Origin of the sequence: Bradyrhizobium sp. CCGUVB23 (assembly GCF_024199885.1) — a bacterium.
Taxonomy (GTDB): Bacteria; Pseudomonadota; Alphaproteobacteria; order Rhizobiales; family Xanthobacteraceae; genus Bradyrhizobium.
In genome coordinates, this window is sequence record NZ_JANADQ010000001.1 from 3546079 (window position 1) to 3603749 (window position 57671).

General features: G+C 64.8%; 48 protein-coding genes (2 of these 48 only partly in view). 27 read left to right on the forward strand and 21 right to left on the reverse strand.

The window, feature by feature from the left end:
* From NLN62_RS16175 to NLN62_RS16190, 4 genes are all read left to right on the forward strand, one after another.
* On the forward strand, positions 1-237 hold the 3' end of the coding sequence (locus tag NLN62_RS16175) for a caspase family protein (RefSeq protein WP_254109376.1). The gene continues 1347 nt to the left of window position 1, outside the view; the window shows 237 of its 1584 coding nt (coding positions 1348-1584); its start codon lies off the left edge, out of view; the stop codon is at positions 235-237.
* Between the two features lie 123 nt (positions 238-360).
* Positions 361-1035, forward strand: coding sequence for an OmpA family protein (locus tag NLN62_RS16180; RefSeq protein WP_027526365.1), 675 nt, complete (start codon positions 361-363; stop codon positions 1033-1035).
* A 158-nt stretch (positions 1036-1193) separates the two neighbouring features.
* Positions 1194-2123, forward strand: coding sequence for an efflux RND transporter periplasmic adaptor subunit (locus NLN62_RS16185; protein ID WP_254109378.1), 930 nt, complete (start codon positions 1194-1196; stop codon positions 2121-2123).
* Positions 2123-5287 carry an efflux RND transporter permease subunit gene (locus NLN62_RS16190; RefSeq protein WP_027526367.1) on the forward strand — a complete coding sequence of 1055 codons (3165 nt, stop codon included), beginning with the start codon at positions 2123-2125 and terminating at the stop codon, positions 5285-5287. The genes NLN62_RS16185 and NLN62_RS16190 overlap by 1 nt, the downstream gene beginning before the upstream one ends.
* A gap of 13 nt (positions 5288-5300) precedes the next feature.
* Here NLN62_RS16190 and NLN62_RS16195 read toward each other — a convergent pair whose 3' ends face one another.
* Positions 5301-5975, reverse strand: coding sequence for a Crp/Fnr family transcriptional regulator (locus NLN62_RS16195; protein WP_027526368.1), 675 nt, complete (start codon positions 5973-5975; stop codon positions 5301-5303).
* 255 nt (positions 5976-6230) lie between these two features.
* On the opposite strand from NLN62_RS16195, the gene NLN62_RS16200 reads away from it, so the two are divergent.
* The 3 genes from NLN62_RS16200 to NLN62_RS16210 all read left to right on the forward strand — a co-directional run bounded on the left by NLN62_RS16200 (position 6231) and on the right by NLN62_RS16210 (position 12104).
* Positions 6231-8264, forward strand: coding sequence for an AsmA family protein (locus NLN62_RS16200; RefSeq protein ID WP_254109380.1), 2034 nt, complete (start codon positions 6231-6233; stop codon positions 8262-8264).
* Between the two features lie 209 nt (positions 8265-8473).
* On the forward strand, positions 8474-10921 hold the full coding sequence (locus tag NLN62_RS16205; protein WP_027526370.1) for an adenylate/guanylate cyclase domain-containing protein: 2448 nt from the start codon (positions 8474-8476) through the stop codon (positions 10919-10921).
* A gap of 307 nt (positions 10922-11228) precedes the next feature.
* Positions 11229-12104 (forward strand): hypothetical protein, encoded by an 876-nt coding sequence (locus NLN62_RS16210; RefSeq protein WP_254109382.1) that lies wholly within the window; start codon positions 11229-11231, stop codon positions 12102-12104.
* Between the two features lie 29 nt (positions 12105-12133).
* Here NLN62_RS16210 and NLN62_RS16215 read toward each other — a convergent pair whose 3' ends face one another.
* Entirely contained in the window at positions 12134-13390 is a 1257-nt protein-coding gene (locus tag NLN62_RS16215; RefSeq protein WP_027526372.1) for a Spy/CpxP family protein refolding chaperone, read from the reverse strand.
* Between the two features lie 151 nt (positions 13391-13541).
* Positions 13542-14528 (reverse strand): LysM peptidoglycan-binding domain-containing protein, encoded by a 987-nt coding sequence (locus NLN62_RS16220; protein ID WP_027526373.1) that lies wholly within the window; start codon positions 14526-14528, stop codon positions 13542-13544.
* Positions 14529-14821: 293 nt separating this feature from the next.
* On the opposite strand from NLN62_RS16220, the gene NLN62_RS16225 reads away from it, so the two are divergent.
* Positions 14822-15178, forward strand: coding sequence for a hypothetical protein (locus NLN62_RS16225; RefSeq protein WP_027526374.1), 357 nt, complete (start codon positions 14822-14824; stop codon positions 15176-15178).
* Between the two features lie 170 nt (positions 15179-15348).
* Here the strand turns inward: NLN62_RS16225 and NLN62_RS16230 are convergent, their stop codons facing one another.
* A complete protein-coding gene (locus NLN62_RS16230; protein WP_254109384.1) occupies positions 15349-17448 on the reverse strand; it encodes a methyl-accepting chemotaxis protein in 2100 nt (699 codons plus the stop codon).
* Positions 17449-18173: 725 nt separating this feature from the next.
* Between NLN62_RS16230 and NLN62_RS16235 the strand changes: the two genes are divergently transcribed.
* From NLN62_RS16235 to NLN62_RS16245, 3 genes are all read left to right on the forward strand, one after another.
* Positions 18174-19289 (forward strand): lactonase family protein, encoded by a 1116-nt coding sequence (locus NLN62_RS16235; protein WP_254109386.1) that lies wholly within the window; start codon positions 18174-18176, stop codon positions 19287-19289.
* A gap of 118 nt (positions 19290-19407) precedes the next feature.
* Positions 19408-19545, forward strand: a complete 138-nt coding sequence (locus tag NLN62_RS16240; protein WP_254109388.1) for a hypothetical protein — start codon at positions 19408-19410, stop codon at positions 19543-19545.
* Positions 19546-19710: 165 nt separating this feature from the next.
* Entirely contained in the window at positions 19711-20613 is a 903-nt protein-coding gene (locus tag NLN62_RS16245; protein WP_198031876.1) for an efflux RND transporter periplasmic adaptor subunit, read from the forward strand.
* Positions 20614-20796: 183 nt separating this feature from the next.
* Here the strand turns inward: NLN62_RS16245 and NLN62_RS16250 are convergent, their stop codons facing one another.
* A complete protein-coding gene (locus NLN62_RS16250; RefSeq protein ID WP_027526378.1) occupies positions 20797-21645 on the reverse strand; it encodes a caspase family protein in 849 nt (282 codons plus the stop codon).
* 420 nt (positions 21646-22065) lie between these two features.
* Between NLN62_RS16250 and NLN62_RS16255 the strand changes: the two genes are divergently transcribed.
* From NLN62_RS16255 to NLN62_RS16270, 4 genes are all read left to right on the forward strand, one after another.
* Complete coding sequence (locus NLN62_RS16255; protein WP_254109391.1) at positions 22066-23796, forward strand: hypothetical protein; 1731 nt, start codon at positions 22066-22068, stop codon at positions 23794-23796.
* 265 nt (positions 23797-24061) lie between these two features.
* A complete protein-coding gene (locus NLN62_RS16260) occupies positions 24062-24787 on the forward strand; it encodes a thermonuclease family protein (RefSeq protein ID WP_254109393.1) in 726 nt (241 codons plus the stop codon).
* A 130-nt stretch (positions 24788-24917) separates the two neighbouring features.
* Entirely contained in the window at positions 24918-26105 is a 1188-nt protein-coding gene (locus NLN62_RS16265) for an alanine--glyoxylate aminotransferase family protein (RefSeq protein ID WP_027526381.1), read from the forward strand.
* A 204-nt stretch (positions 26106-26309) separates the two neighbouring features.
* A complete protein-coding gene (locus tag NLN62_RS16270) occupies positions 26310-28418 on the forward strand; it encodes a S9 family peptidase (RefSeq protein WP_254109395.1) in 2109 nt (702 codons plus the stop codon).
* A gap of 12 nt (positions 28419-28430) precedes the next feature.
* Here NLN62_RS16270 and NLN62_RS16275 read toward each other — a convergent pair.
* The 7 genes from NLN62_RS16275 to NLN62_RS16305 form a co-directional block, all read right to left on the reverse strand.
* Positions 28431-29370 (reverse strand): IS630 family transposase gene (locus NLN62_RS16275; protein ID WP_371932905.1). Its coding sequence is split into 2 segments (ribosomal slippage): positions 28431-29033 and positions 29035-29370, totalling 939 coding nucleotides; the frame shifts between segments, so codons are not numbered across the junction.
* Positions 29371-29689: 319 nt separating this feature from the next.
* Positions 29690-30781, reverse strand: coding sequence for an SMP-30/gluconolactonase/LRE family protein (locus NLN62_RS16280; protein ID WP_254109397.1), 1092 nt, complete (start codon positions 30779-30781; stop codon positions 29690-29692).
* Between the two features lie 73 nt (positions 30782-30854).
* Positions 30855-31574, reverse strand: coding sequence for a ribonuclease activity regulator RraA (locus NLN62_RS16285; RefSeq protein ID WP_027526384.1), 720 nt, complete (start codon positions 31572-31574; stop codon positions 30855-30857).
* A gap of 151 nt (positions 31575-31725) precedes the next feature.
* Positions 31726-33462, reverse strand: coding sequence for an L-arabinonate dehydratase (gene araD / locus NLN62_RS16290; RefSeq protein ID WP_027526385.1), 1737 nt, complete (start codon positions 33460-33462; stop codon positions 31726-31728).
* Complete coding sequence (locus NLN62_RS16295) at positions 33459-34322, reverse strand: ABC transporter permease (protein ID WP_254109399.1); 864 nt, start codon at positions 34320-34322, stop codon at positions 33459-33461. Before NLN62_RS16295 ends, araD begins: the two co-directional genes overlap by 4 nt.
* Before the next feature lie 11 nt (positions 34323-34333).
* The gene (locus NLN62_RS16300) at positions 34334-35095 is read right to left on the reverse strand and encodes an ABC transporter ATP-binding protein (RefSeq protein WP_027526387.1); all 762 of its coding nucleotides are present in this window, start codon (positions 35093-35095) and stop codon (positions 34334-34336) included.
* A gap of 4 nt (positions 35096-35099) precedes the next feature.
* A complete protein-coding gene (locus NLN62_RS16305) occupies positions 35100-36119 on the reverse strand; it encodes an ABC transporter substrate-binding protein (protein WP_254109401.1) in 1020 nt (339 codons plus the stop codon).
* A gap of 94 nt (positions 36120-36213) precedes the next feature.
* Here NLN62_RS16305 and NLN62_RS16310 point away from each other — a divergent pair, with 94 nt between their 5' ends.
* The 3 genes from NLN62_RS16310 (at position 36214) to NLN62_RS16320 (ending at position 41113) form a co-directional block, all read left to right on the forward strand.
* Complete coding sequence (locus tag NLN62_RS16310) at positions 36214-36930, forward strand: GntR family transcriptional regulator (protein ID WP_027526389.1); 717 nt, start codon at positions 36214-36216, stop codon at positions 36928-36930.
* 192 nt (positions 36931-37122) lie between these two features.
* Entirely contained in the window at positions 37123-37551 is a 429-nt protein-coding gene (locus NLN62_RS16315) for a response regulator (RefSeq protein WP_027526390.1), read from the forward strand.
* Positions 37529-41113, forward strand: coding sequence for a PAS domain S-box protein (locus NLN62_RS16320; protein WP_254109403.1), 3585 nt, complete (start codon positions 37529-37531; stop codon positions 41111-41113). Before NLN62_RS16315 ends, NLN62_RS16320 begins: the two co-directional genes overlap by 23 nt.
* A 140-nt stretch (positions 41114-41253) precedes the next feature.
* Here the strand turns inward: NLN62_RS16320 and NLN62_RS16325 are convergent, their stop codons facing one another.
* Positions 41254-41889 (reverse strand): response regulator transcription factor, encoded by a 636-nt coding sequence (locus tag NLN62_RS16325; protein WP_027526392.1) that lies wholly within the window; start codon positions 41887-41889, stop codon positions 41254-41256.
* Between the two features lie 212 nt (positions 41890-42101).
* Between NLN62_RS16325 and NLN62_RS16330 the strand changes: the two genes are divergently transcribed.
* A complete protein-coding gene (locus tag NLN62_RS16330; RefSeq protein WP_063621774.1) occupies positions 42102-42314 on the forward strand; it encodes a hypothetical protein in 213 nt (70 codons plus the stop codon).
* An 82-nt stretch (positions 42315-42396) separates the two neighbouring features.
* Here NLN62_RS16330 and NLN62_RS16335 read toward each other — a convergent pair whose 3' ends face one another.
* The 6 genes from NLN62_RS16335 to NLN62_RS16360 all read right to left on the reverse strand — a co-directional run bounded on the left by NLN62_RS16335 (position 42397) and on the right by NLN62_RS16360 (position 48073).
* The gene (locus NLN62_RS16335; RefSeq protein WP_027526393.1) at positions 42397-42900 is read right to left on the reverse strand and encodes a response regulator; all 504 of its coding nucleotides are present in this window, start codon (positions 42898-42900) and stop codon (positions 42397-42399) included.
* A gap of 145 nt (positions 42901-43045) precedes the next feature.
* Positions 43046-43360, reverse strand: a complete 315-nt coding sequence (locus NLN62_RS16340) for a PilZ domain-containing protein (protein ID WP_254109405.1) — start codon at positions 43358-43360, stop codon at positions 43046-43048.
* The gene (locus NLN62_RS16345; protein WP_254109407.1) at positions 43357-44241 is read right to left on the reverse strand and encodes a protein-glutamate O-methyltransferase CheR; all 885 of its coding nucleotides are present in this window, start codon (positions 44239-44241) and stop codon (positions 43357-43359) included. The genes NLN62_RS16340 and NLN62_RS16345 overlap by 4 nt, the downstream gene beginning before the upstream one ends.
* Positions 44242-44288: 47 nt before the next feature.
* Positions 44289-44675, reverse strand: coding sequence for a response regulator (locus NLN62_RS16350; RefSeq protein WP_027526396.1), 387 nt, complete (start codon positions 44673-44675; stop codon positions 44289-44291).
* A 30-nt stretch (positions 44676-44705) separates the two neighbouring features.
* Positions 44706-45179 (reverse strand): chemotaxis protein CheW, encoded by a 474-nt coding sequence (locus tag NLN62_RS16355; RefSeq protein ID WP_254109409.1) that lies wholly within the window; start codon positions 45177-45179, stop codon positions 44706-44708.
* An 80-nt stretch (positions 45180-45259) separates the two neighbouring features.
* Entirely contained in the window at positions 45260-48073 is a 2814-nt protein-coding gene (locus tag NLN62_RS16360; RefSeq protein WP_254108280.1) for a hybrid sensor histidine kinase/response regulator, read from the reverse strand.
* A 639-nt stretch (positions 48074-48712) separates the two neighbouring features.
* Here NLN62_RS16360 and NLN62_RS16365 point away from each other — a divergent pair.
* The 4 genes from NLN62_RS16365 to NLN62_RS16380 all read left to right on the forward strand — a co-directional run bounded on the left by NLN62_RS16365 (position 48713) and on the right by NLN62_RS16380 (position 51238).
* Positions 48713-49423, forward strand: a complete 711-nt coding sequence (locus tag NLN62_RS16365; protein WP_027523606.1) for a Crp/Fnr family transcriptional regulator — start codon at positions 48713-48715, stop codon at positions 49421-49423.
* A gap of 193 nt (positions 49424-49616) precedes the next feature.
* Positions 49617-50324 carry a Crp/Fnr family transcriptional regulator gene (locus NLN62_RS16370; RefSeq protein ID WP_027523605.1) on the forward strand — a complete coding sequence of 236 codons (708 nt, stop codon included), beginning with the start codon at positions 49617-49619 and terminating at the stop codon, positions 50322-50324.
* A 193-nt stretch (positions 50325-50517) separates the two neighbouring features.
* Positions 50518-50892, forward strand: coding sequence for an Hpt domain-containing protein (locus tag NLN62_RS16375; protein ID WP_027523604.1), 375 nt, complete (start codon positions 50518-50520; stop codon positions 50890-50892).
* 97 nt (positions 50893-50989) lie between these two features.
* Entirely contained in the window at positions 50990-51238 is a 249-nt protein-coding gene (locus NLN62_RS16380; protein WP_027523603.1) for a hypothetical protein, read from the forward strand.
* 23 nt (positions 51239-51261) lie between these two features.
* Here the strand turns inward: NLN62_RS16380 and NLN62_RS16385 are convergent, their stop codons facing one another.
* A complete protein-coding gene (locus NLN62_RS16385; protein ID WP_027523602.1) occupies positions 51262-51876 on the reverse strand; it encodes a helix-turn-helix transcriptional regulator in 615 nt (204 codons plus the stop codon).
* Positions 51877-52216: 340 nt separating this feature from the next.
* On the opposite strand from NLN62_RS16385, the gene NLN62_RS16390 reads away from it, so the two are divergent.
* From NLN62_RS16390 to NLN62_RS16405, 4 genes are all read left to right on the forward strand, one after another.
* Positions 52217-53380, forward strand: coding sequence for a hypothetical protein (locus NLN62_RS16390; protein ID WP_254109411.1), 1164 nt, complete (start codon positions 52217-52219; stop codon positions 53378-53380).
* 339 nt (positions 53381-53719) lie between these two features.
* Positions 53720-55051, forward strand: a complete 1332-nt coding sequence (locus NLN62_RS16395) for an MFS transporter (RefSeq protein WP_254109413.1) — start codon at positions 53720-53722, stop codon at positions 55049-55051.
* Between the two features lie 202 nt (positions 55052-55253).
* Positions 55254-55679, forward strand: a complete 426-nt coding sequence (locus tag NLN62_RS16400) for a hypothetical protein (protein WP_254109414.1) — start codon at positions 55254-55256, stop codon at positions 55677-55679.
* A gap of 285 nt (positions 55680-55964) precedes the next feature.
* Positions 55965-57179 (forward strand): EAL domain-containing protein, encoded by a 1215-nt coding sequence (locus NLN62_RS16405; RefSeq protein WP_254109415.1) that lies wholly within the window; start codon positions 55965-55967, stop codon positions 57177-57179.
* Between the two features lie 402 nt (positions 57180-57581).
* On the opposite strand, the gene NLN62_RS16410 is transcribed toward NLN62_RS16405, so the two are convergent.
* Positions 57582-57671 carry the final stretch of a hypothetical protein gene (locus tag NLN62_RS16410; RefSeq protein WP_027523597.1) on the reverse strand. Its footprint extends 282 nt past the window's final position, so the window shows 90 of its 372 coding nt (coding positions 283-372); its start codon lies off the right edge, out of view; the stop codon is at positions 57582-57584.

The following is a 57671-nucleotide window of genomic DNA, read 5'->3' on the forward strand; positions in this document are numbered from 1 at the left end:
GTCGATGCGCTGGACAGCCGCGGCCTGGTCAACCTGAAATCGGGGGCGGTGAAGAACGCCATTGCAGATTTCGATGCGGCGCTGAAGATCAACCCGCGCCTGACCTCATCGCTCTATGGGCGAGGGCTTGCCAAGCAGCGCAACGGCTCGGCCTCGGAAGGCGCGCTGGACATTGCGAACGCCAAGGCGATGGATCCGAACATCGGCCAGGAGTTCGCAAGTTACGGAGTACGTTGATATTTTTTTGAGATTCGGGGCGCCGCGCCTCGAACCCCCGAGAGCCCCGCGGAGACCAACGCAAGGATGACGCAAGGGCCCGTCCGGGCTTGTTGCAGGATTTTTTTGCAGGAGGGACTGGCAATGAGATTGGCTGCAAAGGGCGTGACCGCGATCCTCTCGATCCTCACGATCGGCGCCGCGCTGACGCTGCCGCTATCGAGCGCATTCGCAGGCGACGACAAGGACACCGGCAACAACGTCACCGAGGACCAGATCGTGCGAGCGCTGGCGCCGCCGAAGAAGCCCCTGACGCGCGGCCTCTCGATCGGACCGCAAACCACCGATCCGGCGCCGAGCACCGCCGAGACCAAATTGCTCCAGAGCGTGCGGGGCCGCGCCACGCGCTCGCTCTCGGTGACCGAACGCGAGGAAATCGCAACCGCCGCCAAGGACAAGCCGAATATCGATCTCGAGATCACCTTCGACTACAACTCGGCCAACATCAGCGCCAAGTCGATGCCGTCCGTGCAGGCGCTCGGCCGCGCGCTGACCAATCCTGACATCAAGGGCTCGACCTTCGTCGTCGCCGGCCACACCGACGCCGCTGGCGGCGAGGGCTACAACCAGGACCTGTCCGAGCGCCGCGCTGACGCGATCAAGCGCTACCTCGTCGACAAGTATAGCATTCCCGCGGCCGACCTCGTCACCGTCGGCTATGGCAAGAGCAAGCTGAAGGATCCGAGCCAGCCGATGGCGGAGGTCAATCGCCGGGTGCAGGTCGTGAATATGGAAAACAAGACCACCGCGTCCAAGTGAAGGCGGCACATTGTTCAGGTGACCGGTCGTAATGTCTGTAAATTCGAGTGTCCGATGCGCGTCCCGCAAACCCTGCGGGACGCAGCTTCGTTTCGGGGAAACTCTTTCAATAGCGGCCGCGAGCTCGCGGGCCGTGAGCCAGGCAGGATGATCCGGCGATGAACATCACCGAATATATCAAGCCTGCGGGAACCGCGCTGTTCATCGTCGCGCTCGGCGTCGGTTATTACTGGTTCGAGAACCGCCATCGCCCGGAGGTAAAGGAAACACCCGGAGACGCCGTGGTGGTCGTGACGAAATCGACCAATGCCTGCTTCTCCGATCTGGTGCGCGTGACCGGCTTCTTCGTGCCGCGCCGCGAGGCCGTGGTGACCGCCGACCAGGAAGGATCGCGCGTCACCGACCTCTTCGTCGCCGAAGGTGCCACCGTCACCGAGAACCAGGAACTGGCGCGGCTGAGCCCGCCTCCGCAGATGCCGGGCCAGCCGGCGCGACCGGGACCGCAAGGACCGATCTCGCTCAAGGCGCCCGCAGCAGGCCTCGTCACCGAAGTCCGCACCGTCGTCGGCGCTCCGGCCTCGCCGCAGGCCGGCCCGATGTTCCGCATCGCCGTGGGCGGCGAGATCGAACTCGATGCGCAGGTGCCGGCCGTGCATATGCCAAAACTCAATCCCGGCGCGACGGTGCGGATCAGCCGGGACGATGCCCCCGACCTGATCGGGCGCGTCCGGCTGGTCTCGCCCGAGATCGACCGCGCCACGCAGCTCGGCCGCGTCCGGATCAGCGTTGCCAACAATCCGTCACTGAAGGTCGGCATGTTTGCCCGCGCCTCCATCGACGCCAAGCGCAGCTGCGGCGTTGCGGTTCCCAAGACTGCCATTGACCATCTCACCGTCCAGGTGGTCAAAGGAAACACGGTCGAGACGCGACGGGTGCGGGTCGGGCTGACGTCCGACACCGCAACCGAAATCCTGGAAGGTCTCGACGTCGGCGAAATCGTCGTGGCCGACGCCGGCTCTTCGCTCCATGACGGCGACCAGATCAAGACAGTCTTCGCCGATGAACTCGATCGATCGCGAGTACGCTGATGGCTCTCAATATCTCGGCATGGTCGATCCGCAATCCGCTGCCGTCGGTCGTCTTTTCCATCATCCTCCTGATCCTGGGCTGGGTGTCCTTCACCAAGCTCGCGGTGACGCGATTGCCTTCGGCCGACATCCCCGTGATCTCGGTCGCAGTGTCGCAGTTCGGTGCTGCGCCTGCGGAGCTTGAGTCGCAGGTCACCAAGACAGTTGAAGACGCAGTCTCCGGCGTCGAGGGCGTGCGGCACATCACTTCGCAGATCACCGACGGCCTGTCGGTGACCACGATCCAGTTCGCGCTCGAGACCAATACCGACCGCGCGCTGAACGACGTCAAGGACGCGGTGACGCGGGTGCGCTCCAACCTGCCGCAGAACGTCACCGAGCCCTTGATCCAGCGCGTCGACGTCATCGGCCTGCCGATCGTCACCTATGCCGCGATCTCGCCCGGCAAGACGCCGGAACAGCTCTCCTATTTCGTCGACGACGTGGTCAAGCGCGCGCTGCAGGGCGTGCGCGGCGTCGCCCAGGTCGAGCGCATCGGCGGTGTCGAGCGCGAGATTCTGGTCTCGCTCGATCCTGACCGGCTCCAGGCCATGGGCCTCACCGCCGTCAATGTCAGCCAGAGCCTGCGCGGCACCAATGTCGACGTCGCCGGCGGCCGCGCCGAGATCGGCAAGAACGACCAGGCGATCCGGACACTGGCCGGCGCCAAGACGCTGAGCGATCTGGCCGGCACCATGATCCCGCTGTTCGGTGGCGGCGAGGTCCGGCTCGACGATCTCGGCACTGTCACCGACACCATCGCCGATCGCCGCACCTTCGCCCGCTTCAACGGCGAGCCGGTGGTCGCCCTCGGCATCAAGCGCTCGAAGGGCGCCAGCGACGTGGTGGTCGCCGCCGCCGTGCAGAAGCGCATCGATGCGCTCAAGATCGCCTATCCCGACGTCGACCTGAAGCTGATCGACACCTCGGTCGAATACACCAAGGGCAACTACGAGGCCGCGATCTCGACCCTTTTCGAGGGCGCGATCCTTGCCGTCATCATCGTGCTGCTGTTCCTGCGCGACCTGCGTGCCACCATCATCGCCGCGATCTCGCTGCCGCTGTCGATCTTCCCGGCCTTCTGGGCGATGGACCTGCTCGGCTTCTCGCTCAACCTCGTCAGCTTCCTCGCCATCACGCTGTCGACCGGCATCTTGGTCGACGACGCCATCGTCGAAATCGAGAACATCGTGCGGCACATGAACATGGGCAAATCGCCCTATCGTGCCGCACTGGAAGCCGCCGACGAGATCGGGCTCGCGGTCATCGCGATCTCGCTGACGATCATCGCGATCTTTGCGCCCGCCAGCTTCATGTCCGGTATCGCCGGGCAGTTCTTCAAGCAGTTCGGCATCACCGTCTCGGTGCAGGTGTTCTTCTCGCTGCTCGCCGCGCGCTTCGTCACCCCGATGCTGGCGGCCTATTTCCTCAAGCATCACAATCACGAGGAGCCGCCACCCGGCCGCGTGCTGCGCACTTACCACAAGATCGTGGCGTGGTCGGTGAAGCACTATTTCATCACCGTGCTGATCGGCTTCGGCATCTTCGCCGCCTCGATCTGGAGCATCACGCTGTTGCCGCAGGGCTTCCTGCCGGCGCAGGACAGCGCACGATCGCTGCTCGCGATCGAGCTGCCGCCGGGCACCCAGCTCTCCTATACCGAAAAGGTAACCGAGGACATCGTCGCGCAGCTGCGCAAGCGGCCCGAGGTGAAGAGCGTGTTCGTCGACGGCGGCCGCGTCCCGCCGGGCACGCAGGAAGTCCGGCGCGCCTCCCTGATCATCAACTATACGCCGAAGCACGACCGCAAGATCACCCAGCGCGAGCTCGAGTTTTCGATCGGCCGGGAGCTGGAAAACATCCCGGACATCCGCTTCTGGTTCCTCGACGAGAACGGCCTGCGCGCAATCTCGCTGGTCGTCACCGGCGTCGACGCCAACATCGTCAACAACGTCGCGAGCGAGCTTGCGACGCAGATGAAGCGGATCCCGACCATCTCCGACGTGATCTCGGAAACCGCGCTCGAGCGGCCCGAGCTGCGCATCGAGCCCCGCGCCGAGCTTGCGGCTCGACTGGGCGTCTCGACCGAAATCCTGTCGCAGACCATCCGCGTCGCGACCATCGGCGACGTGGGACCTGCGCTCGCGAAGTTCGACGTCGGCGACCGTCTGGTGCCGATCCGCGTTCAGCTCGAGGACGCCGCGCGCGGCAATTTGAAAACCCTCGAACAGTTGCGGGTGCCGCTCGGCGAGCACGGAGAGAAGGGCGGCGTACCGCTCTCGGTCATCGCCGACGTCAAGCTCGACCAGGGTCCGACCACCATCAACCGCTACGACCGGGAACGCCAGGCGACCGTAGCCGCCGACCTCGTCGGCCACGCTGCGCTCGGCGATGCCACCAGGAAGATCTACGAGCTGCCGGTGATGAAGAGCCTGCCGAAGGGCGTGAGGGTCAGCCCGTCCGGCGACGCCGAAAGCCTGAACGAGCTGTCGGACGGTTTTGCCACTGCAATCACCGCCGGCCTGCTGATGGTCTATGCCGTGCTGGTGCTGTTGTTCGGCACCTTCCTCCAGCCGATCACCATCCTGTTCTCGCTGCCGCTCTCGATCGGCGGCGCGATCGCGGCACTGCTCGTGACCGGCAAGCAACTCACAACGCCGGTGTGGATCGGCATTTTGATGCTGATGGGCATCGTGACCAAGAACGCGATCATGCTGGTCGAGTTTGCGATCGAAGCAATCCGCGCAGGCAAGCCGCGTGACGAAGCCATGATCGACGCCGGCATGAAGCGCGCCCGCCCGATCGTGATGACCACGATCGCGATGGTCGCCGGCATGATGCCGAGCGCACTCGCGGTCGGCGCCGGCGGCGAGTTCCGCTCGCCGATGGCACTTGCGGTGATCGGCGGCCTGATCTTCTCGACCGTGCTGTCGCTGGTCTTCGTGCCCGCGATGTTCATGGTGATGGATGACATCGGCGCGCTGATCTGGCGCTTCGGCAAGCGGCTGATCGTGCACAGCGCCGATACCGACGCCGACGAGCACCATGGTGCGCCGACGGTTACGGCTGCACCTGCTGAAGCAACACCGGTGCCAAAGAGCATCGTGCACCCGGCGGCGGAGTAGGATTTACCTTCTCCTATTCATTCCTCGCAATCGACGTCAGCTTGGACATGTTCTTCAGCAGAATCCGACCGCGCTGCAGGTCCAGGATCGCTTCCTTGCGCCAGGCCTGGAGCTGACGGTTGACGCTTTCGCGGGCGGCGCCGACGAAGACGCCGAGCTGCTCCTGCGAGATATGCACCTCCGAACCGAAATCGGCCGCCAGTGCGCAAAGCCTGCGGGCAAGCCGCACCGGCAGGGGCTGGAGCATGGACTCTTCCATACGCTCGCTCTGCCAGCGGATGCGCTGGCACAGCAGCGTGATGATCTTGATCGCGACCTTCGGCTCGCGTTCCAGGAAGGAGAGGAAATCCTCGCGTCGCAGCACGAACAGCTCGCTGGCCTCGCCCGCGGTCGCATCCGCCGTGCGGTTCTGGCCGTCGAGCACGGCGACCTCGCCGAACAGGTCTCCCGGCCCCATGAAATTCAGCGTCAGCCGGCTGCCGTCGGAGGAGCCGGTTTCAATGCGGACCTGACCGCGGCGGACGCCGAACAGTGCATCGCCGGGGTCCCCCTTCTGGAACAGCACTTCGCCATTCGCCAGATGCTGGGTGTGGCAGAGATTGGACAAGCGCTGCAGTTCGTCTGCACCGAGGTCGACGAACATCGGATTCATTCTCAGAATGACCGCAAATTCGGCCTGTTTGCTCATTGCAATTTCCTTTGCAGGACCTTGGTAATCCCCCCTTGGCAATTCCCCCCTTGGCAATTCCCTTGGAACCATCAAACATCAGAGTCGCGGAAAACCCGCGGAGAGAAGTGTGTCATAAGTCACATAATTTTGCAGCACCCCTTGTTTATTTTTGGCCGCTTGGAGCGGTTTCCCCTCCCGGGATAAACTGACGGGCAACGGACGGGTGAGCGGGCCCGGCCGGGTTCGACGCCGCCAACCGTTTGGAAAGTCGACATGAGAGCAGTGAAATTCGCCGGCGCTGCGGTCGCCGCCCTCACCATCGTCATCGCGCTTCTGCTGGTGATCGGTGTCCCCTCCGGGTTCCTGACCTCGGCGATCACCTCGCGGGTGGAAAGCGCGACCGGCTACCGCCTGACGATCGCGGGCACCACGAAGGTCAGCCTGTGGCCGACACTGAACGTGACGCTGAGCGACCTCACGCTCCAGGATCCGAAGGACCGCACCGGCATCAGCCGCCTCACCATCGACAGCGTTCAGGCCGACATGTCGCTGGCGAGCGTGTGGTCGGGGCATCCGAGGATCTCCGATCTCCTCGTCACCCACCCCGTGCTCTACCAGCCGCTGCTGCGCGAGCGCATGCCGACGAGTGCTTCCGCACCGAAGCCGGCCGTGCCGCTTGACGTAGGCGGGTTCAGCATCAAGCACGTCACCATCACAGACGGCGAAGTGGCGTTTTCGGTCGCGCGTGACCGTGTCGAAAGCCGGCTCAGCGCGATCAACGCGGACGCGACCGTGAATGCCGATAGCAAGGTCAATTTCAAGGGCACGGCGCGGGCCGGCGATCACGACATCAAGTTTGACATCAAGGCAGTGGCGCCTGCGGCGCCGGTCGAGCGACAGACGATCCCGCTCGACTTCGCCATCGACGCGCCGAGCCTGCTGCAATCCCAGCTCAGCGGCCACGCCGAGGCGCGGCTGAACAACTCGGTCGTGATGATCAATAGCATCAACGGCACGCTCGGCGAGGGCGCGTTCAACGGTTGGGCCTCGGTCGACATCGCCAGCAAGCCGCTGGTCAAGCTCGATCTCGACTTCCAGCGGCTCGACATTCCCCTGTCGAAATCCGCCGACGGCGCCGCCGGTCAGCCCTGGAGCGACGCGCCGATCAGCGTCTCCGGACTCAACTATGTCGACGCGCAGATGCGGGTCTCGGCGACCGAGGCCAACATCGGCGAAGCGCGTTTCGCACCTCTCGCGCTCGATGCAAAGCTCGCGGGCGGCGTGCTGAAGGCCGGTACGGCCAATCTCGGCGCCTATGGCGGCCAGGTCTCCGGCGAGGTGATTTTGGATGCGACCAGCGGCGCGCCGAGCTTTGCCATGCATTCCGACCTGGTCGGCGTGCGCGCATTGCCGTTGCTCAAGGGGCTCGCCGATTTCGACCGGCTCGACGGCAAGCTGCAAGCGAAGATCGCGGTGCGCTCTGCAGGCACCAGCCAGCGCGCCCTGATGGCCAACATGCAGGGCACGGTGTTCGCCAATTTCCAGGACGGCGCCATACGCGGCATCAATGTCGCGCAGATGATCCGCTCGCTGACCACGTCCACACTGTCAGGCTGGCAGGACAGCCAGGAGCAGAGCACGGATCTGACGCAGCTCTCCGCCTCCTTCCGCATCGACAATGGGCAGGCGGTGACGACCGATCTCAATCTCGTCGGCCCGCTGGTGCGCGTGACCGGCGCCGGCACCATCGCGCTCGACACCAAGATGATGGGTTTTCGCGTCGAGCCGAAACTGGTGATGACCACCGAGGGCCAGGGCCGCACCTCCGATCCCGTCGGCTTCGGCATTCCCGTGATGATCGAGGGCCCCTGGTCGCAGCCAAAGATCTATCCGGACATGGCGGGCGTGCTCGACAATCCGGAGGCTGCCTACGCAAAGCTGCGCGAGATGGGCAAGGGCCTGTTCGGCCCCGATGGCGCCAGCCTCGGCAACATCCTGGGCAGTCTCGGTCTCGGCGGCACTGCGCCAAACGGAAACAATGCCGGCAGCGCCAATCCGCAAGGACAGCCGTCGCAAAACAATCCGCTCGGCGGGTCGCTGGGCGAGGCGATCGGCAATCTGATCCAGCAGGGCCTGTCCGGCGGCGCCCCCGGAACCAGCACCGGCCGCAGCCGGAGCCTGCCGGGATCGCCCACCCAACCGGCACCGCAAGCCTCGCCCGCTCCGCCGGCCCAGGACAACCCGTCCGCCGAGCAGCAAAATAGCCAGCCGATGAATGACGTGCTGCGCCAGCTGTTTAACCGGTGATTTTTGCGGCGGCGCGTGTCCCTCGAATAGTCTTTTCCGGCCTACCCTCCCTGGAGAGGGAACCGAAAGGGCTGGGTTTGCAGCGACAATTAATCTCCTGTTCGGCCAGCGCCTTAGCCCATATCCGGCAAGCCTGGGCGGTTGTGCAGGCGGAACTGTGCTAGAACGGCGGGCAGCCCCTGCATCGGCCGTGGCGCGTGAGGATCTGGATGGCGGGAGCGAGAGACAAGACCTGGTTTTTCCGCGAGGGCCTGTTCGCCAAATATGTCGTCTCCCTCGTCGGCCTCGTCGTGTTCGTGCTCGCGGTCAACGGCGCGATGGAGACCTGGATCTCTTATCGCGCCACCAGGACAAGTCTGACCGATGGCCTCGAGGAGAAAGCGCAAGCCGTCTCCAAGCGTATCGAGCAATCGATGTCCGATCTCGAGCGCCAGATCAGCTGGGTGACGCGCGCCTCGCAGGACACCATCGAGAAGCGCCGCGCCGACTATGTCCAGCTCCTGAACCAGGTCTCGGCCGTAAGCCGGCTCACCCAGCTCGACGGCGAGGGCAAGGTGGTGCAGCGCGTCTCGCGCGCCGCGGTCTCCAGCGGCAGCAGCACGGACTACGCGCGCGACACGCGCTTCACCGACGCCGTCGCCCGCGGCACCAGTTACACGCCGGCCCATTTCGTCGACCAGGAGCCGTTCATATCGATCTCGGTCGCGCATTCCGGCTTCAAGCCCGGCGTCACGCTGGCCGAGGTCGACCTCGGCTTCCTCGCCGACTTCCTGTCCGACGCCCAGGTCGGGAAGGTTGCGTTTGCCTATGTGGTCGACCCGCATGGCAGAGTGCTGGCAGCATCGTCGAAGGGGCCGGAAGTCGCCGCCGACCTTTCGAAGCTGCCGCAGGTCGCAGCCGCGCTCGCCTCCGACCGCGACGGCGCGTCCTCCGGCGCCGACTTCAACGGCCATGCGGTGCTGACGGCCACAAGCGAGGTGCCAAAGCTCGGCTGGACGGTGCTGTTCGAGCAGCCGACTGCGCAGGCGCTGACGCCGATCCGCGACCAGCTGGTGCGGATCGGACTCCTGATCGGCATGGGCCTGCTGGTCGCGATCCTCGCCGGCACGCTTCTGGCGCGTCGCATGCTGATCCCGATCACCGCGCTCAGCGCCGGCGCGCACCGGCTCGGCGAGGGCGATTTCAGCCACCGCATCGACGTGCGCACCTCCGATGAGCTGGAGGGACTGGCAAATCAGTTCAACAGCATGGCGAACCAGATTCAGGAGACCTATTCGAGCCTGGAGACCAAGGTCGAAGCGCGCACGCGTGACCTCGCGCAGTCCATCAACGAGCTTAAGGTCCTCGAAGAAGTCGGCCGCGCCGTCGCCTCCTCGCTCGATCTCGATGCTGTCTTGCCGACGATTGCCGCCCGCGCGCTCGAGATCAGCCAGGCCGACGCAGTCTTGATCTACGGTTACGATGCCGACAAGCACCAGTTCAACCTGGTCGAGGCCAACGGCATCGACAAGTCGGTCGAAGGCGCGCACATCACCATCGACGAGGGCGCGAGCCCGCTCGGCGAAGCCGCGCGGAGCGGCGAGCCGATCGCGCTTCCCGATCTCGATGAGGCGACCAGGCAGCCATTGCGCGACGTCGCCGTCAACGCCGGCTTCCATTCCGTGCTCGTGGTGCCCCTGGTCGACCAGCAGGGCACGCTCGGCTCGCTGGTGGTGCTGCGCCGGGCGAGCGGCGAGTTCGCAAGCAGCCTCACCGGATTGATGCGCACCTTCGCGCATCAGGCGGTGCTGGCGATGCGCAATGCGCGCCTGTTCACCGAGGTCGACCACAAGGGCCGCGAGCTTGCGGCCGCTCATGAGACCGTGCAGCAGCAGGCGGCAAAGTTGCAGGAGCAGACCGAGCAGCTCCGCAACTGGAATCGCTCCCTGGAAGAGCGCGTCGAGAAGCAGCTCGGGGAGATCGGACGCATCAAGCGCCTCGAGCGCTTCCTCGCTCCGCAGGTCGCGCAGCTCATCGCCTCCTCCGACGGCCACGATGCGCTGCTCGACAGCCACCGCCGCGAGGTCACAGTCGTGTTCTGCGACCTGCGCGGCTTCACCTCGTTCACCGAGGCGACCGAGCCGGAAGAGGCAATGAACGTGCTGCGCGAATATCACGCAGCGCTCGGCGAATTGATCCACCGCTACGAAGGCACGCTCGACCGCTTTGCCGGCGACGGCGTGATGATCCTGTTCAATGCGCCGATCCAATTTGCCGACCACACCAAGCGCGCGGTGAAGATGGCCGTCGAGATGCGCGATACGATCGGCAAGCTGACCGAGAAGTGGAAGAACCGCGGCCATTCGCTCGGCTTCGGCGTCGGCGTCGCGCTCGGCTATGCCACGCTCGGCCAGATCGGCTTCGAGCAGCGCCTGGAATATGCCGCGATCGGCAGCGTCACCAATCTCGCCTCGCGGCTATGCGACGAGGCCACGGCCGGCCAGGTCGTGGTGGCGCGGCGCGTTTATGGCATCGTCGAGCCCTGGGTTGAAGCCCGCCCGCTCGACGATCTCCAGCTCAAGGGCTTCAATCATCCCGTGCTCGCAATGGAGATCTTGAGCTGGCGCGAGGAAGTCGACAACGTCGTGGATGCATCGGCGGCGCGGCGCAGGATGTGAGCTATTGCGGCTCCTTCAGCCGTGAGGAGCGCAAGGACATGCCCCAGCGTCGTCCTGGCGAAAGCCAGGACCCATACCGCGGAATCTATCAATCGCGGATGGTCGTAGTACCGAACGAATAGTCTTCGCCAAATTTCTCCCTGTGGTTATGGGTCCTGGCTTTCGCCAGGACGACGGCTGAGATCGGTGCACCACCTTCCGCAGTGGCACTATGAGATTTCCGCCACCCCTCCCACGAACCACATCCCTCCTTCCCACGACTAACCATCGCCTCAGCGACGAGGCTCAAGTTTGCATGGAGACGACCGTGACGCTTGCCCCGCCTTCGCGCGCGTATGATTTGCAGATGCTGGATCGCGCCGTCGATCGGCAGAGCGATAGCGGCTGGGTGTTCGGCCTGCCGCCGGGCATCACGAGCGAGCAGTGGCCGCTCGATCCCGTCTCCGGCTATCCGCTGATGCACGGTTTCACGCTTCTCTTGCCTCCCGACTATCGCGTGCATGGCGGGGGCATCGTCGCGCTGTCGTTCTTCGCGCCCGCCCTTGACCACAATGACGGCGGCCCGCCCTACGATCCTGAATTCCGCGAGGCGATCGCAGCACTGCCCGCACATCCGCGCACGTTTCGCATGAAGGATGTTCTCGAATACGAATACGCAGCCCTGTTGCTCACGCAAGCCGAATATGACGGCGCGTTCGCGACACCCCCCGAGCCCTCGAACCTTGCGACTTTCGAACGGCCTCGCTGGCTCGCTGTCGGCGGAGCGGCTGCCTTCGACGAATTGGCGGACAGCCGTACCGGCTGTACGTCGAAGTTGTTTGCGAGGCCGCCGCGCGCTGTGCTCGCCGAGAACCGCGCGATTGTCGCAAAACCGCGCGCGACCGACCCCAATGCCGGCAAGGCGCCGCGCGACGACTTCAGACATCGCGGCGAGCCGACAGGCTATCAGCCCTACTACTACTATGTCGGCGGCGAGACACGCCGAGAAAATTTCCGCCTGCATGACTGGGTCAAGGACCACGCCCAGAATCACATCGGCGGCACCATGCGGCCCTGCCAGGCCCTGCCGGAGATGAGCCCGTTCTACGTCGAGTTCGAGGAATATTTCGGCGGCTACAATTTCGGCGGCGGCAATGCGCAGCTCGATTTCAGGGATATGAAGTTCGACTGGGCGTGCGGTTAGCGCAGGCACCGCACACCGCTCTTCGCCGCTCACACGCCCCGCTTCAGCCCCATCGCCTCGAACTGCGCCTTCTGCTCGTCGGTGAGGCCCCACTCGAAATCGTCGAGCGCATCGCCGACGCTCTTCACCGCCTCGAGCATGCTATCCAACCGCGCTTTCACGGCCTGGAGGCGGGCTTGCGGGGTGCGCAGGTTCTGCGGCGGACAGGGGAGCAACGCTTCCATGGTGCCCATCGTGGTGTCTTGCAGCACCTCCAGCGCGGCGCGCTTGGTGTCGTCGAGGCGAAGAGCGGTCGCGATGTCGTCCGCTGGCCATTGCTGCTTGACGAGCTGCTCGTACTGGCGCTGGGCCTGCTCATCGCTCTGCGGCTCAGCGGGCGCCTTGCAGGCTGCGGCCTGCATCTCCTTGCGCTTGGTCTCGGCAGCATTCGCGCGACTGTCCTTGCCGAGCGCGTTGAGGCGCGACTTCTGCTCGTCGTCGAGCAGGCCGTAGAATTTTGCAAGCCGCGGCGCGACCGCATCCACTGCGTTGATCATCGCCTCGAGGCGACGCTGCATCAGCGCGAAGCGATCGAGCGCATTGGCGGCCGCCTCGGTCGGGCAGGAGCCGCGGATGGTCGCACCCGCAGCGCCCCAGGCGCTGACGAGCTCGTCGAGGCCGGCGCGCTGAACTTCGTTCGGCTGCACCGTGCGCAGGATCGCATCGACGGGAAGGCCGACGGCATCGCCGGTGTCGCAGAGCTGTTGGAGCTCGGGGACCCTGCGGTGACGGCGGCCGGGCGCCGTATAGGCGGCGAGCTCGGTCGGGGCATAGGGCGCGAAGATCGCGGCATAGATATCGCCATAGCCATAGGCCCACAGTGCGGTGCCATCGCCGCGCATGGTGAAGTCGGTGATGTCGTCATCGGCGAACGGCCAGAACAGCGGGCCGACCCAGCCATAGGTGCCGTCGGCGTGCTGCCACCAGCCCTGCTCGGCGCGGCCGCCGCGCCAGCCGGCGAGCGCCGCAACCGCCGTGAGCTGCGCCCGAACGGTCGGGCGCACGGCGTCCGCGGCAGAGCGGAGATCCTGCGGGCGCAGCGCGGCCATCCGGACACGGCCGTGCCGCGAGGACATGCGCATGTGGCGGATGCCGGCAACGCCGAGCATCCGGCCCATCGCGAAGCGCGCGACGCCGAGAGGACCGCCGATCCGCAGGCCGAAGCCGGCCTCGGCCACGTCAGGCAGCATCGCGAGTGTGACCAGCGCGATCCCCGCGGCCGCAATTCCCCGGCGGGATTTCGACATGATGGTCACCTTGGCTCCCTCCTCCGCGCCAAGTCCCTGCGTCAAGTCCCTGCGTCAAGCCGCATCTCGTCACAACGTCAATGACGCGCGGTAGAACAGAAAGTTCCCGCGCTCAGGTCACCCACCCTGCAATTTGCGGGATCGAGAACCCTCACCTTGCCTTGCGCGGCAAGACGAATGTCTGGCCGGGATAGATCCGGTCGGGGTTGTGGATCTTGTCGCGATTGGCGTTGTAGATCAGGGCGTAGCTGAGGCCGTCGCCGTAGGCGCGGCGGCTGATCTGCCAGAGGCTGTCGCCCCGGATGACGATGCGGCTCGAGGTAATCGAACCCGTCGACTCCCCCTTCGAGCGCAACGGACCCTTCTCGACGGGCGGTGCGGTGGCGAGCGCCAAAACGGATTGTGCGGTGCTCGGCGGCGCGGCCGAGCTGTCATCCTTGGCAGACGTTTCCTTGGACGATTCCTTGGAAGTTTCTTTGGCGGGCGTTTCTTTCGCAACCTTGGCGACATCGGTACGCGCTTGTGCAGCGCGCGGCGGCTGGGCCATGGCGTTCAGCGTCACGGGGACGTCGGTTCTCGATTTCGAAACGCTCCCGTCCGGCGCCGTCGATTGCAGGCTGAGCTTGTAACTGCCCGGCGGCAACTTTGGCGGCGTCATCACGAAGAGGCCGGATGCGTCGGCGACCGCGGAAGCATGGCTCTCGCCATCGCGTAGCAGTTCGACGCGTGCGCCCGGCGCGGCGCGGCCGGCAATCACCGCCTCGCCGTCCTCATCGACGCGGGCGACATCGAAACGCGGCCCGGTCTCCTCGCTAGCGGCCGGCGACGGAGCCGTTGGCGTCGGCAGATCGGCAAGCGCGGTCTGGGCTTTGCCGAGGGCAGTGGCGACGTCATTGCTGGGCGCCGCTGACGGTGCGACGGACGGCGCGCCCGGCGGCAGGAATGTGGGCGGCGCGGCGAGCGCCGTCCCGGCTTCCGGCTTGGATTCGACCTTGGCCTTGCCGTCGGCGACCTTGACCTCGGGCCCGCCGCGCAACGCCTGCCACAGCCCGCCAGTGCCGACGACGATCGCGGCACCGCCGGCCGCAACCAGCAGGAGCGAGCAAACGGCAACTGTCGCCTTCGATGCGATCACCATGAATCCCAACGCCCCTTACAGCCCTTCACGACAAATCACGCCCGCAAACTGCGCTCAATTCGCGCGCGCATCAAGCTGGCAATTCGATCATCCGCAATCGGTCACAGCTTCTGACCGATAGGGCCGCAATGGTACGCGTTCCCAAATAGGATCAAACCTTCAACCCGCGGGTTGTCGCAATCGCTGATGGCGGAACAATCCGGCCGGTGGGTGTCAGCGGAAACTGCATCACGTGCGCACCGGGCCTTCGGGGCCGGACGGTTTTTTGCGTGCGAAACTCAAGAGGCGAAAGGATGTCTGTCGGCTATCGATTACTCCCTCTCGTTGCGGCGCTTGCTCTGATCTGCGCCCCCGCACAAGGCCGCGACGACGGCCGGTTTGCGAATTCCCCCCTCAAAGGCTGGTTCGAAAGCCTGCACAGCAAAGGCGGCGGACCGTGCTGCGCGGATGCCGACGGCACCGCGGTAGCCGATGCCGACTGGGACACGAGGGACGGCCATTACCGCGTTCGTCTTGAGGGTATGTGGGTCGAGGTGCCCGACGACACCGTCATCACCGAGCCGAACCGCGCCGGTCGCACCATGGTCTGGCCGTACTACGTCAACGGCCGCACGCTGATCCGCTGCTTCATGCCTGGCAGCATGACGTGAGGAGTTGGGACTCTCGTGTCCCGGTTCAGCAGCGCAGCGTGCAACGATGCGCTGCTGAACCGGGACCTAGCGTTGCAGTTCGGTGTGGGCCCAGGATCAGCAACCCATCACGCCGCGAAGGGCGGCGCGCTGCGCAGCATCCGGGGCACAGAGAGCGGAGCGGAGTCGAGCTACGCCGCCCTGAGATCTTCGACGAAGCGGTTGACCTCGCGCTTCAGATCGTCCGACAGGCGCGACAGCATCTTGGCGGAATCGAGCACCTCGCCGGCGGCCGCACCCGTCTGGCCGGCAGCCTGCGAGACGCCGGAGATGTGACGTGAAACCTCCGTGGTGCCCTGGGAGGCCTGCTGCACGTTGCGGGCGATCTCACGTGTGGCGGCGCCCTGCTCCTCGACGGCAGCGGCGATCGCGGCCGCGATCTCGTTGACGCGCTGGATGGTGGTGCCGATCGACTGGATCGCGGTCACGGACGAGCGCGTCGCGCCCTGGATAGCGGCAACCTGGCCGGTGATCTCCTCGGTCGCCTTCGCGGTTTGCGTGGCGAGATTCTTCACCTCGGCTGCGACCACGGCAAAGCCGCGGCCCGCTTCGCCGGCGCGCGCGGCCTCGATGGTGGCGTTGAGCGCCAGCAGGTTGGTCTGTTCGGCAATGCCCGTGATCAGTTCGACGACATCGCCGATGCGTTGGGCGGCGTCCGCGAGCGCCTGCACCTCGCCATTGGTGCGATCGGCTTCCGCCGCAGCAGCCCCGGCAATGCTCGAGGATTCCGCAACCTGGCGGCTGATCTCGGCGATCGAGGCCGACAGCTCTTCCGTGGCGGCGGCAACCGTCTGCACATTGGACGACGCGTCGCCCGACAGGGACGCAACGGAGGCCGCTTTCGACGAGCCCTGCTCGGCGGTCGACGACATCGACTGCGCGGTGGCGTTCAGCTCGCCGGACGCCGAGGCGAGCGTATGCAGCGATTCCGTCACGGTCTTCTCGAACTCTCCGATCAGCCGCTCGACGGCAAGCTGGCGCCGCTCCTTCCGGCCCTGCTCGGCCGCCTGCTCCTCGGCGAGGCGATCACCCGTGATCATGTTCTCCCTGAAGACGGACACCGCACGCGACATCTCGCCGATCTCGTCGCCACGCTCGATGCCGGCGAGCTCGATCGCATAGTCGCGCTCGGCAAGCGAACGCATCGCCTGGGTCAATTTCCGGATCGGGACGCTGACGCGGCGGTTGACGAGGATGAAGCCGAACACGGTGATGGCGAGCGCGACCAGCATCATCGCGCCGTTGAACACCAGGCTCCACTTCGCCGAGGCCATCTGCTGCCCGGCACGCGCGACCATCTCGGCAAGCGCGACCTGACCAGCCTCGACGCTGGAGTTGAGGATGGCGGTGTTGAGCTTGGAGAGATCCTCGATCTTGATGTCGATCGTCTGGTTGTTGCTCAGCGCCTTGATGAAACCCTGCTGGCGCTCGACCATGGCCGCGGCTTCGCCCTGCTTCGAGCGCGCGACCACATCGGTGAGGCTGGCGGGCGCGTCAGCGCGGCCGGCTGCATCCAGCACCTGGCTCCAGGCCTGCTTGGCACGGCCGGTATCCTCGGCGGCGCCGACCATGTCGGCGGCGCTCCAGGGTTTTGCGCTGGCCGCCGCGGCTTCCAGGCGGATCGCGACCAGGCCGCCGAAATTGCGCGCCGCCCAGGCCGACTGCTTCACCCCCAGGAGGTGATCGACCACGGGATCGCCGAGCTTCAGCGCATTCTCGAGCTCGCCCGTCAACGCCAGAATGCCGTCGAGATAATCCTGGGCGGTCTTGCGGAAATCGTCGGCGACCTTGGCGTCACGACTGGATTTCGGCTGGTGGATGGCAGCTTCCGCCTTGGGCCGAAGCGGCACGAGTGTGTCATGGATCGCGACCAGCCTGCTCAGGGCACTGGCGAGACGGGAATCGGTCACGCCCTCGAGACGCTCGAGCACGCTCTTATAGGCGGCTTCCGACAATTGCCGGTTGGTGGCGATGCGGTTGTCGGCATTGGCGTTGGCCGGCCCCTCCGCGAGCAGCGCCGACAGGAAGGTGCCACGCTCCAGGCGAAAGCCGAGCAGGGTCGCAAACAGCTGCTGGTCGGTGCCGGCATAACGATCGAGCTTCTGCGCCGCGGCGTTGCGCTCGACGGCGCCATAGAGCCCGGTCGCGAGCTGGGCGATCAGAAACAGGCCGAGGATGCCGATGATGGCGCCGAGAACCGAACGTATGGAGGGATTGCCGAACAATTTCATTGCGGGGCCGCATCCTCTAAAAAAGATGCAGAAAATTACCGTCGCGCTCCTAAGATTTGGTTCACCTCGATACCGGCAAAGGCCGTCGCATCGGATGAAGGCGCGCGGAAGGGCAAACTCCGCAGAACTACGGAGGACACGCCCCGGACCCAGCGCCGACCTTCAGGAGCGTTCGGCCCCGCGCACTTCCGCGAACTCGGCATCGGGATGCGCGACGATGGTCGCGAACATGATGCCGCTGATGATGATCGACCAGGCGGTGTCCCAATAAATCCAAAACACGTCAGCCTCCGCAAAAGCCTCCCGCCGCAAGCAGCAATTCTAGAACAGCCGGGCGACGATGCCGTTCCTCTTCTGCTGCGGCGTGTCGGCGCACCCAAGAACCAATTCCTGCACCAATTCTTGCACCAATTCTTGCACCAACTCTTCGACCAGCATCTTGGAGCCAATATCTTGCCGAACTGTCACTTGTTGGTCGGCGGCGGCCTCCGGTCGGTTTGATCGGTGCGATGCTTTGCCACCACGTCTTCATCGCGCCGGCTGGTTTTTGGGCGTGGCGGAAATTTAGGCTGGCCGGCTTTGCGGCGCCCAATCGATACAATTTCGACATCGATCGATCCAAACTGGATTTTGGCGGAATGGCAGGGAGGCCTGTATCCTCGCCGGCAACCAAGAGAAGCCATGCCGGACGGCAAGGGCGATTTTGGAAAGCTGGAGGAAGCCTGATGTCCCGACCGACCCGCCGTACTGCCCTGCAACTGCCGCTTGCGGCATGCGCCGTCGTCCTCGCCACCCACCTTGGAGCAAGCGCCGGCATGGCCGACACATTTGCCTATGTCGGCAATGCCGACAGCAACGACATCTCGGTCTTCCGCATCGACGACAAGGGCGAGATGAGCCCGGTGCAGACCGCGCCTTTCGCAGGCATCGAGAAGCCAGGCTCCTCGACGCCGCTGGCAGTGACGCCCGATCACCGCGTGCTGATCGCCGGCGTGCGCTCGCAGCCGTTCTCGGCCGTGAGCTTTGCCATCGATCAGAAGACCGGCACGCTCAAGCACATCGGCAACGGGCCGCTCGCCGACAGCATGGCGTATGTCATGACCGACCGTACCGGCAAGTTCGTGCTCAGCGCCTCCTATGGCGGCAACAAGGTCGCGCTCAATCCGCTGCTCGATACCGGCGTCGTCGGCGAGCCCAAGCAGGTCATCCCGACGGGACTGAATGCGCATGCCTTCATCCCCTCGCCCGACAACCACTTTGCGTTTGCGACCAATCTCGGCTCCGACCAGGTGCTGGCCTTTGCATTCAACGCCGCCACCGGCGAGCTGACGCCGAGCGATCCGCCGGTCCACAAGGTGCCCGAGAAATCAGGTCCCCGGCACTTCGTTTTCCACCCCAACGGCAAATACGTCTATCTCATCCACGAGCTGAACGGCGACGTCGCCGCGTTCAGCTATGACGCCAAGACCGGCGGGTGGAGCGAGATCCAGCGGACCACCGCGCTGCCCGAAGGCTTCACCGGCAAACCCTGGGCCGCCGACATCCACGTCGCGCCCGACGGCCGCTTCCTCTACGCCTCGGAGCGGACCACCAACACGCTGACCGCCTACAAGATCGATCCGGCAAGCGGCAAGCTCGCCACGGTTGGTACCGTGCCGACCGAGAAGCAGCCGCGCGGCTTCAACATCGATCCCACCAGCCGCTATCTCGCCGCCGTCGGCGAATTGTCCGACGGCATGTCGGTCTACGCGATCGACCAGGCCAGCGGCGCGTTAACCAAGCTGAAGTCCTATCCGACCGGCAAGAAGCCGAACTGGGTGGAGTTCGTCACGCTGCCGTAAGTGTGCGGGAGCCGCGACCGACCTACGCAATCATCCGTAGTTTCGGTCGCGGCTCGCTGCCGTCATACTCCGGCACGCAATGGATCGTCATATTGTCTTCAAATGCCCGCAGACCGGCATGAACGTTCAGCATCGGCTCATGGCCGAGCCGACGGATGCCAAGGATACGCACGACTCGGTCATGTGTCCGGCGTGTGCGCGCCTGCACCTGATCAATCGCACCACGGGCAGGCTGCTCGGCGAACGCCGCGGCTGACGGATGGCACCAGGCGCCGAACCTGATCTTCAATCCCGCGACTAATCAAGGGCTTGCCGTGGACGCGCCTGCGGCATTTGCTCCTGCCTGGGCACCGGGGGCGCCATGGTCTGTGCCCCCGCCATCTGCTATCGAGTGAAGCGTTTGATCCCGTGGATTAGTCCGATGCGTCATTGCACCCGCATGTCCAACAAGACCCTGTTTCCCGTGGCCGTCGCCGCCGCATTGGGGCTTGGCCTTTTTCTTGGCCCCCTCCCGGCCCGCGCCGCCGATGAGGAGGCGCCCAAGGGACCGGCCGTCACGGTGCTGAAGGCGGCAAAGTCCTGTTTCTCCGACATCGTGGAAGCGAGCGGCACGATCATCGCACGCGAGGAAACCTCGGTGCGGCCCGAGCGTCCCGGATTGAAGGTGACGGAGGTCCTGGCGGAAGCCGGCGACACCATCACCGCCGGCCAGGTGCTGGCGCGGCTGGCCTTGCCCGAAGGCGGCACAGTCCAGGTGACGGCGCCGGTTGCAGGCATGATCTCGGCTTCGACGGCGCAGATCGGCGCGCCGGCCTCGGCGCGCGGCGAAGCGCTGTTCTCGATCGTGGCGCGCAGCGAATATGACCTCGTCGGCCTCGTCGCCACCGCCGACATCAAGAAGCTCGCGGTGAACCAGCCGGCGACCGTACGCATCGCGGGTGCCGGCGACATCGACGGCAAGGTGCGCAAGATCGGGCCGACGGTCGAGCCGAACGTCCAGCAGGGCATGGTCTATATCGGCATCTCGACGCCGCGGCGGCTGCTGGTGAATTCCAGCGGGCGCGCGCTGATCAAGACCGGGCAGAGCTGCAATATCGCGGTCCCGCTGACCGCCGTGCAGTACAGCCCCGCCGGCACCGTGGTGCAGATCATCCGCCGCAACCGCGTCGAGACCAAGCGCGTCGAGATCGGGCTGATGTCCGGCGGCAATATCGAGATCCGCGACGGCGTCAACGAAGGCGACATCGTCGTCGCCCGCGCCGGCGCGCTGTTGCGCGAAGGCGACCCGGTACGCCCCGTGATGGCGAGCGCTGAGACGAAGTAACGCTTAAGAAGGGTTCTTGTCCCGGACGCACTGCAGCGTGCAACGCTGCTGGGCTGAGCCGGGACCCATCTCTTTCGAAGACTCCGCAAAAAGGCATGGGCCCCGGCTCAGCAGCGCATCATTTCATGATGCGCCGCGTCCGGGGCACGAGACTTTGCTGGAGACTTTGGTGGATATGAAGGACTAGCCGCCGGCCTGGTCGAACTGGACGTCTTCCAGGAGCGAGGACGACACGGTCGGGACCTGGTCGCCTTCGGAGGCGCGGGAGATGGCGACGCGGGTCTTGTTGAAGACGCTTTCGGCGCTGCCCTGCGCATTGAGGTTGTTCAGGAGTTCGCTGACCAGCACGCTGTGATCGCCCTTGCCGTCGTCGGCGACCTTGCCGGGCGAAGCGGAGGAGAGGATCAGCGCGTTGTCGGGCGCGCTGATCGGCGCCAGCCCGTGGCTGTAGGAGCGGAAGCGGCGCTCATAGGGGTTGCGGCGCGAGGCATCGACGACGACGAGCTTGGCCTTGGCACCCTGCTCCTTCATCATCTCGAGCACGCTCTCAATCGAGACGCCCTGGCGGCGGACGTCGCTTTCCTTCCAGATCACGGCGTCGACCGGCAACATGTAGCTCTCGCGGCCGGCCTGCACACCGTAGCCGCCGAAGAACAGCATGACGACGCTGTCGCGTGTGATCTTCGACTTCAGGCGGTTGACGGCGCGGACCATGTCGTCCTTGCTGGCGTCCTCCACCATGTCGACGTCGAAGCCGCCCCTGCGCAGCGAGGACGACAGCGCGCGCGCGTCGTTGATCGACTGCGACAGCGGCGCATTGGCGTCGGGATAATGACCATTGCCGATGACGAGGGCGAGGCGCGAGGTGTGGCCGACGGAACCGGTCACCTCAGCGGTCGAGACCGCCTTGGCGGCATCGAGGGCGCGCATGTTCAGGGCAGCGTGGGCGCCGATCGCCAGCGACACCGTGCCGATCAGAGCGGCGGCGACCGCAATGGTACGTCGGGAAATGTCGAGCTGCCTTACATTCATCTCGGTTCATTCCTGTCAGGAGCCATCGCAACGCGCGTACCTGTTTGAGTAGCGCGATGGCGTCTTTAGGTTTGAGGGATTGGCCGGGGATGTGTCCCCGAATTGCGCGCAATTTGCGGCGCCGCACCAAACAAACCCTTAACCGGATATCGCCCCCGGGGCAATAGATTGCCCTTCTTTTCAGCTAAACCACTGAATATACTGGTTAATTGCTGACGCCGCAGATGGGCCTTTTTTCATCCTTTCGGCCCCTTTTCAGGGCCGAACAAGCAGTTCCCGTCGCGACTTTTTCTGTGACATCGGTCACATTTGTGTTCCACGCGAATTCGTGACACTTTTCAAATACTTGCGGAAACACAGGCGCGCTGCCGGGACGACGCGCCGTGAACCCCGGCAAGGCCCCGCGCGACCAGGTAATTCATGAGCTTTCATTATTTCGCCGGGCACGCCTTCCGCGCCCTGACGGCACGGAAGGACGGCCCCTCGCTTTATGACCTCTGCGATCCCGTGCTGGCGGGCCCGGCCACCGGCGATCCGCATCTGGCAAAGTTCTACAAGACTGCGCTCGGCAATCCGGCCCTGCGGGCGCTGCTCCGCCGCGCCGGCCTGCCCGACCTGCGCGATGAGGCGAGGCTCACCCGGCTGCGCGCGGCGCTGACCCGTGCCCGCGACGATGCCGAGCCCGACTGGGAGGCGGTCGGCCGTCCCGTCGCCGACCTCCTCGACACCATCGCGCTCGACCATCCCAAGCCGCCACCAATGCCGTTCAACGGTGCGGGGCCGGCGCTGGCGGAGATCGACAACGTGATCCGCGACTGCGCGCATCATCTGCTGCGCAGCTACCGCCAGAACGGCTTCCTGCCGACCTATGCCGCGTTCAACCTGATCGGCGATCCCGACCTGCGCGGTCGCGAGCTGATCATGGCGCTGACCGGCCTGAACTCGCGCGGCTACAAGAACTCCTCGCTGCTGTTCAACCTGGCGCGTATCTTCGTCGCGCGCTCGAGCGCAGGCGCCATCATCAATCCGCCCTGGCGGGGCATCGCCGAGCCGATGTGGGAGCCGGTGCAGATCCGTCACCGCTCGGCCTATTACGACGCCTTCTTCATCGAGGCGCTGCTCGCCTATGGCGAGACCGGCCTCGCCTCGCCCGCCGACGCCAAGGCCGCGCAAGCCGCGATCGCCGACATGGTCGATTTCTGCATCAACATCAGCCGCGAGGAAGTGAAGGGTGCGGACGGCGCGCGCTTCGACGTCATCACTGCGCTGGCGCCGGCGCCGCATCCGCGCTTCTCGCGCTTCTTTGCGCAGATCAAGCAGGACCTCGGCTTCGGCGTCTACGTGCCGGACTGCGACACCACGGCGTGCTCGTTCTCTGCTGCGACGCAGGCAGGCAGCGAGGATCCGATCCTCGGCCAACCGCTGCTCGATTTCTACGCCGGCTACCAGGTGCGCGAGGGCGTCAACGAGCCGCGCGTCACCGTGCCGCTCAACGACAACATCGATTACGAAGGCGGCGTCGCCACCTGGATCGACAATCTCGCTGGCGAGCGGCCCTACGGCAACGATCTCGATCCGACGCTGAACCTCGACATCCTCGAAGTGTCCTTCCGCAATCTCAAGCGCTGGAAAATTCTGGAGACGCCGGCGCGGCTCGCCACCGTGCATCGCATCGTCGCCTTCCAGAAGCGGCTGGCGGCGAGCGGCGCCTTCGCCAATCCGCGCTCGCACATCTATTATCTGCCCGAGCTCTACAGCGCCTATTTCGGCCGCTGCTATGCCGCCTTCCTGTCGCTGCCGCTGGCGGCCCAGGCCGCGATCGATCCCGACGGCGCCTTCGATTTCATCCGCGCCCGCGTGCTCGGCTATGTCCAGGGCGAGATGCTCGTCGCCGAGATGAATGCATTCGACGCGGCGCTCGCCTTGATCGCGCTCGGCCATCTCGGCGCCGATCCCAAGACCTTCGCGCCGGCGCTGAACTGCATCGTCAGAGCTCTCGGCGAAGGCGGCCGCCGCGGCCCGTTCGGCGCCTATGAATGGAACAAGATGAAGACCCCGACGCGGATCCTGGTCGGCGGGCCGGAGGTGACGTCGGCCTTCGTGCTGATGGGGCTGGCGGTGGCAAGGAAGGTGATGGCGGGGCGGAGGTAAAAAGGTCTCGTGCCCCGGACGCAGCGCAGCGCTTCTAAAGCGGTGCGCTGCTGAGCCGGGGCCCATGCCACCGAGAGTGCACCCGCAATCTCTGGGTCTCGGCTCTGCGGAGCAGCGTTTCACGCCCCACCGCGTCCGGGACACGAGCCTCCAATCACGATGACAGGAAGTTGAAAGCCCATAAGTTAGGCAGGTGCTGGCCCGGCGGCCAAATACCGACCACAATTGCTGGGCTTATCGGGATTTTCATCAGACGCGGACCGGCATGTCGCGAACATTTCTTGGCTTGACTATCCTCCTCGCCTTGCCGTCGCTGGCGCAGGCTGCCGACATCACCGGCACGGCAAAGGTCCGCGACGGCGATTCCGTCCAGATCGGCAATACCCGCATCCGCATCGGCGGCATCGACGCGCCATCGAGCGACCAGCTCTGCCTCAACACCAAGGGCGAGCGCTGGACTTGCGGCGTGGCGGCGCGCGAGGAGCTCGCCAAATATGTCGAGGGCAAGAACTGGGTCTGCCATGCGAGGTCGATCGACCGGCGCGGCCGCACCGTGGCGCGCTGCGAGGTCGACGGCGAGGACATCCAGAAATGGCTGGTGCGGAGTGGCTGGGCGCTGGCCTTCACGCGCATCTCCCACGACTATGAAGCCGACGAAGCGGTCGCGCGCGAAGCCAAGGCCGGCATGTGGCAGGGCGCCTTCATCGCCCCCTGGGACTGGCGCGTGCGCAACAAGAAGACCGCGATCCTCGGCGCCACCAAGCCGCCCGAAGGAGCGCATGCGATCCTGCTCGCCTCGGCGTCGGGCCCCGTCGCGCCCTCGCCGGATTGCACCATCAAGGGCAACGTCAACAGCGCCGGCGAATGCATCTTTCACCAGCCGACCAGCCGCTGGTACGCTCAGATCAAGATGAAGATCAGCAAGGGCACCCGCTGGTTCTGCTCGGTCGAGGAAGCCGAAGCCGCCGGATGCCGCGAGACGCGGCGATAGCCATGTCCGGGCGATCGCTTCTTGCATGATTATCCCGCGTTTTACGTGCTTTTCTTGGCTCCCCACGGCGCGTAAAAAGCGTGAGCCGATGATCCTCCAGACCGTCTTCATCACATAAGGAAGAACAACAATGACCGTTCGCGCGGGCCGGGAATTTCTGGCCATCCCCGGGCCCACCACGATGCCCGACGAGGTGCTGCGGGCGATGCATCGTCCGGCGATCGACATCTACTCCAAGCAGATGACCGATCTGACCGAGAGCCTGATCAGTGATCTCTCAAAACTGTTCGCGACCAAGGGCAAGTCCTACATCTACATCGCCAATGGCCACGGCGCCTGGGAAGCCGTGCTCAGCAATGTGCTGTCGCGCGGCGACAAGCTGCTGGTGCTGGAAAGCGGCCGCTTCGCGATCGGCTGGGGCCATGCGGCATCCCTGATGGGCGCCGAGGTCGAGGTGCTCAGAGGTGACTGGCGCCGCGCGGTGCGCCCGCACGAGGTCGAGGAGCGCCTGCGCCGTGACAAGGAGCACAAGATCAAGGCCGTCGTCGTCGTGCAGGTCGACACCGCCTCGGGCGTGCAGAACGACATCGAGGCGATCGGCAAGGCGATCAAGGCGAGCGGCCACCCGGCGCTGTACATGGTCGACACCGTGGCTTCGCTCGGCTGCATGCCGTTCGAGATGGACAAATGGGGCATCGACGTCGCGATGTCCGGCTCGCAGAAGGGCCTGATGACGCCGCCCGGCCTCGGCTTCGTCGCGGCGAATGATCGCGCGCTCGAGGCGCACAAGAAGGCGAACATGGCGACGCCCTATTGGAGCTGGAGCGAACGCGAAGGCACCGAGCATTATCGCAAATATGCCGGCACCGCGCCGGTGCATCTGCTGTTCGCGCTGCGCCAGGCGATCGACCTCTTGCACGAGGAGGGCCTTGAGAACGCATTCCGTCGGCATAGCCTGCTCGGCGAAGCCGCGCGCCGCGCGGTCGCGATGTGGTCGGAGGGCCAGGTGCTCGGCTTCAATATTCTGGAGAATGGCGAGCGCTCCAACACGGTGACGACCGTGACCGTGGGCAACGGGCATGATCCCGCGGTGCTGCAGCGCTATTGCAAGGACAAGTGCGGCGTGGTGCTCGGCACCGGCATCGGCGATCTCTCCGGCCAGGCCTTCCGCATCGCTCATATGGGCCACGTCAACGCGCCCATGCTGCTCGGCACGCTCGGCGTGATCGAAGTGGGCCTCAACGCGCTGAAGATCCCGCACGGCAAGGGCGGCCTCGAGGCGGCGGTGGCGTATCTCGGCGAGCAGGTCGGGGCTTAGGCTTCTTCGCCTCTCCCCGCTTGCCGGTGAGGGGGACTCTCCGCGAGTCCAATTCTCACCGTCCCCGTGGAGGCTCCCCCTCACCCCACCCTCTCCCCGCAAGCGGGGTGAGGGAGCCGACCGCCGGTGCGCGCGGCCTTCTTTAAATCCCCCGTGTCCGATCCGATATAGGGGCAAGACACGCACCCTGACGCGAGGATCGACTTGACCAAAACCGCCAGCCCCACCAAGCCCCCCGTCGCGCCGCGGCGGCCGCATTCGTTCACCCGGCACGGCATCACCGTGAGCGACGACTATGCCTGGCTGAAGGACGCGAAATGGCAGGAGGTGCTGCGCGATCCCGCCGTGCTCGATCCCGACATCCGCAAATATCTCGACGAAGAGAACGTCTACACCGAGAGCCTGCTCGGCCACACGGCACCCTTGCAGAAGACGCTGGTGCGCGAGATGCGCTCCCGGATCAAGGAAGACGATTCCAGCGTGCCCTCGCCGGACGGCGCGTTCGCCTATTTCCGCAAGTTCCGCGAAGGCGGACAGCATGAGCTGTTCGGCCGCATGCCGCGCAATGGCGGCGACAGCCATATCGTGCTCGACGGCGACGCGCTCGCAAAGGACCACAAGTATTTCAGGTTCGGCGGCAGCCGGCATTCGCCCGATCACAAGCTGCAGGCATGGACCGCCGACACCAAGGGCTCGGAGTATTTTTCGATCCGCGTGCGCGATTGGGCGACGGGAACGGATCTCGACGACCTCGTCGAGGAAACCGACGGCGGTGTGGTCTGGAGCAAGGACGCCAAAAGCTTCTTCTACGTGAAGCTCGACGACAATCACCGCCCGATGCAGGTGTGGCGGCATCGGCTCGGCACGAAGCAGGCTGACGACATCCTGGTCTATGAGGAGCAGGACTCCGGCTGGTTCACGCATTTGCACGAGAGCACCAGCGGACGCTTTTGCGTGATCGCCGGCGGCGACCATGAAACATCCGAGCAGAGGCTGATCGATCTCGCCAACCCGGACGCACCGCCACGCTTGGTCGCGGCGCGTGAAGAGGGCGTGCAGTATTCACTCGCCGATCGCGGCGACGAGCTCTTCATCCTCACCAATGCCGACGACGCCATCGACTTCAAGATCGTCATCGCGCCGCTCGCGTCGCCCGAGCGCGAGAACTGGCGCGATCTGATCCCGTATCGCCCCGGCATCTACGTCATCGACATCGACCTCTACGCCGGCCATTTGGTGCGGCTGGAGCGCGCCAACGCGCTGCCGGCGATCGTGATCCGCGATCTCGGCAACAGCGAAGAGCACGCCATCGCCTTCGACGAAGCCGCCTATTCGCTCGACACGATGGGCTCCTACGAATTCGAGACGACGAACTTACGCTTCTCCTATTCGTCGATGACGACGCCCTCGGAAGTCTACGACTACGACATGGCCCGGCGCTCGCGTGTGCTTCGCAAGCGCCAGGAGATTCCTTGCGGCCACGATGCAGCCGACTACGTCACCACCCGCATCATGGCGAAGGCGCATGACGGCGCCGAGGTGCCGGTCTCGATCCTGTATCGCCGCGGGCTCAAGCTCGACGGCACGGCGCCACTGCTGCTCTACGGCTACGGCTCCTACGGCGCCGCGATGCCGGCCTCCTTCAACACCAACCGCCTTTCGCTGGTCGACCGCGGCTTCGTCTACGCCATCGCACATATCCGCGGCGGCGCCGACAAGGGCTGGGGCTGGTACCTCGATGGCAAGCGCGAGAAGAAGACCAATACGTTCGACGATTTCGCGGCGAGCGCACGCGCTCTGATCGCGGCGAAGTATACGAGCGCAAAACGCATCATTGGTCACGGCGGCTCGGCCGGCGGCATGCTGATGGGCGCGGTCGCAAACCGCGCCGGCGAATTGTTTGCCGGGATCGTCGCCGAGGTGCCGTTCGTCGACGTGCTCAACACCATGCTCGATGACACGTTGCCGCTGACGCCGCCGGAATGGCCGGAATGGGGCAACCCGATCGAGAGCGAGAAGGATTTTCGCACCATCCTGTCCTACTCGCCCTACGACAACGTTGCGGCGAAGGACTATCCGGCGATCCTGGCAATGGGCGGCTTGACCGATCCTCGCGTCACCTATTGGGAGCCCGCCAAATGGATCGCGCGCCTGCGCGCCACCATGAGCGGCGGCGGCCCGGTTCTGCTCCGCACCAACATGGGCGCCGGCCACGGCGGCGCATCGGGGCGCTTCGACCGCCTCGACGAGGTTGCGATCGTGTATGCGTTTGCACTGTGGGCGGTTGGGATGATGGATAAGGCGGAGGTCTAAAGCGTGATGGCATTAGGTTCGATAGCCTGAATTTTCGAGGTAGTTCGCGCATTCTCCAGGGGTGAATGCCGTCAGAACTTCACCGATGGCGGCGCAGACCGTATCGACGGTTCGGGCGGCGGCCTTTCGGAGCAGATGTTTGAGCTTGGCAAAGACCTGTTCGATCGGGTTCAGGTCGGGCGAGTATTTTGGCAGGAAGAACAGTTTGGCGCCGGCGGAGCGAATGAGCTGGCGCACGAGCTTGCTTTTGTGGCTGCCGAGATTGTCCATGACCACGATATCGCCAGGGCGAAGGGTCGGCAGAAGAACCTTCTCGACATAAGTCCGAAAGCTTACGCCATCGATTGGTCCCTCGATGAACCATGGCGCATCGATCCGGTCATGGCGCAAGGCGGCCAGGAAGGTCATGGTCTTCCAGCGTCCGTGAGGAACCTTGGCCGGAAGTCTGTGCCCGCGTGGGGCCCATCCCCGCAGCGGAGCCATGTCGGTCCTGGTCCAGGTCTCGTCGATAAAGACCAGCCGCTCAGCTTCGACGCGACCTTGATACTTTGCCCACTGGGCTCGCCGCCGCGCGACCTCGGGACGATCGCGTTCGCCAGCCGCCACGCTTTTTTTTGAAGCTGAGCTTCTCGGCATGCACGAAGTCCCACACCGAGTGGTAGTCGATCTTCAGACCGCGTCCGGCAAGCTCGGCAACGAGCCCGCGTATGGTGAAATCGCCGTCCTTGATCCGTTGCGACAGCCAGACCGCGTGGTCTCCCGAAACCGCCTTCGGCTTGTGACCGCCCATCTGGCCCGGAGCAACGCTGCCGGTCTCATCGACCCGCTTCATCCAGCCAATTGCCGTGCTGATCGCGACCCCAAACTGCTTGGCTGCCTGATTGCGGGACATCCCGCCCTCGATCGCGGCCACGACACGCTTGCGAAGATCCAGAGAATAAGGCTTGCCCATCCATGCTGGCCTCCGCCCAGCCAGCATGGTGAATCAGAAACAGCCTGATTTGGGAATCCCAAATCGATTCAACCTAACCCCATCCCGCTTTAGCTTCTCCCTCTCCCCGTTCTTACGGGGCCGCGACGAGCTGCGCTTGCGCTGAGAGGGTTGGGGGAGGGCTGCTTCCGCAATCACGGTAAAAGCTGGACTCGCGGAGAGTCCCCCTCACCCGGAATCCGCGCTCCGCGCGGATTCCGGCCTCTCCCCGCAGGCGGGAGAGGCGAAGCGCCAACCTCGCCTCGTTCAATCCAGGCGACGACCGCAAGCAGCGTGCACCTCACACCGCCCCATGCGCCTCCACGTAGAGCGCGTAGACGGAGTGGGAGCTTGCCATATAGAGGCGGTTGTTCTTCGGGCCGCCGAAGCAGAGATTGGCGCAGCGCTCGGGCAGCTTGATGAAGGCGAGCGGCTTGCCTTCGGGGTTGAACACCATCACGCCGTCGAGATCATCGGGCTTGCCCCTGAGCTGAAACACCCGGCGGCCGCCGATGTCCGTCGGCTCGGCTTGCAGCGCGCCGTTCGAACCCCAGCCGCACCACAGATTGCCGTCGCGGTCGACGCGAAAACCGTCGAGCGAGCCCTGGTCGGCGGCATCGATCAGCTTGGTCTTACCGCTCAGCGCGCCGTCGTCGCCGACATTGTAGCTCCAGATGCTGCGGTTGGGCGTGCCCTTCCATTCGACGATGTAGAGCTTCTTCTCGTCCGGCGAGAACGCCAGGCCATTCGGATTGACGAGATCGGTGAGGACGGCGGTGAGCTTGCCGTCCTTGGCCATGCGGTAGACGTTGGTGGTGGCCTGCTCGGGCTTTTCCTTCTTGCCCTCCCACTCGCCATTGATGCCGAACGTCGGATCGGTGAACCAGATGCTGTCGTCGGATTTCACCACGATGTCGTTCGGCGCGTTCAGGCGCTTGCCTTCGAACTTGTCGGCGAGCACCGTGATCTTGCCGTCCTTTTCGGTGCGGGTAATGCGGCGGGTGACGGAGTGCTCGCAGGTGACGAGGCGGCCCTGGCGGTCACGCGCATTGCCGTTGGCGTAATTGGCATTGCTGCGGAAGACGCTGGTCTGCCCGGTCTTCTCGTCGAACTTCATGATCCGGTTGTTGGGAATGTCGGAGAACAGGAGATAGCCGCCTTCCGGGAAATAGGCCGGGCCTTCGGCCCAGCGCATGCCGGTCGCGACCTGTTCGATCGTCGAGGAATAGAGCCGGTATTTTGCAAAGCTGGGATCGAGGATCTGGACGGCGGCATCCGGATAGCGCTGGTTCGGCGAGAACGGGAAAGATTGCGCGCCGGCGGCGCGGGCGAGAAGCGTGGAAGCCGCCGCTGCACCAGCACCGGCCAAGAGATCGCGTCGTGACAGATTCATTTCAGTTCCTCCCTGATTGCTCTGAACCGGCCGTTGCGTCGGCCGGCTCGTGTGACGATGTGGTTGATGCGGACTAGCGACCGTTCGCCTTGCGCCAGGCCGCGAAGTCGGTGAGCGTCTGCGGATCGGTGGCCGGATAGAGCCCGAAGATGCCGCGGCCCTTGCTGACTTCCTCGGTGACGAAGTCCTCGAACGCAGTCATCTCGAACGTCTCGTTGGCGATCTCGTCAGCGAGATGCGCGGGGATGACGATCACGCCATCGCTGTCACCGAGAATGACGTCGCCGGGAAACACCGGCGCATCGCCGCAGCCAATCGGGACGTTGATCTCGATCGCCTGGTGCAGCGTGAGGTTCGTCGGCGCGCTCGGGCGGTGATGGAAGGCGGGAAAGCCGAGCTTGGCGATCTCGGCGGAATCGCGAAAGCCGCCATCGGTGACGACGCCGGCGACGCCGCGCTTCATCAGCCGCGTCACCAGGATCGCACCGGCGGATGCGGCGCGCGCGTCCTTGCGGCTGTCCATCACCAGCACCGCGCCGGGCGGGCAATCCTCGACCGCCTTGCGCTGCGGATGCGAGTGATCGCGGAACACTTCGATGGTGTTGAGGTCCTCGCGCGCCGGCATGTAGCGCAGCGTGAAGGCCTCGCCGACCATGGTCGGCTGGTCGGGGCCAAGGGGATGCACATCCTGGATCATCTGGATGCGCAGGCCACGCTTGAACAGCGCGGTGGCGACAGTGGCGGTGGAGACGGACTTGAGCTTGTTACGGGTGGCGTCGCTGAGTTTTGTCATTGCGTTCTCGCTCTCTCATCTTCGTCTTTCCGGGGCGCGCGACTTGGCGCGAGCCCGGAATCCATACTCCCGATCGTGGTTATGGATTCTCAGGTGCGCAATTGCGCACCATAGCTCGCCGCTTGCGCGGCGCCCCGGAATGACAGTTGCTCTAGTAAATCGACGGCTCGCCGATCGGCGCGCCAAAGCCTGTCTCCAGGAAATCGAAGTCGCAGCCGTCATTGGCCTGCTTGATGTGCTTTGAGAACATCCAGCCATAGCCGCGCTCGAAGCGGCGCTCGGGCTGCTTCCATTCTGCGCGGCGTTTGGCGAGCTCGGCCTCCGGCACATCCAGATTGATGGTGCGCGCGGCGACGTCGAGCGTGATGCGGTCGCCGTTCTTCACCAGCGCGAGCGGGCCGCCGACATACGATTCCGGCGCGACGTGCAGGATGCAGGCGCCGTAGCTGGTGCCGCTCATGCGTGCGTCGGAGATGCGCACCATGTCGCGCACACCCTGCTTCACGAGCTTTGTCGGGATCGGCAGCATTCCCCATTCCGGCATGCCCGGCCCGCCCTGCGGCCCGGCATTGCGCAGGATTAGGATGTGGTCCTCGGTGACGTCGAGGTTGGGATCGTCGACCGCCTTCTTCATCGACGGATAGTCGTCGAACACCAGCGCCGGGCCCGTATGCTTGAGGAAGCGCGGCGCGCAGGCCGACGGCTTGATCACGCAGCCATCGGGCGCGAGATTGCCCTTGAGCACGGCGAGCGCGCCTTCCTTGTAGATCGGGTTGTCGACCGAGCGGATGACATCGTCATTATGGACCTCGGCGCCAGCGATATTCTCGCCGACTGTCTTCCCGGTGACCGTGATGCAATCCAGATGCAGATACGGCCTGATCTGGCTCATCAGCGCCGGCAGACCGCCGGCATAGAAGAAGTCTTCCATCAGATAGGCATCGCCGCTCGGCCGGACGTTGGCGATCACGGGCACCTTGCGGCTCGCGATCTCGAAATCGTCAAGTCCGATGTCCTGGCCGGCACGGCGCGCCTGCGCGATCAGATGGATGATCGCATTGGTCGAGCAGCCCATCGCCATCGCGACCGCAATCGCGTTCTCGAATGCCTTGCGCGTCTGAATCGCCTTCGGCGTCAGGTCCTCCCAAACCATCTCGACGATGCGGCGGCCGCATTCAGAGGCCATGCGGATGTGGTTGGCGTCGGCCGCGGGAATAGAGGAGGCGCCCGGCAGCGTCATGCCGATGGCCTCCGCGATCGCCGTCATGGTCGAAGCCGTGCCCATGGTCATGCAGGTGCCGTAGCTGCGGGCGATGCCGGCTTCGATATCGAGCCAGTCCCTGTCGGAAATCTTGCCGGCACGGCGCTCGTCCCAGTACTTCCAGCCATCGGAGCCCGAGCCCAGCGTCTTGCCCTTCCAGTTGCCGCGCAGCATCGGGCCGGCCGGCAGGTAGATCGCCGGGATGTTCATCGAGGTGGCGCCAAGCAGGAGCGCCGGCGTGGTCTTGTCGCAGCCGCCCATCAGCACGACGCCATCGACGGGATGGCTGCGCAACAGCTCTTCCGCGTCCATCGCCAGCAGATTGCGATAGAGCATGGTGGTCGGCTTGAGCAGCGATTCCGACAATGATAGCGCCGGCAACTCGACCGGCAGGCCGCCAGCCATCAGGATGCCGCGCTTGACGTCGTCGACGCGCGACTTGAAGTGCATGTGGCAGGGTTGTGCATCCGACCAGGTGTTGAGGATGGCGATGATCGGCCGGTCCTTCCACTCCTCCGGAGCGTAACCCATCTGCATGGTGCGCGAGCGATGGCCGAACGAGCGGAGATCATCTGGCGCGAACCAGCGCGCGCTGCGGAGCTGGTCGGGCGTCTTCTTCTTGGTCATGATTGGGTACCCCATTTCTGGACGGTATTCCGCTCGATAGCGCGGAAGATCAGGTTCTCGACAAAGAGCCCGATGATAATGACGGTCAAGAGACCTGCGAAGACCGCAGGAATGTCGAGAAGGTTGCGGTTCTCGAAGATGAACCAGCCAAGCCCGCCCTGCCCTGATGACACGCCGAACACCAGCTCTGCCGCGATCAGCGTGCGCCAGGCGAAGGCCCAACCGATTTTCAGACCGGTGAGGATCGAGCCGAAGGCCGCCGGGATCAGAATCTTTGCGACATAGGGCAATCCGCGCAGGCCGTAGTTGCGGCCGACCATGCGCAGCGTGTTCGATACGCTCTTGAAGCCGGAATGGGTGTTGAGCGCGACCGGCCACAGCACCGAATGGATCAGCACGAAGACGAGGCTGGCATTGCCGAGCCCGAACCAGATCAGCGCCAAGGGCAACAGCGCGATCGCCGGCAGCGGGTTGAACATCGCCGTCACCGTCTCCAGGAAATCGGTGCCGATGCGGGTCGAGATTGCGAGCACGGTGAAGATGGCGGCGAGCGCGATGCCTGACGAATAGCCCATGAACAGCACTTTGAGCGAGGTCCAGGCGCGCATGGGAATGGTGCCGTCCTTGACGCGCTCGAACAGCGTGACGAAGGTATCGTGCAGCGTCGGGAACAGCAGGGGGTTGTCGAGGTAGACGCCGTAGGCTTCCCAGACCGCCGCAAGAAACAGGATGATGACGGCCTTGCGAACGAAGCCGTCGTTCCACAAGAGCTCAAGGACGCTCAGCTTGCGTTCAACCTCCCCGGCGCTGACGGCGTCCGCAGCCGGCGCGGCTCGCAGCAAGATTCTCGCTTCGCCCATGAGAAGCTCCCTCAATGCGCCGTTGCTGCGGACGAGAACAGGAGATCATGGATCTCCTTCTCCAGACGCCCGGCACTGCCATCGTCGCTGGAGACGCGGTCAACATCGACTACCTCCGCCTTGACGCGTCCGGGATGCGGCGACAGCAGCAAGATGCGGTTGCCGATGCGAATTGCTTCCGCGATCGAATGGGTGACGAACAGCACGGTGAATTTCGTCTCGCTCCAGAGCTGGAGCAGTTCGTCCTGGCAGGTTCGCCGCGTCAGCGCATCGAGCGCCGCGAACGGCTCGTCCATCAGGAGAATATCAGGCTCCATCGCCATGCCGCGGGCGATGGCGACGCGCTGCTTCATGCCGCCCGAGAGCGTGTGCGGATAGGCATCGACCACGCGGGTGAGGCCGACCTTCTCGATATAGGCCCGCGCACGCGCCTCGGCCTCCTTGCGCGGCAACCGACGCGCAGTCAGAAGCGGGAACATCACGTTGGCGAGCACGGTCTTCCAGGGCAGGAGCTGATCGAACTCCTGGAAGATCATCATGCGGTCGGCGCCGGGACCGACGATGCCGCGCCCCTGAATCGCCATCCGGCCTTCGCTCGGCACCATGTAGCCGCCGACCGCCTTGAGCAGGGTCGACTTGCCGCAGCCGGAAGGTCCGAGCAGCACGAAGCGGTCGGACTTGTCGACGGTGAAGGAGACCTTTTCGGTCGCCGTGACGACGGCGCTCGAGGTCTTGTAGCGCAGCGTCACCCCGCTGACATCGAGCAGCGCCATGAAATCAACTGCCCTTCAGGTCGTGCGCGACGGGGAGATAGTAGTCCGTCCACGCCTTGGGCTGCGTCTTCAGCGTGCCGGTCTTGAACAGGTGGGCGGCGAATTTCGTCGTGCCCTGCGGCTCGAGATTCCACTCCATCATGCCGGGCTGCTTGAGCAGATCCAACAGCTCCTCGACCGAGGTCTTGTCGCCGGTGATCTCCTTGTAGATCTCGACCGCCTGCCTGGTATCGCTGCGGATCAGGTCCTGCGCTTCCTTGGTCGCATCGCGCACGGCCTGGATGATCTTTGGATTGGCATCGGCGAATTTGGTCGTGGTGAAGAACTGCGCCTGGCTGAGCGGCCCGCCCATCACGTCGGGCGAGTTCAGCACGACATGCGCGCCCGGCACGTTCTTCAGCTCGAGGAAGCTGAACGGCGGAATCGAGAAATGGTTGTGCACCTCGTGCTTGGGATTGGCGAGCGAGGCATAAGCGTCGGGGTGACCGAGTTGCACCGTGTTGGCATCGAGCTTCGACCACTGGTCGGCGCCGAAGGCTTCGGCGGCCGCGATCTGCAACACGATGGCCTGGGTCGAGACCTTCACAGTCGGCACCGCGATCTTGTCGGTGGGGCCAAAATCCTTGATCGATTTGATGTTGGGGTCACGGCTGATCAGCGTCATCGGCTGCGCCGACGTTGCGACGATGCCCTTCACGCCACCGCGGGTGCGATCCCACAAAAGCAGGAGATTGCCGGTGCCGGTGTTGAGGATATCGACGCCGCCCGCGAGCAGCGCGTCGGTCTGCGCGCCGCCGCCGGAGAAGGTGATCCATTTGGTGGTGACGCCTGATACGCCAAGCGAAGCTGCGTGCTTCTCGATCAGCTTCAGCTTCTCCATGATGTGGCTCGGCATGTAGAAGATGCCAGGCTGCCGCGAGAGCGCGATCTCGGATTTCTGCTGCGCTTCTGCCGCGACCGCCGACAGGGCCAGGGCGGCGATCATGGCGACGGCGGCGAGGCCGTGCTGGAACTGCTTGATCATTGTTGTTCGTTTCCTCCGGCCGGCATTGACGAGCGGCGTTGCTGATGCACTAATGTATTAGTGCATCAAAGGCAAGCGCGCCGGAACAGCAGCCATGGAAGTGTCCCATACCGCGCCTCGCGCGGCCTCCCGCCCCGGCGCGCGGCTCGACCGCGCCCGGCAGGCGGCGCCGCAGGTGTTCGAGCGGCTGCGCAACGCCATTCTCGCCCTCGAGCTGCCGCCGGGCTCGCCGCTGTCGCGCGCCGATCTCGCCGCGCAATTCGGCGTCAGCTCGACACCGATCCGCGACGCCCTGATGCGACTGGAGGAAGAAGGACTGGTCGACGTGTTTCCGCAGCACGCGACGGTGGTCAGCCGGGTCGATGTCGGCCGCGCCCAGCAGGCTCATTTCCTGCGCCAGGCGCTGGAACTCGAGATCGTGCGGCTGCTCGCGGAAAGCCATGACGAAGCCCTGATCATCCGCCTCGACCACGCGATCGCGCTCCAGCAGCAATTCGCCAGGGGCGGAGATTTCGAGAGCTTCATCGCCGGCGATAATGATTTCCACGCCCAGCTCTATGTGGCCGCCGGCAAGCAGGAGCTCTGGACGCTGGTTCGCAGCCGCAGCGGACATATCGACCGTTTGCGGCGCCTGCACCTGCCCTCTCCCGGCAAGGCCCAGAATATCGTGCGGCACCACAGGCTGATCACCCGCGCGATCGAAGCCGGCGACGCCGAGACCGCGCAGCAGCACTTGCGGACGCATCTGTCAGGCACGCTCAGCGAGCTCGACAGGATCCGGGCGCGCTATCCGGAATATCTGAGCGACTAGACGCGGTGCAGCCACCGGCCGTAACATGCTATACATGCAAGCGTGCATATAGACAGCTCACGTCCGAGCCGCGCCACAAGGCACTTCCATCATCGCGAAGTGCTTGCAGGTTGCGCGGAATCCGCGCAACAATTTCCCAATCCCAGCTTCGACCGACATGGTCGACCTGGACCAGGCTCGGGGGACTGGAACTTGGCCAACATCCTGATCGTGGATGACGATCCGGCCGTGCAGATGACTATCCGGCTGCTGCTGGAGAGGGCTGGCCATCGCGTGACGGTCGCCGGCGACGGCCATCAGGGCCTTGTAATGTTCGAGGCCGGTCGGTTCGAGCTGTTGTTCTTGGATATTTTCATGCCCGGAATGGATGGACTGGAGACCATGCGGCACATTCGGGCGCGAGCGCCGGCGGTGCCGATCATCGTGATTTCCGGCCGGTCGGCCGCGCCCGACGCCTATGCCCAGCCGGACTTCCTGAAGATGGCGACCAAGCTCGGCGCAGTGGCGAGCTTGCCTAAGCCGTTCCGTGCCGACACGCTGCTTGCGGCCGTCGATGGCTGCCTGGACGCGACGCAGATGGCATCGCGGGGGAATCCGGATGTCAGCACCGGCCGCCGATGACAAAGACCTCCGTTCTGTTCCAGGCCAGAACACGCGCAGTCATTCGGGAATCCCCATGACGCTCGCAACGCGGCTGGCCATCGCGATGATCCTGCTGGTGGCGATTACCGTGGCCGCAGTCGGCTGGCTCGGCTATCGCAACCTCACGCAGGCGGTCATTCCACGGGTCCTGGAACGCGTCGAAGCCCAGTCACACCTGCTGGCTACCAATCTCGAATCCTACGTTGCCGGCGCTCGCGGCGATGTCCTAGGCTATCGCTCCGCCGCAGGCATCAATGGCCTGATCCGCGCCCATATCGGCGGTGGCATTGATCCTCTTGACGGCGTTTCGGAGCAGACCTGGCGCGAGCGCATCGCAGGGCGCCTCGCCGCCGAGATCGAAGCCAAACCCAGCTATGCGCAATTTCGAATCATCGGTGTCGACGACGACCAGCGCGAGCTGGTCCGCGTCGACCGCTCCGGCCCGAATGGAACAGCCCGAATCATTCCGAACAGCGAACTGGAGCACAAAAGCGAGCGACTCTACTTTCAGGAAACGATTCGCCTGGCGCCCGGCGAGATTTATGTGTCACCGATCGATCTCGCCACCCGCCAGGGGGGGACCACGGCCCCTCACATGCCGACTTTGCGGGTTGCAGCGCCGCTGTTCACGCCGGACGGCAAGCCGTTCGGTATCATCATCGCCAATATTGACATGAGTCCGGCTCTCGATCGCATTCGCTCGACTTCCGGCTCGGGAGGGCAGATCTACGTCGTGAATTCGCGCGGCGACTATCTCGTCCATCCCGATCGCACGCGAGAATTCGGCTCAGTGCATGGCCGGCACGACAACTGGCGCAATGAATTTCCATTTTTTACAGCCCTGGTCGGAAAGACGGAAGGATCCACGCAGCTCCTGACCGACAGGTTGGGCCGGCCGAGCGGCGCGGCGCTCGCGCCGGCGCTGCTTGCGGGCAAGGAGTGGGTCGCAATCATCGAGACCATTCCCCCGCCCGTATTCAGCCGCGTGCCAGCAGCCATTCAAAAAACATCCTTGCTGGTCGGCGTGCTCGCGGTCCTTGCCGCGGCTTCACTTGCGGTGCTCGTGGCCCGCTCATTGACTCGTCCGATCGGGCGTCTGACGACGGCGGTGGAGGCGATCGGCAGCGGGCGGCCGGCGGATATCCCGGTCGATGCGCCGGGCGAAACCGGCGCACTGGCACGGGCCTTCGCGCGCATGGTCGCGGAGGTGCAGGCCAAGACCGCAGCTCTCGAACGCGAGGTTCGCGAGCACCGCCGCACCGAGGCCGCTCGAAGCCATCATGCCGAGCGCGAGCGCCTGTTCAGTGCCGCGGTCGAATCCTCCGACGATGCCATCGTCATGCAGTCGCTCGACGCCATCATCACCGGCTGGAATCCGGCGGCGGAACGGCTCTATGGCTATTCGGCGGACGAGGCGATCGGCAAGCACACCTCCATCATCGTGCCTCCCGACCGCCGCGAGCAGGGCAAGGATTATTTGCGACGGATCGCGCGCGGCGAACCGATCGAACGCTTCGAGACGGTGCGCGTGCGCAAGGACGGCACACCCGTGGAGATCTCCCTCAGCCTGTCGCCGATCAGGGGTCCCGGCGGCGAAATCATCGGCGCTTCCGGATCGGCCCGTGACATCACCGAAGCCAGACGCACCGAGCGGGCACTGCAACAGCAGCTCGAGGAGCGCCGGCGGATCTTCGACGCCTCGCAGGACCTGATCATGATCATGGATGCGAGGGGGCATGTCGCCCAGATCAGTCCGAGCTCGGAAGCCATCCTCGGCTATCGGCCGGAGGAAATGATCGGCCGCAGCGGCGCCGACTTCATCCATCTCGATCATCTGGAGCGGTCGCGCGAGGACATGCGCGCCTTGCGGCGCGGCGAACGGCCCAAGCTCGCCGACACCCGCTGCCTCCACAAGGACGGGCACGAGGTCTGGCTCTCCTGGATGGGGACGTGGTCTCCCGAGATGAAGCGCTTCTACTTCGTCGGGCGCGACATGACCGAAGCCCGGCTTGCGCAGGAATCGCTGCGGGAAAGCGAGCAGCTTGCCCGCAACATCGTCGAGACATCGCTCGACGCCTTCGTCCAGACTGACGAGAACGGCACCATCCTGGCCTGGAACTCGCAGGCCGAGAAGCTGTTCGGCTGGCGGCGCGACGAGGCGCTGGGCAGGAACAACGTCGACCTGATCGTTGCCGAGAGCGAACGCGAAACGATCAGGGCCGGCCTGCAACGCTTCGTGAGCTCGGAAGACGGCAGGCTCGTCGAGCGCCGGCGCGAGATGATGGTCCGCCGACGTGACGGCAAGGAATTCGAAGCCGAGCTGAGCGTCACCGCGCTGAACCGTCGCGAAGGACTGCTGTTCAACGTCTTTTACCGCGACCTCACCGACAAGATCGCGGCCGAGGAGCGCGTCCGCCACGCCGAGAAGATGGAGGCGATCGGCCAGCTCACCGGCGGCGTGGCGCACGACTTCAACAACATCCTCACCGTCATCACCGGGACGATCGAGATCCTGGCGGAAGCGGTCGAGAAGGAGCCGCAGCTTGCCGCCATCACCAGGATGATCGACGAGGCTGCAGGGCGCGGCGCCGAGCTGACCCAGCACTTGCTCGCCTTCGCGCGCAAGCAGCCGCTGCAACCGCGCGAGATCGACATCAATTCGTTGATCGTCGACACGGCCAAGCTGCTGCGCCCGACGCTGGGCGAGCAGATCCAGATCGAATCCGTGTTCGAGGCGGAAAGCTGTGTGGCGATCGTCGATCCCAACCAGCTCACCACCGCCCTTCTCAACCTGGCGCTCAACGCCCGCGACGCCATGCCGAACGGCGGCAAGCTGATCCTGGAGACGGGAACGGCCTGGCTCGACGAAAGCTACGCCAACATCAACGACATCCGCCCCGGCCACTACGTGCTGATCGCGGTCAGCGACACCGGCGCCGGGATTCCGGCAAAGCTCCTGGACCGCGTGTTCGATCCCTTCTTCACTTCGAAGGGCCCCGGCAAGGGCACCGGGCTCGGCCTCTCCATGGTCTATGGCTTCATCAAGCAGTCGGCCGGCCATATCAGGATCTACAGCGAGGAAGGACACGGCACCACGATCAAGATGTACCTGCCGCCTGGCATGACGGCGACTGCGAGCGGTGAGGGCGTGGCGCCGGCTGCGATCGATGGCGGAGACGAGACGATTTTGGTGGTCGAGGACGACCGCCTGGTGCGCGACTATGTGCTGGCGCAGCTGCATTCGCTGGGCTACGCGACGTTGCAGGCGGCCAATGCGGTTGAAGCGCTGGCAATCGTCGCGGCCGGACAGCCGTTCGACCTCCTGTTCACCGACGTGATCATGCCGGGCAAGATGAACGGCCGTCAGCTTGCCGACGAGATCCTGAAGACCAGGCCAGACCTCAAAGTGGTCTACACATCAGGCTATACCGAGAACGCGATCATCCATCACGGACGATTGGACTCCGGCGTGCTGCTACTCGCCAAGCCGTACCGCAAGTCGGACCTCGCAAGAATTTTGCGCAAGGCGCTGGACGGCTGAAGTTGCGCGCAACTCTGGTGTCCCGGACAAGCGAAGCGCAGAGCCGGGACCCAGAACTGTTTGCCGTGAATTGGAGACATGGGCCCCGGCTCGGCGGCGCATCATTGCATGATGCGCTGCGTCCGGGGCACGAGAGCAATCTACGAAGCGCGCTGGGCGGCCGTCATCACGATGCGGATCAGGTCGGCCGCGTTCCGGGCGCCGAGCTTCTTCATGATGTTGGCGCGGTGGTCCTCGATCGTGCGCGGGCTGATCCCGAGCGTACGGCCGGCTTCCTTGTTGGAGGCACCCGCGGCGAACTGCTCGAGCACCTCGCGCTCGCGCCGGGTGAGGGGCTCACGTCCGGGGAAGTGGAGCTGGCCGAACTTGGGCGAGGCGCTCTCCGCCTGCCGACGAGCATAAGCCCCGATCGCCTCGTCGAGCCGGTTGACGATCTCGCTGCCGCGGAACGGCTTCTCGATGAAGTCGAGCGCGCCGTTCTTGATGGCGCTGACCGCCATCGAGATATCGCCCTGCCCGGAGATCATGAAGATCGGCGCGGGATAATCCTCGCCGTGCAATTCCTTCAAGATGTCGAGGCCCGACTTGCCGGGAATGTGGACGTCGAGCAGGATCGCGGCCGGTGTGCGGTTTCGCGCGACCGCGAGCAGCGCTGCGCCGTCGGCAAAACAGATCACCTCATAGCCCGCCGCCTTCAACACCATCGACAGGGTGTCGCGAACGGCAGGGTCGTCGTCGACCACGAAGATCTCGCCACGGGAGGTTTTTTCGGCCATGTGCCACGTCCATCCGACATGAGAAGACTTGCGTCCGCGCCAAGCGTTTTGGCGTTCGGCACGGATTCGGCCCACCCCCGCATTTGTACGGGACATGAAGTTAACGCACAAGTAGCGGCGTAGCGCCCAATGACCGGGGGACGAAGAATATCCATGCAAAATTTTGCTGGCACCGGCCCGCGTGTCGAGCGGCCATTTCCGGCAGCCGTCAGTTGATCGCTGCCGATCTTCGCTCTCTGATCGCGCAGATCGAGACCGGCATGCGCCTGATCGAGGCCGCGATCACGCTGGAAGACGCCTGCGATCCGCCGGGTTCCACCGAAATCTTCGTGCTGGATGACGTCACGCCCCGCTACGCCACGGCAAGCGCAGCGCTCGGTGCCGTGCAGGGTCGGCCTCAACCTCGCCTTAAAATCGCTCTCTGATTCCGGAAAATCAACTGAAACCGCGACCGCGCGGTGCGACGGCCGCACCGGATCGGGCGAGGCCGCGCGTATCCCGCGCGTCTTAAGCGCGGTGACGCGCCACGATTGCATCGGTGGCGACACCGCCCCAGGTGTGCATTGTCGGCAGACCCATCGCAGTCTTGCCGAGATTGGCGAGGCTGATACGCAGCGCCGCGAGATCGAGCGGCTTCGGCAGGCTCTGCAGTTCGATCCCCACGGAGCGGGCAAAGTGGCGGGCAGCACTGCGGCGCCGGCCATCCATGCCGCTGATGACGATCACCGAGCCCGCGAATTTCGCCTCCGACATCACGCGCAGCACCTCGATGCCGTCGCCGTCCTCCAGCACGAGATCGAGCGTCACACAGTCGAAGCGCTCGGCGCTAAGCTTGCTGATCGCCTCCGAAACCGAGGACGCCACGGTCACCTCGTGGCCGGCCTGCTTGGCTGCAACCGTGATCAGGCTGCGCTGCGTAGCGTCGTCATCGACGATTAGAAGCTGCAGCGGTCGCCGTTCGCCGGCATCAGACAGGTTTGACGGGAGGGAGGAGTAGGAGCTTCTTGGCATTACCGGGTCCTGCGATTGAGACCGGTCATGCGTACATCGCACGCGCTTAGGCCACGTAAAACGGAGGCCGCGAATTCAATCGGATGTTTTCGGCAAAATCCGACACAACGCGTTAAGAAAAGCGAACAGGAGCTTATGACTGTGCTCAGACCGTCGCGTCATGGCTTGCGGCGGCGCGCTTCCTCTTGTTCTTGCCGCGCAGGAACTGGATGTCCATTTCCGCGCCGTTGACGCGCACCAGCTCGCAACGGCGATAGGCAAGGCCCGTCGAGGATAACAGCAGAAAGAATTCCTTGAGATTCAGGCCCTGGATCGAACCTTCGACCGTGAGGATGGCATCGGTGTCGGAAATCGCGTTGAGCTTGCAATCGCGACGCCAGGTTCCGTCGATCGCCATGATGCAGACATCATAGCCGCGACTGAACGTCACGCGTTCCGCTCCCTTGCCATCTTCGCTCATGCGCGCAGGCCTGCCATTGCAGCGGTCCTTGGAGGCGCCGCCGCGATCGCGGGCTTTGCACCGGCGCTACGTGCGTCATTCGGCTTGTAGAGACCGCGCCGCTCCGGAATCGGACGGAAGGTGTCGGTCAGCCCGACCACGGTTTCTGCGGCGCCGAGCACCAGGAAGCCGTCGCCCTCGACTTGACGAGCGAGGCGGTTGAAGATGTTGATCTTGGTCTCCTGGTCGAAATAGATCAGCACGTTGCGGCAGAAGATCACGTCGAAGGTGCCGAGCTGGGAGAAGTCGTGCAGCAGATTGAGCTGCCGATGCTGGATCATGGCGCGCAGTTCGGGATTGATCTGCCAGGTCTCGCCGGTCTGCTTGAAATACTTGACCAGGAGCTGAATCGGCAGGCCGCGCTGCACCTCGAACTGGCTATAGATGCCGGACTTGGATTTCTCCAAAACCTCCTGCGACAGGTCGGTGGCGATGATCTCGACCCGCCAACCGGTGAGCGCCGCGCCCATCTCCTTCAGGCTCATCGCCAGCGAATAGGGCTCCTGTCCGGTCGAGCCGGCGGCGCACCAGATGCGCACGCTCCGGCGCGCCGCGCGCGCCTTCAGCACCTCCGGCATGATCGTTTCGCGGAAATGGTCGAACGGGACCTTGTCGCGGAAGAAGAAGGTCTCGTTGGTGGTCATGGCTTCGACCACGCTGGTGATCAGCGCGCTCGATCCAGCTTGCAGCTTCTGGACGAGATCGCCAATGCCGGAGAGTCCGGCCTTGCGCGCGAGCGGCAACAACCGGCTCTCGATCAGATATTGCTTGTCGGCAGACAGGTCGAGACCGGAATGGTCTCTCAGGAACTTCCGCAGATACTCATACTCGGGCGGGGTCACTGGGCAGCCTCTCGCAGGATTACCGGGAACACTCAGGCCAGGAAGACTTAAGCAAAGGCCTGTCCGACGGGGATCAGGCCGACTTCCGCGAACTTGTCGGCGATGATGTCCTTGTCGAACGGTTTCATGATGTATTCGTTGGCGCCGCCGCTGAGTGCCTGGGCAATGTGGGCGACGTTGTTCTCGGTGGTGCAGAACACCACCTTGGGCTGGTCGCCGCCGGGCAGGCGGCGCATGTGGCCCATGAATTCGAAGCCGTCCATGACCGGCATGTTCCAGTCGAGCAGCACGGCATCGGGCAGCTTCTGCCGGCAGACCTCCAGCGCCTTCGAGCCGTCCTCGGCTTCGGTGACCTCGAATTCCAGGCCTTCCAGGATGCGGCGCGCGATCTTGCGCACGACGCTGGAATCATCGACGACCAAACATGTCTTCATTTTGGTTCTCCGGCTTCGATGTTGTTGGGCTTACGCAGCCATTTGCACTTTGGTTTCGAGCTCGAGGACGCGATCGACGTCGAGGACGACCATGAGCTGGCCGTCGAGACGGTGGACGCCGCCGGCAAGCTTGGCCATGCGGGGGTCGAGGTTGACGGGGTTTTCCTCTTTGCCGTCCTCGGGCAGGCGCAGCACCTCGCCGATCGTGTCGATCAAGAGGCCATAGGATTCGCCGCGCAGGTCGACGCCGACCGCCATCGGCACCTTGCCGTCCTCGGGCCTCGGCAGCCCGAGGCGCGCGCGCATGTCGACCACGGTGACGATGCGGCCGCGCAGGTTCAGGACGCCCGCGATCTCGCGCGAGGCGAGCGGCACGCGGGTGACGCGCTCGGGCATGAACACGTCCTGGACGCGCGAGATCGGCAGGCCGAAGAGCTGGCCGCCGATCATCGCGGTGACGTATTCGACCATGGCGCCTTCGGCGGATTGGGTCTTGCTGCTCATTGGATGTCTCTTTGTCCCGCTCTCATTTGTTTGAGCATGATCTTGTCGGAAAACCGCTGCACACTTTTCCGGATCATGCTCTACGCCGCAGCCCGGTTCAGCTCGCAGGCGCCGGCCGCACCTGCGGTCTGCTCCTTCAGCGCCGCGATCAGACCGGGACGGTCGAACTTGGCGACATAGTCGTGGAAGCCGGCCTGCCGGCCGCGCTCGATCGCCGCCGGCGAGACCAGCGCCGAGAGCCCGATGATCGGCATCGCGCCGAGATTGTGGTCGGAGCGGATCACTTCCGCGAACTCGAAGCCGTTCATGTCGGGCATCTCGATGTCGGTCAGCACGACGTCGAAGGTCTGCGCGCGCAGTGCGGCGAGGCCCTCCTGCGCGGTCGGCGCGGTGCGGACGCGGTAGCCGGCGGCCTTGAGCACCGGGGCCAGCATGTTGCGGAAGAACGCCGAGTCGTCGACCAGCAGCACCGACTGCGAATGCATCGACGGCTTCATCTCCTTGCGGGTGAACCAGTCGGCAAAGGCCATCGGCAGGAAGTGGCCGACGTCGATCACCTCGGTGGCCTGGCCCTTGATCACGGCCGAACCCAGAATGCCGGCGCTGGAGCCGCCGACCTCGATGTTGAGGCGCTCCTCGACGATGTCGATGATCTCGTCGACGACGAGGCCCATGGAGCGGCCGTCATCGGCGAACACCAGGATCGGCTGGGCGCCCTGGCTCGCGACGGTGACGCCCTCCATGGCGACCAGCGGCATCAGCTGCTCGCGGTACTGCACCATGTAGCGGCCGTTCGAGAACTCGATCTTGTCGGCGGGCAGCTCTTCGAGGCGCGTGACGAGGCCGAGCGGGACCGCCTTGGGCTGGCTGGAGCCGGCGCGGAACACCAGCAGCGAGGTGGTCTGCTCGCCACTTCCGATGTGATGGCCGGCATTCTCGTCGGTCATGTCATGGGCCGAGGAGCCGGAGGCGCCCAAGGCTTTGGCGATGCCGTTGGGGTCGATGATCATGATGACGGCGCCATCGCCCAGGATCGTATTGCCCGAGAACATGTCGATGTGGCGCAGCTTGGTGGACATCGGCTTGACCACGATTTCTTCGGTGTGGAACACGCCGTCGACCACGATGCCAAAGGTCTGGCTGCCGACTTGCGTGACCACGATGAAGCCGTTCTCGGGATCGCTGGCGGCGCCGTCGTCGATCTTGAGCAGCTTCTTGAGGTGGATCAGCGGCAGCAGCTTGTTGCGCAGGCGCAGCACCGCGGTGTCCTTGATGCGCTCGATGCGGTGCTCGGAGTTGGCGCGGGCCCGCACCAGTTCCACAACCGAGAGCTGGGGAATGGCAAAGCGGTCGCCGCCGGCTTCCACGATCAGCGCGGAGACGATGGCCAGCGTCAGCGGGATCTTGATGGTGACGGAGGAGCCCTCGCCGGCAACGCTCTTGATGTCGATGGTGCCGCCGATCTGGTCGATGTTGGTGCGCACCACGTCCATGCCGACACCGCGCCCGGAGACCGAGGTGATGGCGGCCGCGGTCGAGAAGCCCGGCGCGAAGATGAACTTGTGGATCTGGGCTTCGCTCATCTTCTCGAGCTCAGCCTCGGTGACGAGACCTGACGAGAGCGCCTTGGCCTTGATCTTCTCGGTGTTGAGGCCTCTTCCGTTGTCGGCGATGCAGATGATGATGTGGCCGCCCTCGTGATAGGCGGACAGCCGGATGGTGCCCTGCTCGCCCTTGCCGCTCGCCGTGCGCTCGGCCGGGGTCTCCAGGCCATGGTCGGCGGAGTTGCGCACCATGTGGGTGAGCGGGTCCTTGATCAGGTCGAGCACCTGGCGGTCGAGCTCGGTGTCGGCGCCGTGCATCTCCAGCTCGATCTGCTTGCCGAGTTCGCTCGACAGGTCGCGGACGATGCGCGGCAGCTTCTGCCAGGCATTGCCGATCGGCTGCATGCGCGTCTTCATGACGCCTTCCTGCAGCTCGGCGGTGACGTTGGAGAGGCGCTGCAACGGCACCTTGAACTCGGTGTCCTCGTTGCGGCGGGAGATCTCCAAAAGCTGGTTGCGGGTCAGCACCAGCTCGGAGACCATGGTCATCAGATGCTCCAGCGTATCCACGTTGACGCGGATCGACTGGTTGGCGACGCGGTCGCCTTCGGTGACGCTCTCGTCCGCCATCGATTTCTTGGGCGAGGGTTTTGCCTCCTTGGCCTTCTCCTTGGCCTTCTCCTTGGCCTTGGCCTCCTTGGCAGCCTCCTTCGCAACAGGCGCCGGGGTGGCGGCCGGCGCGGGCGCGGCGGCAGGAGCCGCAGCCGGCGCGGGCACCTCGATCGCGGTCTCGCGGAAGGCGCGCTCGAGCTCGTCGAGCGACACCTCGCCCGGACGCAACGGGCGCTCCAGCGCCTGCTCGATCAGCGTGCCCTGAGTCATCTCCTTGGCGGGTGCAGCGGCGGCCGGGGCTTCCGGCGCAAGCGGCGGGGCGTCAGCAACTGGTGCGGCTCCGCCAGCAGCCATTGCGGCCATGCCCTGCTCGACCATCGCTTCCAGCTTGTCGATGAGGTCGCGGTCGGTGCCCTCGGGCTCGGCTTCGGTCGCCTCGAGCCCGGCCAGAATCTCCTTGATGCGGTCGATCGACGACAGGATCACCGTCACCGCCTCAGCGGTGACCGGCATGCCGTCGCGGAACTTGCCCATCAGCGTCTCGCCGGCATGCGCCAGCGCTTCGAGCCGCGGCAGCCCCAGAAAGCCGCAGGTACCCTTGATGGTGTGGACGAGGCGGAAGATGTTATCCAGGATCTTGGCGTTGTTCGGCTCCTGCTCGAACTTCACCAGCTGATTGTCGACGGTGTCCAGGCTCTCGCTGGTCTCCGTCAAAAACTCCCGCAACAGATCATCCATGGAATACGCCTTACCAACCTTGGACTCGCCGCCAGCTTCCCGGCCTTGATCGCGACTGCCTGATCCGACTTCTCGCAATCGACGCAATGCCCTCCCTTCGATCGTTAGACATCGCATTTCACGGCCGCGTTAATTTCGACCTCCGTGCTAATACGGATATTGAAGACAACTTTGTCGTTTGGCGCTGCGCCCTGGCTGTTTTCGACAAAACCGGCCGCAGGCGTCGCGGCGATGACGCAAACTGTCGGCGCGCCACGCGTCGCGGGACGCCCCGTAAAAGAAGGCGTCGGCGGTGAAAGGCGCTATGCCAGCGCCGCGCGGGTGAACCACACCCATCCGCATCCGTCATCGCCCGCAAGGCCGGTGATTGCTGCCCAGGCCGCGACGCATGCGATGGGCATTCGAGGTAAACAGACTCTTACCCCATGATGGCTCGCACAGGATTCGACGCGCCTGCGCTCCCGGCCGCGAATCGGCAATCGGCGCGTGTTCTCATTCCCGCCGCAGCGAGGCGCCTGACTTCCGACGTGTATATGGACCAATACACAACTTATGTTGTAGCATGGGTCAGCCGTGCGACAGCGCCACGAGACGCAGCGCGTGGCGAGACGACGAACCGCAGCGCCGGATTGATCTCGCATGACTGCAAGCGGTCGCCCGCCCAATCAATTGCTCAGGACGCTCGATGCAGCAGACTTCGCGCTGCTGGAGCCCCATCTCGCGACCGTCGAGCTGGCCAGGGAGATGTCCCTGGGCGTGGACGGCGCTCCGCCGAAGCAGGTCTACTTCCCGCTTCGCGGCGCGGTTTCATTGACGGTCAATCTCGCAGAGGGACAGACGATCGAGGTGGCGATGCTGGGCCGCGACAGTGTCATCGGCAGCGGCGCGGCTCTGGCCGGCTGGGCTGCGCTGGCGGACGCCGTCGTGCTGTTTTCGGGCACGGCGGTCAGCCTGGACTGCACCGCATTTCGCGGTGTCGCCGACAAAAGCCCGCGGTTCCGTCGCCTGATGGTCCGGCACGAACAAGCGCTGCTGGCCCACGCGCAACAATCGGTGCTTTGCAACACGTTGCATCCGGCCGAAGCGCGCCTTGCGCGCTGGCTGCTGCGCGCCCGCGACCTCTGCGACAGCGCGACCCTTCCACTGACGCAGGAGTTGCTGGCGCAGATGATCGGCGTGCGACGCAACGCGATCTCGCTGGTCGCGCATTCGCTGCAGCGCGCCGGCATCATCCGCTACAGCCGCGGCCAGATCGAAATCGCGGACCCCCATGCGTTGGAGGCAACATGCTGTGCGTGTTACGGCGCGGTGAAAAATGTCTATGCGCGGCTGCTGGTATCCGCTCCGTGAGCCGGCAGGCTGCGTCGTGGTGACGCAACTTCTTGTGCATGCCGACGTGCACAGAGGCTGCCCGCGACGATGAGGGGCTATATGTCCAATTGCCAACATATCCCGGAAGGCACATGATGGGCGCCTTAGACCCGTGCGAGGGATGGCGGATACGCGTTTGCGCTTCGCCGGCTGGGAAAGACGGGAGGCAGTTATGGAAACGATGGTGCGTCCATCCAACGGTTTCCTGTCTGCTCTGTCGGCGGATGATTATGAGTTGATCCGCCCGCACTTGCGCATCACCGAACTGCCCCATGAGACCGTGCTGGTGGAGACCGGCGAAACGCTCAAGCGCGCCTATTTCCCGCATCGCGGGGTGATCTCGCTGGTCGTGGAACTCGCCAGGGGCGAGCATGTGCAGGTCGCAATGATCGGCCGCGACAGCCTGCTCGGAGCACTGTCGGCGATGGGCGATACGAGCGCGCTGAACAGCGCGGTGGTGCTCGTCGGCGGCACGGCCTCGGTGATGGAACTCGACCGGTTGCGCGCGGCGGCCGACCAGAGTTCCTCATTGCGGACGCTGCTGACGCGCCACGGGCTTGCGGTCTATGCGCAGGTCCAGCAGACCGCCGGCTGCAATGCCGCCCATCCCGTGGAGTCGCGGCTGTCGCGGTGCCTGTTGCAGATCCACGACCTGTCGGGCGACGTCCGGCTGCTGCTGACCCAGGAGAACCTGGCGCAGATGATCGGCGCGCGGCGAAACAGCGTCTCGCTGGTCGCCAACACGCTGCAACAGGCCAATTTCATCCACTACAGCCGCGGCCACATCCAGATCAACAATCTCGACGGGCTGCGCCAGACCGCGTGCGAATGCTACGCCACGGTGAAGGCGCAGTACGACCGGCTGCTTGGGCCGCGATGATCCGAAGGGCTAAAGCGCGATGAGATTGGGCTGAATCATCATCGCGCTTTAGGTTGTTGTTTGATCTCCGCGCAAACGCGTTCCGCGTTTGGCGCGCAGAAAACTGCGTCCCACTTTTCCGGATCATGCGCTAGATGCCGCCACCGCGCGTGAAGTTTACACGGCGTAGACATTCAGCCGCTAGAACCCTCTCATGCGCGAAGCTGCCGCCCTGCTGACTGCCGAATCCTCCCTCGCCGCCGAGCCGGTACGGGATCCCTGTGCCTTCCAGGCGCTGGTGCGCGAGATCGGAGTGGACGGGGCCGGCGAGGTCCGCGCCGTGTTCTGGAGCGAGACCGATGCGCGCCTCAAGCTGTTCGGCGATCTCACCCTCGCGCAGCAGCGTGCTCGGATCGAGCGCGAAGCCCATTCGCTGAAGAGCGCGGCGCGCACGTTCGGCTATCAGCGGCTCGCGGCGCTCGCCCAGCAGCTCGAACGAGACGCGGCGGCGCTCGATGACGCCGCCTACCGCGAGCTGCTCGAGGCGATGGCGAAAGCCTACGCTGCGGCGCGCGAGGCGGACGCCTGATCCCTCGCAGAAAATCCCGCCGTACTTCTACGGCTTGGGATTTTCATACATGGCTAATCATAGGTGGCGATAGTCGCGCGAGACCAGGAGGGTTTCCATGTTCACCTATGAAACCGCGGACCAGAAGGAAGTCCGCCGCTTCCGCATCGCCCAGTTCAACGGCCGCATGGCGACGGTGAAATCGGGCGAGGAGACGGTGACCGGTTTCGTGCGCGCCGTGCTGGAACAGGAATCGAGCATCCCGCCGCGCTGGACCATCACGATCATCCCGAGCGCGCCGAAGGACGAGGTGAAGCCGCTGCGTCCGAGCTCGCGCGCGCGCCCCTTCGCGGACGACTATTACTGAAACTATACGGCGGCCCGGCCGCCTCAATCGATCGAATGCAGCAGCGCCGCGCGGACCAGATCCGCGGTGTTGCGCGCCCCGAGCTTGCGCATGGCCTCCGCGCGATGGCTCTCGAAGGTGCGCGGGCTGATCTGCATTCGCAGCGCGCCCTGCTTGTTCGAATAGCCTTCGCTGATCAGCCGCAGCACCTCGCGTTCGCGCCTGGTCAACCGCTTCGGACCGTGCGAGCTGGAGAGCTCGCTGCCGGCCTCACGCAGGGCGAGCGGCGCGCGTCCGGCCTTGGCCTCGGCGTCGTCGATCCCTGACACTCCGTTCCGCGGCGCGCCGCCGAGCTGCTTCACCAGCGAGCAGACACGCTCGGTCTGCGCCAGCGCATTCTCGACCACGCGCTGCAAATAGGCTCGATCGGCCGAGATCGCGAAAAGCTGGTCGCTGTGATGCTTGATTTCGCCCATGTAAAGGAGAAGGGCGGTCAGGGGGCCGTTCAGCTCGCGGGCGATCGCGGTGGCGGTCTCCTCGGATGCCTTGGCACGGGCGGCGTTCAACCGGGCGAGTTCGAGCTCTTCGTGCGGAGAACTGCTGCTTTCGTACCAAGCCGGCGATCGCGAATCAGCGACCGGATCATTCTGATGCGCCATGTGGTTCGTTTAGCGGAACCCGGGGCGAATCGTGCTTAACTTTCTGTTCCGTAAGACTACGGTGATTTTGACGGTTTTGTGCCAAATCCCCGGCGGTTGCACAATTTATGCTTGTTAGATTGCCTAGGATACCGCACATCGGTTGCAGATCCTGCCTAAATCTCAGGCATCTCCTGAAATCCCTTCTTAACGTCAGGGCGGCCGGCGGGCGGCCACGCCGTACGACTTTACCAATTAATTAACAGTGACTTGCTTCTCTGGAGCACAGTTGAGAGCGCGCAAATGCCTCCACGCGACGAACCAGTAACAGTTCCGGAAAAGTTGCGAAAAATTGCGTGCCATGAGCCATGTCGAACAGCTCTGGGAATTCTTGCAGAGGCTGACGCCGCTGTCGCGGAGCTGTCTGCTCAGCGAGCTCGAGCGGCTGGAGCTGTGCGGCATCGACATGCCGGGCTCACCCGACATCCAGGCGAAGCTGCGCGCCGAATTCCGCAAGGACGGTTCGACCCAGGGGCGCGCCACCAATCCGTCGCGTTCCTTCTTCGCTCCGCTCGAGCTGCTCTTGATGGACGGCGCGCCCGAGCACGCCAATATGGGGCGGATCTCGCGTAACACGCTGACCCCGATCTGGGAGTGGATCTGCCGCGACCTGCTGCCGACCATGGCGCGCGACTACATCAAGGCGATCAACGATCAGGTCGCGGCCAATAACCCGAAGGAGGTGCAGAAGACCGCGACCGCGTTCCAGATCAAGGTCATCAAGGTCCTCGAGAACACGCTCGCCTCGCCCGACGGCACCGGGCTCGCCCGCGCCAAACTCGGGCAATACACCGCCTCGCGCTTCGCCTTCGACGATGTGACCAAGATGCTGCAGGTGCTGCGCGCGAACGCCGCGCTGTCGAAGTTCAACGAGAAGCTGCCCGAGAAGATCTCGAAATTCGACGACGGCCAGGCGGCGCAGATCACCGCGCGCCTCGACGCCTTCAGGAAGGCCAATCCCGAGGCCCTGCCCTTTGCGCTGGCGCTGGTGGCGCGGCGGCTGAAGACGCCCTGGCACCTGATCCGTCTCGCCACCAAGGCCGCGCCGACCAAGGCCGCCGCCGACGTTGCCGCCACCCCCTATGCCATGACGGTTGCGATGGTGCTCGACCGGCTCGATGACAAGCGCCTGGCGCTGCGCGTCGCGCTGAAAAACAACCGGGTGCTGATCGCGCGCGACCTGCTCGCCGAAATCTATGACACCGAATATGCGCTCAAGGTCCGCATCGACGAGATCGAGCCATCCGAATGGGGCATCCGCCTCCAGCAATTGATGGACGCGATCGCCGCGCTCGTCGCCGCCGAGGTCAGCCGCTTCCCCGACAATGTCGGCCACATCCTCGGCTCGCGCCGCCTGCGCAACCATGACTCGATCGCGGGCAAGCTGAGCTATCTCGCCTGGAGGGGGCGCGATGCCGTGCAGGATGGCGCGGCGGCGTTCCGGAAGCTGATCGGGCAGACCTAAAGTTCGGCTAGTCCCGCGGAGCGGGCGGCATGCTCAGGAAGCGGTCGAGAAATCGTCCCGACAGCACGAACCAGAACCACCAGGCCATCATACGCCGCGTCGTCATCGCTGCGATCCTCACGCAGCCCATCACCGGTGACCGCATTGATAGCGCAGGCGCGGCAAGACGCATGTGAACTGCATCACACTCGCCCGCCCCGGGGGCCGGGTTCCTCCAAAAGTCGAACCCGTCGGACGCGGTCGTCTTGGAACCCTGACAGCGGCTCGGAGGTTTTTTCGTCGAAACAACCCCATGCACAGTAGGGGCTCGGGGGCGCCGTTGCACGAAAGGCTCCCGCCATGTCCCTCTCCCATGTCGACCCGCTCTCGCTGCCCGACGGCGAGCACCAGCTTCAGCTGCGCCGCGCCGTGATCGCCTCCACCATCGGCACCGCCATCGAGTGGTACGATTTCTTCCTCTACTCGACCGTCACCGGCCTCGTTTTCGCAAAACTGTTCTTTCCGCATTCCGATCCGTGGGTTGGCACGCTCGAGGCCTTCGCGATCTACGCCGTCGGCTTCGTCGCCCGTCCCGTCGGCGCGGCCATTTTCGGCCATTACGGCGACCGCATCGGCCGCAAATCGACGCTGATTGCGACGCTTCTGCTGATGGGGCTCGCCACCTTCGCGGTGGCGCTGGTCCCGACCTATTCGAGCATCGGGATCTGGGGCGCGGTCCTCCTGACCGTGCTGCGCTTCATCCAGGGCGTCGGCGTCGGCGGCGAATGGGGCGGCTCGGTGCTGATGTCGATGGAATGGGCGCGCAACGATCATTCCCGCGGCTTTATTGCCTCATGGCCGCAGTTCGGCGTGCCCTGCGGCCTGTTCCTCGCCAACCTCGCCGTGCTCGCCTTCAGCCAGATGTCCGGCGAGCAGTTCTTGTCATGGGGCTGGCGCGTGCCCTTTGCGCTGAGCCTCATCCTGGTGGGCGTCGGCCTCTACATCCGGCTCGGCATTCTGGAAACGCCGGTGTTTTCCAGGCTGGTCGCGGAGCGCAAGGTCGAGCGCACGCCGATGCTGCAGGTGATCAAGGAGCATCCGAAGGAGATCCTGCTGTCGGCCTTTGCCCGCATGGCCGAGCAGGCACCGTTCTACATCTTCACCGCCTTCATCTTCGCCTACGGCGTCAAGACGCTGAACGTGTCGCGCGACTTCCTGCTCACCGCTGTGCTTTGCGCCTCGGTGCTGTCCTTCGTCTCGATCCCGCTGTTCGGGCATCTGTCCGACCGCTTCGGGCGCAAGAACATGTACATGATCGGCGCAGCCGTGACCGGCGTGTTCGGCTTCATCTATTTCCGCATGCTCGACACCGGATCGGAGCCGGTCATCTTCCTCGCCATCATCCTGTCGCTGATCCCGCATGACATGATGTACGGCCCGCAGGCGGCGCTGATCGCCGAAAGCTTCACCGGGCGCCTGCGCTACAGCGGCGCCTCGCTCGGCTATCAGCTCGCCTCCGTCATCGCCGGCGGTCCGGCGCCCCTGATCGCGGCCTGGCTGTTCGGCACGTTCGAGTCGGCGACCGCGATCGCGGCCTACATCGCGCTGTGCGCGGTGATCAGCCTGGTCGCGACCGCGGCGATGACCGACTACACCGGCAAGAACATCTCGGGCGAATACAGAACGAGTTGACGCGGCAACGAAGCCCGTCATCCTGAGGTGCTCGACTTGCGGTGCACACACCGCAAGTCGAGCCTCGAAGGATGAAAGGGCCCCGCTGCTGGAGCCGGGCCGTCGCCCTTCGAGGCTCACAGTGCTACGCACTGTGAGCGCCTCCAGCGACAACGGCTTCGCCGTTGCGCAGGGGTGACGGTGATGGAAAAGGAACTCGCAAATGAGATCTGCAAGAACGACGTTGACCATGGCCGCATTGCTGGCCGGCGCACTGGCGATCAAGTCTGCAGCCATTGCGCAGACCGCGCCGCCGCCGGGCAATGCCGCGCCGACCGCCGACAATGCCGTCATGCTCACGGTGTTCTTCAAGCACGACCAGTCGCGCCCCCTGCCCGAGCTGAATGCGCAGCTCGAGAACCAGGGCTACTACAAATCCTTCCCGCCAGCGGGCGTCGAGGTGGTGAGCTGGTACGTGATGATGGGCATCGGCCAGGTGGTCACGCTGCGCCTGCCGGCCTCGCGGCTGCGCGAGGTCAATCGCATCATCGAGGAAAGCGCGTGGGGGCCGTACCGGACCGAGTTTTATCCGACCTATGACTACAAGGCGGTCGGCATGGCGCGACACGACAAGGCCGCCAGCAACTGATACCGGCGTTATCCTATGAGGCGACATCGCGCGCGGTGTCGCCTCTTCGCTGGGTCAGCCGAGTTGCCGCTTCGCGGGCGCAGCATCGCGGATATCGCAACGATTGCAGCACCGCGTGCGCGAGACAAACGCGGGTGTGAAATCTTCTTCAACAGGATCCATACAATTTTACATATGGTGAGGGCTTTAACGTTACCCAAATAATTCAACAATGATGCTGAAGCTCTCCATATTTGGAGCCGCACCCACCGTTATGAAGCTGTCACGGAACGGGAGTGGTGTGCGATGGACGAGGGGCTGGGCGAGCTCGCCGGACGGAAGACTGTAACCTTCGGACGGCGGAAGGTAACGCCTCGCGCTTGCGTGGCTGACGGCAAGCGGCACCTGCGTGCCTTCTTGAGCGAGGTGCTCGAGGATCTCGGCTTCGTCACCAGCGAATGCGGCAATGCCGACGAGCTGCGAGGCGTGCTCGCCGCAGAGCTTCCCGATTTGATCCTGCTCGGCATCGCCGCCGACGGCATCGAACCGGGAAAATTTCTGGAGGCGCTGGTGCGCGAGGAGTTCGGCGGCAAGGTGCTGGCTGTCGGCGCGCGCGAGTCGATCATCGTGAAGGCGGTGCAGCAGGTCGGCGAGGAATATGGCCTTGCCATGCTGCCGCCCCTGACGACGCCCTTTGCCGCCGAGACGCTGCGCGACCGCATCGCGATGCTGCTGCCGGACGAGCCGGCGCCGAGCCCCGCCGTGCATGTCGGCGAAGCCTTGCACGCGGGCTGGCTCGAGCTCTGGTACCAGCCGAAGATCGACGCACGCACACTGATCCGCTGCGGCGCCGAGGCGCTGGTGCGGATGCGACATCCGACCTGGGGGGTGGTGCCGCCGGCCTATTTCATTCCGGAGGAGCGCGATCCGCATTTTCGCGAACTGTCCGAGTTCGTGATCGAACGCGCCCTGCAGGACTGGCACTATCTCCTGGAGCGGCAGAGCCCGGTCGATCTCTCGATCAACCTGCCGGCCTCGTTCCTGCGCGAGGGACAAGCCGTGCGCGATCTCTGCCGGCGCATGCCCGCCCATCCCGCCTTCGGCGGGTTGACGATCGAGATCGCGAGCGACGAGGTGATCGGGGATCTCGACCTGCTGCTCGAGGTCGCCTCCGAGGTGCGCTTCCACAACATCGGGCTCGCGATCGACAATGTCGGCACCAACTGGCCGGAGCTGATGGGCCTCGACCGGTTTCCCTTCGTCAAGCTCAAGGCCGACCGGCACTTCGTCACCGGCAGCAGCAACGATGCGCTGAAGCGCAACGTGTGCCGTCACATTGTCGAGCTCGCCCGCGATTACGGCGCGCACAGCGTCGCCGAAGGCATCGAAACCCGCGCCGATCTCGTCGCTGCCAACGAGATCGGCTTCGATCTCGTGCAGGGCTATCTTTTCGGCAAGCCGATGCCGCTGAAGAAGTTCGCAAGGAGCGCGCTGACGCGGACGGTGATGGGACAGGGGTGAGGCGACGGCCTCACCCAACCCGCCGCGCAAAGGCGACGCGGGCGACCACGAGTGCGGTCGCTGCGATCACCTCCAAAGGACCGTTCGCTCGCCTAGCGACAGACCCACACACCATTGACCAGCACGCGGGCGCAAGTTGGCGCCACTACGGCGGCTCCAGCGGCCGCTGCACCTACGGCCGCACCGCCGACGACGGCGCGGCGCGTCGTTCGACGCGCGACGCCGGCGACACTTACTGGCGTCGCTGGCCGCCCGACGCGGGCCTGTGCGCTCTGAATCGAGAACGAAAGTTCATCTTCTGACCACTGCACCGAGCTTATGGCTGCGCAGGCAACAACGGCGCCGGCCAACCACAGTTTTGTTCTGTATTGCATGACAGCCTCCTTTGTTAGTTCGACAGATCTACTTCGCGTCTCGCTTCTTGCTTGCTCGGTTTGACGGGGCTCCGGACGGCGGACTCGCGGGGTCGCCTTCCTGAATACAAGTGAGGAG

Coding starts and splice junctions, on each gene's coding strand:
- NLN62_RS16180 (WP_027526365.1), top strand. CDS start 361: ATGAGATTGGCTGCAAAGGGCGTGACCGCGATCCTCTCGATCCTCACG.
- NLN62_RS16185 (WP_254109378.1), top strand. CDS start 1,194: ATGAACATCACCGAATATATCAAGCCTGCGGGAACCGCGCTGTTCATC.
- NLN62_RS16190 (WP_027526367.1), top strand. CDS start 2,123: ATGGCTCTCAATATCTCGGCATGGTCGATCCGCAATCCGCTGCCGTCG.
- NLN62_RS16195 (WP_027526368.1), bottom strand. CDS start 5,975: ATGAGCAAACAGGCCGAATTTGCGGTCATTCTGAGAATGAATCCGATG.
- NLN62_RS16200 (WP_254109380.1), top strand. CDS start 6,231: ATGAGAGCAGTGAAATTCGCCGGCGCTGCGGTCGCCGCCCTCACCATC.
- NLN62_RS16205 (WP_027526370.1), top strand. CDS start 8,474: ATGGCGGGAGCGAGAGACAAGACCTGGTTTTTCCGCGAGGGCCTGTTC.
- NLN62_RS16215 (WP_027526372.1), bottom strand. CDS start 13,390: ATGTCGAAATCCCGCCGGGGAATTGCGGCCGCGGGGATCGCGCTGGTC.
- NLN62_RS16220 (WP_027526373.1), bottom strand. CDS start 14,528: ATGGTGATCGCATCGAAGGCGACAGTTGCCGTTTGCTCGCTCCTGCTG.
- NLN62_RS16225 (WP_027526374.1), top strand. CDS start 14,822: ATGTCTGTCGGCTATCGATTACTCCCTCTCGTTGCGGCGCTTGCTCTG.
- NLN62_RS16230 (WP_254109384.1), bottom strand. CDS start 17,448: ATGAAATTGTTCGGCAATCCCTCCATACGTTCGGTTCTCGGCGCCATC.
- NLN62_RS16235 (WP_254109386.1), top strand. CDS start 18,174: ATGTCCCGACCGACCCGCCGTACTGCCCTGCAACTGCCGCTTGCGGCA.
- NLN62_RS16240 (WP_254109388.1), top strand. CDS start 19,408: ATGAACGTTCAGCATCGGCTCATGGCCGAGCCGACGGATGCCAAGGAT.
- NLN62_RS16245 (WP_198031876.1), top strand. CDS start 19,711: ATGCGTCATTGCACCCGCATGTCCAACAAGACCCTGTTTCCCGTGGCC.
- NLN62_RS16250 (WP_027526378.1), bottom strand. CDS start 21,645: ATGAATGTAAGGCAGCTCGACATTTCCCGACGTACCATTGCGGTCGCC.
- NLN62_RS16255 (WP_254109391.1), top strand. CDS start 22,066: ATGAGCTTTCATTATTTCGCCGGGCACGCCTTCCGCGCCCTGACGGCA.
- NLN62_RS16260 (WP_254109393.1), top strand. CDS start 24,062: ATGTCGCGAACATTTCTTGGCTTGACTATCCTCCTCGCCTTGCCGTCG.
- NLN62_RS16265 (WP_027526381.1), top strand. CDS start 24,918: ATGACCGTTCGCGCGGGCCGGGAATTTCTGGCCATCCCCGGGCCCACC.
- NLN62_RS16280 (WP_254109397.1), bottom strand. CDS start 30,781: ATGAATCTGTCACGACGCGATCTCTTGGCCGGTGCTGGTGCAGCGGCG.
- NLN62_RS16285 (WP_027526384.1), bottom strand. CDS start 31,574: ATGACAAAACTCAGCGACGCCACCCGTAACAAGCTCAAGTCCGTCTCC.
- araD (WP_027526385.1), bottom strand. CDS start 33,462: ATGACCAAGAAGAAGACGCCCGACCAGCTCCGCAGCGCGCGCTGGTTC.
- NLN62_RS16295 (WP_254109399.1), bottom strand. CDS start 34,322: ATGGGCGAAGCGAGAATCTTGCTGCGAGCCGCGCCGGCTGCGGACGCC.
- NLN62_RS16300 (WP_027526387.1), bottom strand. CDS start 35,095: ATGGCGCTGCTCGATGTCAGCGGGGTGACGCTGCGCTACAAGACCTCG.
- NLN62_RS16305 (WP_254109401.1), bottom strand. CDS start 36,119: ATGATCAAGCAGTTCCAGCACGGCCTCGCCGCCGTCGCCATGATCGCC.
- NLN62_RS16310 (WP_027526389.1), top strand. CDS start 36,214: ATGGAAGTGTCCCATACCGCGCCTCGCGCGGCCTCCCGCCCCGGCGCG.
- NLN62_RS16320 (WP_254109403.1), top strand. CDS start 37,529: ATGTCAGCACCGGCCGCCGATGACAAAGACCTCCGTTCTGTTCCAGGC.
- NLN62_RS16325 (WP_027526392.1), bottom strand. CDS start 41,889: ATGGCCGAAAAAACCTCCCGTGGCGAGATCTTCGTGGTCGACGACGAC.
- NLN62_RS16335 (WP_027526393.1), bottom strand. CDS start 42,900: ATGCCAAGAAGCTCCTACTCCTCCCTCCCGTCAAACCTGTCTGATGCC.
- NLN62_RS16340 (WP_254109405.1), bottom strand. CDS start 43,360: ATGAGCGAAGATGGCAAGGGAGCGGAACGCGTGACGTTCAGTCGCGGC.
- NLN62_RS16350 (WP_027526396.1), bottom strand. CDS start 44,675: ATGAAGACATGTTTGGTCGTCGATGATTCCAGCGTCGTGCGCAAGATC.
- NLN62_RS16355 (WP_254109409.1), bottom strand. CDS start 45,179: ATGAGCAGCAAGACCCAATCCGCCGAAGGCGCCATGGTCGAATACGTC.
- NLN62_RS16360 (WP_254108280.1), bottom strand. CDS start 48,073: ATGGATGATCTGTTGCGGGAGTTTTTGACGGAGACCAGCGAGAGCCTG.
- NLN62_RS16365 (WP_027523606.1), top strand. CDS start 48,713: ATGACTGCAAGCGGTCGCCCGCCCAATCAATTGCTCAGGACGCTCGAT.
- NLN62_RS16370 (WP_027523605.1), top strand. CDS start 49,617: ATGGAAACGATGGTGCGTCCATCCAACGGTTTCCTGTCTGCTCTGTCG.
- NLN62_RS16375 (WP_027523604.1), top strand. CDS start 50,518: ATGCGCGAAGCTGCCGCCCTGCTGACTGCCGAATCCTCCCTCGCCGCC.
- NLN62_RS16380 (WP_027523603.1), top strand. CDS start 50,990: ATGTTCACCTATGAAACCGCGGACCAGAAGGAAGTCCGCCGCTTCCGC.
- NLN62_RS16385 (WP_027523602.1), bottom strand. CDS start 51,876: ATGGCGCATCAGAATGATCCGGTCGCTGATTCGCGATCGCCGGCTTGG.
- NLN62_RS16390 (WP_254109411.1), top strand. CDS start 52,217: ATGAGCCATGTCGAACAGCTCTGGGAATTCTTGCAGAGGCTGACGCCG.
- NLN62_RS16395 (WP_254109413.1), top strand. CDS start 53,720: ATGTCCCTCTCCCATGTCGACCCGCTCTCGCTGCCCGACGGCGAGCAC.
- NLN62_RS16400 (WP_254109414.1), top strand. CDS start 55,254: ATGAGATCTGCAAGAACGACGTTGACCATGGCCGCATTGCTGGCCGGC.
- NLN62_RS16405 (WP_254109415.1), top strand. CDS start 55,965: ATGGACGAGGGGCTGGGCGAGCTCGCCGGACGGAAGACTGTAACCTTC.